We start from the raw sequence: 57,671 nt of genomic DNA on the forward strand, positions 1-57,671 counted from the left end.
TCCCCCCAGCGACCGTCGAATCCGTCACCACAACGTTCTCCAACTCCGAAGAACCCGTGTTCGACACCGTGAACGACAACTCACGCCGCTCACCCCCAACGAACCCAACCGCATCAGCCGGAACATCCGCCGCATTACCCGCCACATCACCCTTCACAATCACCACACCATCAACCGTGGTGAAGCCGAAGTCGTAGGTGTGGTTGTTCTGGCCTTCGTTGCCCGTCGTCACAGCGACCTCGGGGAAACCTCCGCGCTTGGCGTCGATCTGCCGAGCGCGATCCGTTGAGGGGATTCCGTCGGAGTCGTTGGCGTCGCGACCGGCCAGGGTGTCCTGTCCGGTGTTCGGGACGGTGGGCTTGTAATCCGCGAGAGGACCGCTGGCTTGGTAATCGGCAGGGTTGTCGACCGCGATCACATACTTGGTGCCCGGCTGAAGCCCATCATGAGCCGAGTCGAAGTAGTACTCGCCGTCTGCGTTCGTGACCGCCGTAGCGATCGGCGCACCCGTCCGATTTCCGTTCTCGTCGGTGGCGAAAAGGTGGACAGTCACGGCAGGGGCGGCCTTCTCGTCGGGGTCCTGGACGCCGTTGCCGTTCGAGTCGATCCAGACGTAGTTGCCGATCTGGAGCGGGGCGTTGTTCGCGAGGACTGCAATGTCACCCATCGACATTGCCTTGCCGAAGTTGGCGTCGGCTCCCATGTGGTTCACTTGCTGGAAGTCGACACCGGAGGTCGGGCTGTTGGTGTTGTCCGCGCCGTCCGGCTTGCGGCCGGTGGTGTTGTCGAGCCAGAGAACGCCCTGCGCGGAGCCCACGTTGGCGTAGGGGTCGAGGTCTCGCGGGTCGATCGAGTTGGTCACGAGGTATTGCTGACCAGGCAGATATCGGAGCCCACCACCGGTCGTCTCGTAGTGAGCGGGCGCCCAGAAGTCGCCGGAGAAGAACTCTGGTTCCGGTGTGGTTCCGCCTGCGCTCTCTGACCACGACTGCGACGGCGGAAGAGCACATCCGGCGTCGCCTTCCCACACATAGTCGCCCTTTGTCAGGCAGACTTTGTTGATGTCGCCGGGGCCGCCGAAGCCAGTGCGGTGCGACCCGTCGATGGTGTAGGAGTTGGCTCCCAGCTGGAACGTCGTGCGATTTCCGAATCCGAGGACCAGCGAACCATCGGTCTGAACGTCGATGTCGGTCAGAAGCGGAGTCGGGTAGTTCGTCTCGCCAAAGTCGGTGGCCTGAAAAGGCGAGCAGTAGCCCCACTTCGACGGGACGTCGGTCCACGCTCGCCAACCGTACGTGTTGAAGTCAGCGCTGCATCCGGTCAGCGTGCCCGACACGTCGTCGATGTCGACCGTGTCGGCGCCGCGAACCTGGTTGAGCGTGTTGTTGACAATGATCTTGCCGGCCGTGAAGACGGGGGCGAGGGCGTTGACCTTGTAGACGACTGCACGCAGGTCGTTGGTGTCGCCACTGGTTTCAGCCGAGCAGACGCCGCCGACGTAGACGTCGCCGTCTTTGACCTTCAGGCCCCAGGGGCGCCAGTTCTGTTCGCCGCCTGGACACGCAGGGTTCGCGATCGGGGTAGAGGCCTGCGAGCCGGCGGTCCCGTCGGCATTGATCGGGATCGTGACGAGACTCTTCGTGTTGAGGTTGACCGTGTAGAGCCGGTCCCCGTTCCCGGAGATTTCCAGGCCGCCGAGGCCTTCTCGTCCGATGGACTCGAAGAACCCGACGGTCTCGGGGAGCTGGGCGAGGCTTGCGTCCAACGCGTTGGGAGTCTGGTAAGGCACGCCCGCGTCAGCAACAGTTGCAAAGACGTCAGAGGATGGCCCTTGCCCGTTGACGTTGACCTTGTAGATCGCACCTCGGCCACCGGGGCCCACGTCGACGCCCCACCGGTTGTATGAGGCGACGTACACCTGGTTGCGTCCCTGTGCTGCGACGCCCCAGACCGATCCCACTTGCCCGGCGGTGGCGAGGTTGTCACCGGCTCCGAGCTTTCCAGGGGTGCTTTGGTTGTTGTTGTCCGTGCGGTCGTTGTAGTTGAAGCCCATCACTGCGTGCTGGGCTGAAATGTTGCCGAATGCGTTTCCCCAGCCCTGGGCGGTGACGAGTTCGGGATTGTCGGCGACGAAGTCATTCGGGTTCCAGACACCCATCGTGAGCGTCTGGTCGGTGACTGCGCTGAGATCGACCTGAGTGGTCAGCGGGACGAAACGGTTCGAGGCAGTCGAAGTCGGATCGATCAGAGCGGGCGCGAGATAGTCGAGCGACGCGGGGATCGACGCCTCGACGCGGTAACGTCCACCGGTCAGCTGCGCTGAGGGAGCGAACGTTGCGACCCCGCTGGAGTCGGTGAGCTCGGTGACGGCCTGGCCAGACCCATCGATGAGTTGGACCTGGATGCCCGCTACACCAGGCTCGGATGCGCCGTCCGCCAGCCCGTTCGCGTTGAGGTCTCGAACGACGGCCACCTTCAGGGTGGCGCCGCTCGTCGCGGCGGTGGCCGCGGAGACGATCGCGGGCGAGATCAGTGACGCCAGCACAGCGCCGATGCCCGCGAACGCCACAGATCTGCGCCAGGGATTGGAACTAGTTTTTCGCATTTCGTCTTTCCGTTGCGCTTTCATGGGTTCTTTCCTGTGGTCGGGCGGGGGAGAGGGCGGAGGGGCCGCGGAACGGCCCCTCCGCCTCGGGGAGGTAGCTGACTAACTCAGCTCGTGATCTCGGCGCGACGCTTGCGTCGGATCAGCAGAAGGATTCCGCCGAGCCCGAAAAGGCCGAGTACTGCGATCCCGGCGCCAGCCAGGTCGCTACCGGTCTTCGCCAGCTTCACCTCTTCCTGGGTCAGAACCTTGGCGTAGAACGGGTCCGAGGCACCGACTACGAGGCGCTCGACGTTCGAGGGCTGGACGGCCGTCGTGGCACTGCGGGCAACACCGAGCTTGGCGGCCGGATCCGCGGGGCTCGGGGCATCGGCGACCCTGGGTGTCGCGTCGGCGTCGGCGACGCCTCCAGTGAGAAGCGCGGCTGCCGTTACCTGAATGCCACCCTCGTAGGTCCGCGTGGAGTCCTTCGATGCGTCAAGAGTGAGCTCAGCGGAGCAGTTGAAGGAATCTCCGGGATTCCATGTCCCCTCCCACTCAGTGCCGGTGGCAGGACCACCGAGCGACGAGAAGTCACAGGTGAGGTTTTCGAGCTGCGGACCACGCTTGGTGTCAGGGCTGACCTGAATGTAGGACAGTGCGCTGAGACCGGAGTTCGTGGTGACGAAGCCGACCTTGTGCGGACCGGTGCTGGTTTTCGAAGCACTCACCATGTAGGTGATGGCATCCTCAGCTGAGTTAGCGTCGCGAGCGACGCCCGCTCCGCTGAGCGGACCTGCCGACTCGGGGAGGAAGCCACCTCGCGCGTCGAACGTCGTTGCGCTGATATCGGCGCTCTTTGCCCAGAACTGGTCGGTCTCGGTGAGAGTCCCATGTCCGTTCGGGGCGTCCGCAGTAATAGTGACTTCGTCGCCATGAATCGGCTCCCCCGACGTCAGCCTCACGGCCGCGTTGCATTCGATGACGGCGTTGGGCGACCAAGCGCCAGTGAACTGGATGGTCCATTCCTTGCTGTTGCTGTCGTAGACAGCGGGGACGGGCGTCGTCTCTCCCGGGAAAACGCACACCAGGTCGGTCAGTGTGTCACCCGCGAGGGTCTTGTCGGAGAGGCTCACGTTGCTCAGCGCCTCGGTGCCGGTGTTCGCCGCGCGGAACCGGATGGGCGAGCTGCTGTCGAGGGGATAGACGGTTGCGGTGTCTTCGGTGTTCGCGTCGTACCACAGGGTTCCACCTCGTCCCTCCTTCTGGATCACGATGGAGTTTCGGTAGGTCTTGGCGTTGAACGGGTCGTCGTCGGTCACCGTGATGTCCGTGACCCTTTTTGTCGTCGGGTTGGTGATGCTGCCGACGACCTTCGAGGTGTCCGCGTGCGTCTCGCCGTCATTGAGAGTGACGTTGCCTTCACAGGTGAAGCTGTCACCGACTTCGAAAACGGTCGGCGCGATATCTCCGAGGTTCGTCGCCGAGGCAGCCCACGAGATCGTCCACGTTCCGGTGTTCGAGTCGAACACGCCCTCGGTCGGGGTGTTCTCGTCCGGGAAGGTGCACGTCACGTCGGTCAGAGCAGGGCCGGTGTTGACCGCGTCAGTGACGACGAGGTTGGCCAGCGGTGACGTTCCCGTGTTGGTCACGATCCACTTCACCGGCTTCGTACCGGTGTTGGGCGCTCCATCGACGAGCTCGTACTCGACGGCGTGTGCCTCGTCGTCAGCGTCGACCGCAGGGTCGAGCGTCGACTTGGCCTCATCAGAGCCGTCCGCCGGACCCTGGTCGCGACCATCCCACTTGATGATGGAGATCTGACCGGAGAACGCGTTGTAGTCGTTGTCGTCCCGGACGGGGTCGCCGCCGCTCGCGGGGATTGCGGCGACTTCTGACGTATTCCGGTGCATGTCGGCAGCGTTTCCGAGCACGAGGAGGCGCGCCTCACACGTGAACGTGAATTCGGGCTCCCACAGTGCGGTCGGGGGCGACGTGTGGGTCGCTGCCCAAGCAACAGTCCATGTCGTGCCGACGAGCACACCTGCTGTGGGCTGCGTCTCGCCCGGAAACACGCACTGCATTCCTGTGATCTGCCCGCCGGTGATCGTGGAGTCGGTGACGACCACGTTCTTGAGCTTGTCCGTGCCGGTGTTGGTCACGTCGAAACGGATCGTGCGGGTCTCGCTCGGCGCGTAGCCCGCCGCGTCCGGTGGAGTGTCCGCGTCGTTGACGATGGGGGCGTTGATGTCCCCACCCGTCCCGGTGTCGCCCTTCACGATCGCGACATCAGCCTGCGTGGTCTCCGCGTGGAAGGGGTCCTTGTCGGTCACCGTGATAGTGGAGCGGACCGGGTCACCGTTGCCATCCAGCGACGGCTGATCGGTGAACGGGTCACTGTCCGGGTCGGACGGGTCATAGGACGGGTTCGGCGCCGGCGGCACCACGACCGCGTCCACCGTCGCCCCATCCCCATGCGTCTGACCGGCAGCCAACTCGACCGTTCCCTCACAATAGAACGTGCTGCCCGGAGCCCACGGCCCCACCCAGGTCGTCCCACTAGTCGGCGCCGCCTGATCGCCGGCCGCCGTGAAGTCACAGGTCAAACCCTGCAGATCCGGACCCACCAGGGTCAGATCCGACACGTTCACCATCGTCAACCAGGTCGAACCGGTATTCGTCACCGCGAACTCCACCCGCTGGCCACCCGTCGACGTCCCCTCCTGGTCGATTCGATAGACGACGGCCTCATCAGCCGTGTTCGCGTCGCGCTCACTCTCCGAGCTGAGGGGCTTGTTCGGAATACCCGCAGCATCCTGCACCGGGGTGAACGTCCCCTCCCGGTCGTCGTACTTGATGATCTGAATCTGACCGGTGAACGCGTGATAGTCGTCGCGGTCATGGACCGGATCACCCGAGCCCTCCACCGACGCATCCACCTCAGCAGCATCCGCATGCGGAGCGGCGTTGCCTGCCATGGTCAGCGTGGCGTGACATTCGAAGGTCTCGCCGCGTTCCCAGACTGCCTTGTCGTTCCAACTCGCATCCCACCGCACTGCCCATAAACCATCGGTCTTCGTACCGGCAGTGGCGGAGTCGTCTCCCGGGAATTTGCAGACCAAGGATTCGACGGTCGCGCCCGAGATGGTGCGGTCGGTGATGGTCACGTTCTGCAGCGACTCGGTCCCGTTGTTCGTCACGTTGAAAGTGATGCCGCGTGACTCGCCGGGGGTATAGCCCACGGCAAGGTCCGGGGTGTCCGCGTCGTTTTCTTCGTCGTCACCCTTCTCGATGTCGACGCTGGGCTGGTTGAGGTAGAAGCCGAAGTCGATCGTGTGGTCGTTGCGACCCCAACCGCCAGTGGTGACGGGCGCGTCGGGGAAGCCGACAGAGCCACCCGGGATCCGCCGTGTCGGGTCGGTGGACGGAACGCCGTTGGAGTCGTTGACCTGTGCTCCGGCAGAACCGGCGGCACCGGTGTCGTGCACAGTCGGGCTGTAACCATGGAGAACTCCGCCGTCGGCATAGTCCGCGGGGTTGTCAAGGGAGACGACGTACTCGGTGTCCGGCTCGAGACCGTGACTGATCGAGTCGAAGTAGTACTCGCCCTTCGACCCCGTCTTGACCGTGGCGATGACGTTTCCGGTCGGCTTGCCGTTCGCATCGGCCGCGTAGAGCGAAACCGTCGCGCGGGCGACCGGCTGCTCGTCCGGGTCCTGGACGCCGTTCTTGTTCGCGTCGATCCAGACGTAGTTGCCGATCTGGATGACTCCGCTGGCGATCGCGGTGAGGTCACCCATGGCGTTCGCCTTGCCGAAGAAGCCCACATAGCTGGCACCTGCATCGCTGCTCTGGAACTCTACGTTCTTGCCAGTTGCGTCTCCGAAGTTCCGCCCCGTGGTGTTATCGAGCCAGCGGACGCCATTGGACCAGATGCGCTCCGGATCGATGGCCGTACTGAGTACAGCCTGCTTTCCGTACAGGTAGCTGATGCCGCCGAGCGAGGTCTCCCAGTGGTGGAGGCCGAGGTAGTAGTCACCAACGTAGTACTCGACTGAATCGCGGTCCTCGGCGTAGCCGGTCTGCTTGGGGCGGCTGCACGGATCGCCCTGAGCGACAGGGAGGGTGTTTCCACTGCCGGCGCACAACCGGACGATGTCGCCGCCACCACCGTCGAAAGTGTGATTTCCACCCCGAACGCCGGAGGCGTACCAGCCGTACTGCATCGAGGCGCGGTTGACCATGCCGAGGACGAGGTCGCCACCTTCTGTGACTTCGATGTCAGAGACGAGCGGAGTCGAGTAGCCGAAGACGCCGCCGGGGCGGAGGTGCGTCGGGTCGGTGTCGTCCCACGCCCGCCAGTCGCCGCCGGCTGGATTGACATCGACCATCCGAGAACGCCCGCTGGGCAGCGAGGTCATCACCATCGGCACACCGAAGCTGATGCTGTCGGCGGCCACCTTGTAGACGACGATTTCGAGGTCGTCCGAGCTGTTCGTGGATTCACCGGAACAGACACCACCGACGTAGATGCCGCCGTCGTGAACGCCGAGGCCCCAGGGACGCCAGTCGAGGTCGGCCGGGCAGCCGGGGTCGGGAATCGCGATGCTGCTCTGCTGTCCAGCGGTGCCGTCCGCGTTGATCGGGACGCTGACGAGGCTGCGGGTGTAGAGGTCTACGACGTAGAGGGTCTTGCCGTCCTCGGAGAGATCCATGTCACCAAGGCCCGATTTGCCGATGCCCTTGAAGAAGGCCTCACGCGTCGGGACATTGGGAAGAGTGCTGTCTGCCGTCGCAAGAGGAGTCGGACCGTTGTCTCCGATGTCAGGGATGGTTGTGAACACGTCGGCCGGGGTGATCACGCTCGGGTCGTTTCCGGTGGCAAGCTTGTAGATCGCTCCGCGCCCACCTGGGCCAATGTCCACGCCCCATTTGTTGACTGCTGCGGCGTAGATCTCCGATGTACTCCGTGCGGCTAGACCCCAGGTGGATCCAACCTCGCCCATCTGTGCGGCAAGGTCGTCGCCGATGCTGGCGACAGTGTCCTGCCGCCATCTGCCGTTGGCGTTGGGGCCGCCATCGTTGTAGTCGAACGCCACGATGGACTGTTGTCTTTGGGCTGCATTCGCCGTGGCCGGCCAGTTGCCCCACGCGACAGAAGTGACCAGTTTCGGGTCGTCTCCCGTGTAGTCGGCAGGATTCCATACGCCCATGGTGATCTGCTGGTTCGCGCCGTTGGACGCGTCAACCGTGGCCGTCAGCGGCGAAAGTGCATCGGGCCCCGTGACGGATTGCTTCACAATCGCAGGCTGGAGGAAGGGCATAGATGAAGGAATCGATGCCTCCGCGCGGAACTTCTCACCAGTCAGAGTGCCGTCGGGGTGGAACGTGGCGAGTCCGCTGCTGTCGGTAGTCGCCTGAATCGAGTTCCCCGCGGAATCGAAGAGCTCGACCGCGAGCCCGGCGACACCTGGCTCGTTGACCTGGTCTGGCACACTTGCGTCGGCCTGACGAGGGAGGGTCGGATCCCATTTTCCGTTGGCGTTGAAGTCACGCACGACCCGAACGGTCACAGACCCGGCGGCGGCCTGCACGCTATCGCCCGCTGACGGAACGAGTATCGCTGTCCCCGCGATGACGACTGCCGCAACGGCGGCGATCGAGCGGAGACAGTGTCGGGCGCGTAGCGCGAACGATTCGCTGTGATGTGATAGCAACTGAGAGGTCCTCCTGGATCCGGGCTGACCTGCTCAGACGGTTCACGTCGCGTACAGGCCGAAATGCGTGCGGTAAGAAGACTCGTATCGGCGTTCGGGCTTACGCGTTCGCTCGAACTCGATCTGCGAATTTCGAATCAGACCGTGCTGATGGCCCATGCACGACGGCTCAGCCCAAGTGGTGGCCGATGTGCTCGAGGAAACTGCGCAGTTGATTCCGGCTTGCCACCCGCGCCTTTCGCATGGACCTGAGCAGATGACTTTCGACCGTGCGGACGGAGAGCACGAGCTCGTCGGCGATCTGCTGGTTCGACAAACCGGATGCGGCCAGTTGGGCGATTTCCAGCTCTCGATCGCTGAGCTGCACGAACGGGGTATCGAACCGTGCAGCGTCGAACACGCCTGGGCGAAGGGAGCCTTCGAGCTCGTCGCGGGTGCGAGCAACGTCTGCGGCCGACATCTCGTCGTCCGATGCCGTGTGGAGATCGATTGCTTGTCCGTATGCTGCGAGGGCGATCCCGGCGCGCCCCTGGTCCCACAGTGCCGAGGCCGCGTCGGTCATTGCACGCGGATCACAGTTGACCGATGCTTGGACGTACGCGAATTGGGCCCGGACGAATGCCCCCTCAGCCGATCGCACGCGCGCACTCAGTCGGTCGAGTTCCCCGGCATCCGGCAACAGTTCGAGCCCCGTAACGTATGCCAACGCCGCCGACATGCGCGCACCGCGTTCCCACATGAGATCACCCGTCCGAACGGCGATGGCGGCTGCCTCTTCACGGTTGCCCAGGCTCGCCTGCACCTGGACTTCCGCCCACCCACGCATCTGCCCGGGGAACGGTCCGTCGGGAACGGGGAGACGCTGAGAATCCTCGAGTCGCAGCTGAGCCGCCTTGCGGTGTCCTTGCCGGGCCGCGACCACGCTCCCCATGATCGTCAGGCCGAGATAGGAGAGGGGAGGCCGGCTCGAGGATTGTCCGAGAGCGAGGAGTTCTTCGAGCACGCGATTGGCATCTCCATATCGACCGTCGACGATCGCGCAGAGCGCCAGGATCTCACCGTGTGCGCGCATCGCGACCACGTCGAATCCCGATCTGGCGGTCTCGATACTCCGAGACGAGGTCTCGACCACGGACGGGATGTCGGCGCGCGCAATCCTGTTCAATGCGTCGATCGAAGCGACGAGGTAGTCGTCGCTGACGTCGACGATCTCCGTGAGGCGTCTGAGTTCGCGCTCTGAGGCGGTGATTTCGCCTCGCGTGGTGTGAACATAAGCTCGGGCACGCAGAATCGCCGCTGCCACTCGATGATCGGTGTCTCTCTGTGGCTCCGGCAGCTGTTCGATGTCCGGCACCGCGATCAGCTCGTTTTCGATCTCGACTGCACGCGCGGCCAGGATCGTTCCCAATCGCGAGTGCCCCGAGGCTTCTTCCCGAAGCCTGCAGATCGCCCCGGCAGGGTCGAGATGAGCGTAGGCACGATGCTCCGCCCAGCGGATGAGCCAGCGAACGCGTAGCTCGCTCGGTCCCGTCAGGTCAGCGGTCGCCTCGAACACTTCGTCGATGTCCGAGCGTGTGGCAGCGGACTCCATCAACGCGTCGAGGTAGCTCACCGATGTGTCGAGCGATGTCGATCGCTCCCACTCCGAGCGTGCGGTCAGTAGTCTCGCGCGTTGCTGTTCCTGCATCAGTCGCACGAACTGTGCGGCGCTCGAATCGGCCCGCTCCTCGCCGGCGAACGCCTGCACGCCGTCCAGTTCCAGTGCATCCGTGATCGCTTGCAGGATTCTCAATCGCCGAGATCGAACCGGGAGGTGCCGGAAGTATTCCACCAGCAGCGGCGGCCGAACCCCGATGAGGTAGCGGGAGCCGGTGGAGTAGAGCTCGACGAGAGACAAGGCTTCAAGTCGTTCCAGCTCCCGGGCGTCCGCGAATTTGTCCGCGGTCTCGACATCGGCGACGCCGAGCAGCGAAAGCGTCTCGAGGAGTTCCCGTTCCGCCGGCGTAAGTGGCTCTAACAGAGTCTCCATCTTCGGTTTCAGCGACGGCGACCACAGGTCCCGTCCTGCAGCCCATTGGTTATTGCGGATCTCGAGACTGTGCTCGAAGCGCCCTGCATCCGCGAGCGCCAGGGCGAGCCCCACATTTCCTCCCGACTTCGCGTACAGACGAGAAGCGGTCAATGCCTCGACAGGTCCACCCAGGTGGTCGTCGAGTGCTTGCTCGAGTTCCTCATATCCCAGCGGTGTCAGCTCGACGACGAACGACGGGTCCAGTGTCGAGCCTTGCAATCCGGTCGGTGTGGATCGAGCGCCCCTCCCTGAGAGCCTCGTCAAAGCGAACGGAATGCCGTGTTCACGATTCAGCGACGTGATCGCTCCCCAGCTCACTTCGTCGAGATCGTCCCAGTTGTCGATGACCAGGAGCGATTTCCCGTGTGGCAGCCGGTCGGTCAGTTCGGCAACGACGGACGGCAACGCACTCATCCGGCTGTCGCGCGCGGCCTCGATGCCGGCGAGTGAGAGCGCGACGAGCGGGTATGCGGACAGGGACGCGATGCCCGTCACAGACTCGACTTGCCAGGAGCGGTTGAGGAAGTGCGCCCGAATACGTTCGAGCATTCGCGTGCGCCCACTCCCTCGATCGCCGACGATGTTGACGCACGCACCTGAAGCAAGCACTTCAATCGCATGACCGAACAACTGCTCACGGGTATTCACGTTGTGCTCCATTCACACAGCACGTCGTGCACGCTGATCGCTTTGCGTTGCACACGTGTGGGCTCACCGCCGCATCTGTGGGGCCGGCCCACGGAGCTTAAACTGCCGATACCGTCGCTTCGGAAGCACGAACCTCAAGCACCGTTCGCCCTGAACTCGGTACCGGATGCGCGCGGCCGGCGTCGTGAGCAGCGGAGGCTGCCTGCTCTATGAGGCGTCGCGCCGAAGCCCGCCGTGCTGAAGCCTGCCAGGATGGGGTCATGCCCATCCTGAACAAGGACATGCAGGTGTGCATGTCGCTCGCAGCACGGCCGAGCAACATCGGCACCCGGTTCCACAACTTCCTGTACGACGAACTCACCCTCAACTTCATCTACAAGGCGTTCACGACCACCGACTTGGAGGGCGCTGTGCGCGGCATCCGGGCACTGGGCATCCGTGGCTGCTCGGTGTCGATGCCGTTCAAAGAGGCGATCATCCCACTGGTCGACGTGATGGAGCCGTCTGCTCTGGCGATCGAGTCGGTGAACACCGTGGTCAACGACGACGGGGTGCTCACCGCGTCGAACACCGACTACGAGGCAGTGGCCACGTTGCTCGCCGAGCACCGGGTCGACCCCGCTCAGCGGGTGCTGCTACGCGGGTCGGGCGGCATGGCCAAGGCTGTGGTCGCCGCGTTCCGCGGGGCCGGCTTCGACGACGTCACCGTCCTGGCACGCAACGCAGAGGCCGGCTCCGGGCTGGCCGAGCGATACGACTACGCGTGGGTGCAGGACGAGCCGGATGCCGGCTACGACGTGATCGTCAACGTGACCCCGCTCGGGATGCGCGGCGATGCCGAGAACACTCTCTCCTTCAGCAGCGCCCACATCGAGAGGGCGTCCACCGTGTTCGACGTCGTCGCGTTCCCGTCGGAGACTCCCCTGATCGCCGCCGGCCGGGCCGCTGGAAAGAAGCTCATCACGGGCGCCGAGGTGATCGCCTTGCAGGCCGCACGGCAGTTCGAGCGCTACACCGGCGTCTCCCTCACGGCAGACCAGGTGGCGAGGGCCTCGGAGTTCTCCCGCGCGGAGTGAGCGGGCCAGCGCGGAGTGAGCGTACCCGCGAGTAAGGTGTGGGGCAGCCTCTCTGGGCAACGGAAGGAGCCGACATGGGCATCGGCAGCGGAATCTTCGTGTTCGTCGTGGGGGCGATCCTCGCCTTCGCCATCACCGCGGAGATCTCTTGGATCGACCTGCGACTCGTGGGCTACATCCTCATGGGCGCCGGGCTCGTGATCTTCGTCCTCTCCCTGATCTTCACGCTCCGCCGGCGCCGTTCGACCGTCACGACGCGTGCCGGCATCGATCCGGCCACAGGCGAGCGCATCGACGAGCGCAGCACCCGCAGCGACGAGCTCTGATCCCGGGCAGCCGGGTCGCGGGGCAGCCGGGCACTCGGGGTCGCCGCCGCTCGCACGGCTTACGTTGCCCTCTAGGTCAAGGTCTAGCCTGGCCGTGGAGGTCACCATGCAGATCAGCGAGCTCGCCGAGCGCGCCGGCGTCACCGTCAAGGCCGTGCGCTACTACGAGAGCCTCGGGCTGGTGGTGCCCGACCGGCTGCCGAACGGCTACCGCGACTACGGCGACGAGCACCTGCGCGTGGTCGCCGAGATCCGTGAGCTGTCGGCATCCGGAATCTCGCCGAGCCGGGCGACGCCGTTCATCGAATGCCTCGGCACCGGGCACGTCCACAGCGACGAATGCCCGGCGTCGCTCGCCGCCTACCGCGACAGCATCGCCGAGCTCGACCAGGCCATCGCCGGCCTCATCGCCCGCCGTGAGCTGCTGGCCCGCCGCCTCGACCAGAGTGCGCTGCGCGGGTTCCCGGATGCTCCCCCGACCGCTCCCGCCGACTTCACCTCACTCCCCTCCGGCCTCCCCCGCCCCGAGGACGACGGCGCCGCCGACCACCTCCCTGGGCTGCGGCTGCCCGCGCTGACGCTCCCGACCTCCGACGGCGGCAGCGTCGACCTCGCCGCACTCGGACCGGGCCGCTCCATCGTCTATCTGTATCCGCTCACCGGCCGCCCCGGCGCCGACCTCCCCGACGGGTGGGACGCCATCCCGGGCGCCCGCGGCTGCTCGACCGAGGCCTGCGACTTCCGCGACCATTTCGACGATCTGCGCGCGGCCGGCGTCGGTGCCGTCTACGGCCTTTCCAGCCAGGACCTCGACTACCAGGCCGAGCTCGTCGAGCGCCTGCAGCTGCCGTTCGCCATGATCTCCGACGAGCAGCATGAGCTGGCGGCCGAGCTGCGCCTTCCCACCTTCGTCGCGGGCGGCGCGCGCCTCTACACACGGCTCACCCTCGTGGTCCGCGACGGCCTCGTCGAGCACGCGTTCTACCCGATCTTCCCGCCGAACACGCACGCTCAGCAGGTGCTCGGCTGGCTTCAGGACAACCCGGAGCAGCCCCTCTAGACTGCCCGCATGCCTTCGGATGCCTTCCCGCCCGCACTCCTCCGCTGGATCTCGGACGCACGCATCAGCAGTGCCTACGAGCATTACGTCGTCGAGGACTCCGAGCGATGCATCGCCCTCTGGCAGCCCGCCGGGACGGTCGGCCGCGTCGCCACCGGTGAGCGCGGCGGCCCTCGCGGCCGCAACATGGTGCCCGGCGGCTGGGACGGCGGGTACGCGCCGCACACCTGGACGGGCGACGGCGTGCTGCGCGTGCACGTTCCGGGCGAGCCGTGGTCGACCTGGCGCTGGCTCGGGCCGGCCGGGTGGACCGCCCACTCCTACGTCAACCTCGAGTCACCGTGGGTGCGCACCCCGCTCGGTTTCGACACCGCCGACTGGATCCTCGACGTGATCGCCGACGCCGACGGCAGTCACACCCTCAAAGACGAGGACGAACTCGCCTGGGCGATCGAGTCCGGCAAGTTCGGGGGCGGAGCGCGCCGCCGCCGTCGAGGGCGCGCGACGTGAGGCGGTCACCGCCGTCACCGCCCATGCGTTCCCGTTCGCGGCGGACTGGGACGAGTGGATGCCGCTGCCGAGCGCTCCCCCTCGCCCTCGCCGGCGACTGGGAGTCGCTACCCCTCTAGCGCCGCCTGGTCCGACCAGGTGATCGACTGGTACAGCGCGCCCGCATCCGTGAACGAGCTGATCGACCCTTGGACATGGACGTCGATCGGACTCGTCGTCTCGATGTCGCCGTGCTCCCCGGAGGCTGCGATGGCGTAGTCGGCGTGGAATGTGACGGTGCCCGGGGTGGCCGTGGTGACCGGCCAGCATCCGGCGGCGCTCACTCCAGCCTGAGTCCCGAGCCGGCAGTCGAAGTCCCACGCACCGACCGTGAGCGTCGGGCGGGTCCGCAGCGTCCAGGCCGGGTCGGTCCACACCTCCCCCGCAGGCGCGCCGACATCGAGGCCGAATGAGCAGTTCTGCGGCTTCGGATCCGGGTCGGCGACGCACTTATCGACCCAGGCGTTCGCCGCGGCCGTGGCGGCCCCCATCCCCCTGGCGGTGAGCTGTCCCCCGGTGCGCAGGAGCGTCTGGTCTCCGAAACCCGCGACCGTCACGCTCGAGCCGGGGAGAGTGAACCATGCCGCCTTCGTCGTGGCCTCCAGGGCGTATGTGCCCGGGAAGGCGTTGAGCTGCAGCACCGCACCCTTCCAGCCGAGGGGCACTCCGGCGATGGTCGCGTCGACGCGGCCGGGGGCGCCGATGGTCACGGCGACGGTGCTGAGCGCGGCGGGCCGCAGCGTCCACACGTCGATCCCCAGCGGACTGAGCGGTGTCCACGCACCCTTCGTCAGGGTGAAGGCGGTCTGGCTCCTACCGCTTCCCTGGAGCACCTCGGCGTCGACGGTCGCCGTCGACCCGGTCGTGGTGACGTCCAGGATGCGGAAGCCGGTCATCCGGTCGGTCGCGTTCGCGTACGCCCGGTTCGTGAGCAGCACATCGGCGGCGCGCTTCGAACGATGCTCGAGCTGGACGGCGGTCTCGACGTCTCCCCGCTTCACGGCGCCCAGGTACGCCGAGACGACGGCTTCGGGCTGGGAGCTCGCGCGGGTCTGCAGCACGAGCACGACAGCGGTGGCGCCGACACCGAGGCACAGGGCGGTCACGAACGCCCCGATCGCGATCCACAACGGCGTGCGCGATCTCGTCATGTTCGTGTTCCCCCCGGCGTCCCCGATATCAGCAACCACACTCTAGGGCCATGGCGGCGCGGCCGGATGTCATACCCGCGGATGACCCGGCCACGACCCCCGGTGGATGCCCGCGAGCGGCGCGATCGCTTGACTGGAACAGTCGGCCGACGAGGGGAGAAAGACGATGACGACGTTCAACAACCACCTGCCACTCACGGGTTCGGTTCCGCAGGTCAGGCGCGCGCAGGGGGCGCTCGCCGGGATCGCGGACAACGCCTACCTGAGGTTGTTCGCGGTGGTCGTCGCCATCGCGGCCGGCGCGGCGGCGCTCATCATCGGGATCGGCTTCCTGCTCGACATCGTCGTGCCGGTGATCTTCGCTGATGAGCTTCGCGCGCTGGCCGCACTCTTCCCCCAGACGGTCGGCTGAGCCCGGTCGGCTGAGCCCCTGGCGTAGAGTGCCTCGCGGGAGGTGCCTCCATGGCCAAACTCATCTATTCGGCGATCGCCTCACTCGACGGCTACACCGCCGACAGCTCCGGCGGCTTCGATTGGGCCGCCCCCTCCGAAGAGGTGCACGCCTTCGTCAACGATCGTGAACGCGAGCTCGGGACCTACCTCTACGGTCGCCGGATGTACGAGACGATGCGGGTCTGGCAGACCATGCCCACCGGACCGGACCAGCCCGACGTCATGAACGACTTCGCCCAGCTCTGGCGGGACGCTGACAAGGTCGTGTACTCGTCGACGCTGACCGAGGCATCCACACCCCGGACTCGCATCGAGCCGCGGTTCGACCCGGCCGCTGCGCGCGACCTCGCCGACAGCTCGGACCGGCCTGTGGGCGTCGGCGGTCCCACGCTCGCCGCCCAGGCGCTGCGTTCCGGGGTGGTGGATGAGGTGCACCTGTTCCTGGTGCCCGTCTCGGTGGGCGGCGGCACGCCGGCCCTCCCGCATGACGTGGTCCTCACGCTGGACCTGGTCGACGAGCGCCGTTTCGAGAACGGGACGGTGTACCTGAACTACACCGTCACCGGCGCCCGCTCGAGCGGATTCGCCTGAGGGATCCGTGGCCGGTCCTGTTCGGAGGCGCGCTCGGCCTTGCCGTGCTCGGAACCATCGACGTGCTGCTGCGCAAACGCTGAGTCCGGGCATCCGGATGCCGTCACGCGCTACCCTGGCGAGTGGCGGCACTCTGGTGTGCGGTCGGAGGGGAGTCCCGTGCTCGCAGTCCATGTGCTGGCGTCGTGCGCCACGAACGCTCCGTGCGACGACACCGGCAGCCCCTTCGACCTGCTCCCGTGGGCTGCTCCGGTCATTGTGCTGGTCGGCATCGCGCTCGTGATCGTGTTCGCCGTGTTCGCGCGGCGTGGGCGCTGACGTCAGGAAGAAGCGCGCAGCGGAGACCGATTCATTTCGAGTTTCTCTCACTTTTCTCTATCTTCAGCGGAACACGAGGATTAGCCTGGAGGCGAGTCCGTACCCGACGAACTCCTGCTCCTGTCGGGGGTGCATCAGCAGAGCGCGCTTGTGAACCGCGAAGGAGCGGTCGGATGCATGCTCTTCGAATCACCTCAGGCCTGGCAGTCGGCGCCGCGATCATCGTGAGCGCCTTCGTCGCGCCGGCGTCCGCCGCACCCGGGATCGCGCCCGGCGCCACGAGCGTGCACTTCACGTCATCCGGCGACTTCGGAACCGCGGCGTCGGCCCAGGCGGTCCTCGCCGGCATCGGAGCCGCCCATCCCGACCTCCACCTCGCGGTCGGCGACCTCTTCTACGGCCCCACCGGCCAGGAGCAGACCTGGTGCGATCTGGTCACGCAGAACGTCGGCGCCGGATTCCCTTTCGAACTCGTCTCCGGCAACCATGAAAGCAATGGAGAGAACGGCAACATCAACGACTTCTCGGCCTGCCTCCCCAACCAGCTCCCCGGCGTCGTCGGCACCTACGGCCGGCAGTACTACGTGGACGTGCCCCAGGGCGCTCCGCTCGTGCGATTCGTGATGATCTCCCCCGCACTCCCCTTCTCGGACGGCACCTGGAGCTACGCCTCGGGCACCCCGCGCTACAACTGGACGGCGGCCGCCATCGACGGGGCGCGTGCTGCGAGCATCCCGTGGGTCGTGGTCGGGATGCACAAGCCGTGCCTGTCGATGGGGCAATACACCTGCGACCCCGGAGCAGACCTCCTCAATCTGCTCGTCAACAAGAAGGTCGACCTCGTGCTCACCGGCCACGAGCACCTCTACCAGCGCACCAACCAGCTCGCCACGGGCTCCGGATGCACGGCGATCGTTCCCGGAACCTTCACCTCCGCCTGCGTGGCCGACACCGACAACACCATGGCCAAAGGCGCCGGCACGGTCTTCGCCACGGTCGGCACGGGAGGCCAGGGCAACTACGACATCAACCCCGCGGACTCGGAGGCGAACTACTTCGCGGCGAGGGCGGGTTCGGCAGCGAACCCGGTGTACGGATCGCTCGACGTCACGGCCACCGCGACCCAGTTGTCGGCCTCCTTCGCCCGAGCCGCCGGCGCGAGCTTCGCCGACTCGTTCACACTCGGACCCGAGGTCTGGAACGGCAACAGCCCGCCGAACGCGAGCTTCACGTCGGCCTGCACCAACCTGGACTGCACGTTCGACGGCAGCGGATCCACCGACATCGACGGCACTGTGACGGGCTACGCCTGGGACTTCGGTGACGGCGGGACCGGCACGGGAGTCGGGCCCGCGCACACATATACCGCCGCGGGCATCTACACCGCACGCCTCACCGTGACCGACAACGGAGGCGCCACTGCCACCACGACCCGCACTGTGAACGTCGCGAGCAATCAGCCGCCCACCGCCACCTTCACGTCGGCCTGCACCGATCTCGCGTGCACGTTCAACGGAGGCGGCTCGACCGACCCGGACGGCACCCTGACGGGCTACGCCTGGGACTTCGGTGACGGCGGCAGCGCCACGGGCGCCGCACCGTCGCACACCTACGCGGCCGCCGGCAGCTACACCGCACGTCTCACCGTGACCGACAACGGAGGTGCCACCGGGACCACCACGCGCACCCTGAACGTCACCTCTCCACCACCTCCCGGCGTACTGGCGGCCGACCCCTTCGAGCGGACGGTCCCCGGCGGGTGGGGAAACGCGCCGACCGGCGGGGCCTGGACGTTCGCGGGGAGCTCGACGCGCTACGCGGTCAGCGGCGGAGTGGGCAGCATCCAACTGCCGACAGGGTCAGGCGGGTCGACCTATCTCACCTCGGTGTCCTCCTCGGCGACGGACCTCAAGCTGAAGGTGGGCGTCGACAAGATGCCCTCCTCGGGGAGCGTGTACCTGTCCATCTCGGGCCGGCGCATCGCCACGACGGGCTCGTACCAGTCGAAGGTCATCATCTCCTCGGCCGGAAAGCTGACGATCTGGATCGTGCGGGTGAATCCGACCGGAGGGGCCGAGGTCGTCCTGCAGACCGGAGCCGCCGTGCCCGGGACCTTCACCGTCGGATCGAAGGTCGCCATCCGGGTGAAGGTGACGGGGACGAGTCCCACGCTCATCGAGACCCGCGCGTGGCTGGACGGCACGCCCGAGCCGACGACCTGGCAGCGCTCGATCACCGACTCGACGCCGGAACTGCAGGCGCAGGGCGGGATCGGGATCACGGGCTACCTGTCGGGCGGGGTGGCGAACACGCCGGTCACCATGACGGTCGACGACCTCTCGGCGGTGACGCCCTGACCGGTTCACCCGCCACACGCTAAGCTGAGACAATCTCATCTTAGGGAGGCGGATGATGGCTGCCGGATCATGGGCGACGATGTCGACGGGCGAGCGACGCGATCGCGCTACGAAGGAAGCGTTCTGGGTCGCGCTCAGCGTTCTCATCGTCGCCGTCGTCCTCCTCTTCGCGGGGCAGGTCTGGGCACACCTGAGCGGTGCGGCCGGCGGCTACACCGCGTCGGTCACCCGGGTGGAGACGCCGCAGTCGACGAAGACGACGGAGAAGGACGAGATCGTCACGGGTTCCACTCCGTCCCACACGACGTCGAAGACGACCGAACGCCAGAGCGGGAGCACGATCAAGACCACGGAGGCGCCCGCGAAGGACACGTCGTTCCTGGGGCGCGTCTTCGCGAACCCGGTGTCGACCTGGGTGCTGCAAGCCCTGCTCGCGCTCCTGCTCGCGTTCCTCGCCGGAGCAGCCTGGCAGCGCTTCCGGCTCGGCGAGTACGGATTCACGATGGCGGGCCTCGTGGTGCCGTCGCTGCCGGAGATCCCCTCGGGCGAGACCAAGGCCGTCAAGGACGAGATCGACGAAGACGAGACGCACTTGCGCGGCATCCTGGATCTCACCGTGTACCGGCGGCCCCGCTGGTGGTCGATGCCACCGCAGGCGGACGACGCGGTCCAGGTGCTGAAGCTGCAGCGGATCAGTCTGGAAGCCGCACTCCGCGAACTCGCACTCGTGAAGCAGCTGAACCCCCAGAAGCCGCTGGCGACACTGGTGGGCGAGCTCAGCGCACCCAATTCGCCCACGCAGACGTTCGCGGTCGAGTTCGGTGTGTCGATCCTGAAGCTGACGGCGCTCGGCGATCGGCTGATCGGCGGCGCGGGCATCTCCGACGCCGCGAGCGTGTCACTACGCGCCGCGAACGACACCGCGATCCACCTGCTGTTCGTCCTGCTGCCGGCCGACCCCCCGCCGGCCGGCGGCTGACCGCTCCAGACCGGGTGACCGGCTCCGGATCAGGTGGCCGGCTCTAGACCAGGTGGGTCACGCGGGTGTTCCACACGTCGACGCGCGAGTCCACGAACGAGTGGACGCTCTCATCGATGTGGTACTGCGTGTGCGAGAGGCGCGCAGCGTGCGAGCGGAGCACGGCACGAGCCGCGGATCGCCGCGCCTTCAGCTTGAACAGCGACATGAGGGCGCCGATGAGGATGGTGACGACGAGCGCGGCGGCAAGCCAGAGGAAGCGCGTCATCCACACCTCGGGCAGGCCGACGCTCGCAAGAGCCCACGATCCCGCGACGACGACCAGCAGCAGGATCACGGTGATCTGCACGGTCTTGCGTGCGAGCGTGGTCCGTTTCGTGGCGAGGAGCCGTCGAGCGCTCTCGATCTCGCGCTCGCGCTGACGACGGCGCTCCTTCGCCCACAGCAGGTCGCGCTCGTGGCGGCGGGCTAACCGTTGAGCGTGATCATGGGCATGGTTGTAGGGCTGGTTCACAGGCGTGTCCTTCGGGTTGACGTGACTGTTCCAAAGGGAAGTATGGCGCTGACACGCGCCGTTTACCAGTAATTCAGCCCCTGAGCCGTGCACCCAATACGAGGCACGTCGCCGCGCTACTGCGTGAGCGCTGCTGCCTTGCCGACACGTCCTCGGACGAGGAACAGGGCGACGACGGTGAGGATCAGGTAACCCCACACGGCTGCGCCGGCGAGCGGGAGCAGCGGGCTCTCGGGCCCGCCCGCACCCGTGTCGATGCCGCCCGTGGCGAGGAATGTGGCCGGGTCGGTCAGCGCGTGCAGGATGATCGGATAGATCAGGTTTCCCGTCACCCGGAGCGTCAGGTACATGCAGACGCCGAAGACGAAGGTGAAGCCCATCGTCAGCAGCACCGTCAGCACCGGCTGGCCGAGCAAGAGGTTCGACGCGTGCAGGAGGGCGAAGATCAGCGACGAGAGCAGCATCACCGCCAGCTCGGAGTAGCCGTGCTTGCGCAGCAGCGTCACAGCGATTCCGCGCGTCAGCACCTCCTCGGAGAAGCCGATGAAGATGCCGGCGACGAACGTCACGGCGATCGTCCCCGCCGAGTACGCGCCGTAGTCGGTGCCGAAGAGGCGGAGCAGGATGGCGGCGGCGGCGAGGGCGGGCGCGATCCACATCCAGCCTCGTCCGCGGATGGGCTGGCGCGAGAACAGGGGTTTCAGCCAGCGGACCGACACGAGGAACGCCAGCAGGATGATCGACCCGACGATCACCGGGAGCGCCAGGCCGAAGAACACGCTCTGCGGTGTGGCGAACAGGTTGGCGGCGTCGAGCCGGCTGCCGAACAGCAGTCCGATGAGCAGGCTCGCGCCGTTGTAGAGCGCCAGGTAGACGGCGGCCGCGAGCAGGGCCTTCCACCATCCGCCGCGATCCCAGAACGCTGCCCAACCGGTTTTCGTGGTGGCTGTATCGGGCATTGACGGCTCCTGTCGGGGTGGTCGGGACAATGGGGGTCGCAAGAACAACCTACCTGTCACAATTCGCGGGGCTGTCTCGTCTCGTGATCAGAGGCAGACCGTGGATCAGTAAGGAGAGTCATGCGAGTGTTCGTGGCAGGCGGGACCGGGGTCGTGGGGCGACGGCTGGTGCCGCAGCTCGTGGCCCGGGGGCATCAGGTGACGGCGACGACGACGAATCCGGCCCGGCTGGAGTTGCTGAGACAACTGGGCGCCTACGCCGTCGTGATGGACGGACTGGATGCGGCGTCGGTCGGCGAGGCCGTCGCCTCGGCCCAGCCGGATGCGATCGTGCACCAGATGACCGCGATCTCCGTGACGCACGGCGGCAAGCCCGACATCAAGCACATGGATCGGTGGTTCGCCCCGACCATCCGGCTGCGCACCGAGGGCACGGATCACCTGCTGGCCGCGGCCGAGGCGAGCGGTGTCTCCGATTTCGTCGCGCAGAGCTACGGGAGCTGGAACGGAATCCGTCAGGGCGGCTGGGTGAAGACCGAAGAGGACCCGCTGGATGCGCTCACGGGAACGGCGGCCGAGAGGGGGATGGCGGCAATCGCCTACCTCGAGAAGGCGGTCCTGGCTGCGGGGGGCGCCGCACTCCGGTTCGGCTCGCTCTACGGGCCCGGTGCGAGCGACGACCAGGTCGAACTCGTGCGCAAGCGGCAGTACCCGCTGGTGGGAGACGGCGCCGGGCACCTGTCCTGGCTGCACCTCGATGATGCGGCGAGCGCTACTGTCTTAGCTGTGGAGCAGCGGGCATCCGGAGTCTTCAACGTCGTCGACGACGAGCCGGCGCGCGCCCGGGACTGGCTGCCGCACCTTGCGAAGTCGGCTGCAGCCAAGGCGCCGCTGCGGGTCCCCACCTGGGTTGCGCGGCCACTGGCCGGTGACGTGGCGGTGATCATGATGACCGAGGGCCGCGGCTTCTCCAACGCCAAGGCCAAGCGGGAGCTCGGCTGGCAGCCGCGCTACCCCTCCTGGCGTGAGGGCTTCAGGGACGGGCTGGCATGACACGCGTCGAGGAGTTCGAGGAGCTGCGGTCGCTGCTCTTCGCCATCGCGTACCGGATCCTCGGCAGCGTGAGCGAGGCCGAGGACGCCGTACAGGAGACCTGGCTGCGCTACGACGCGTCGGCGACGCAGCCCACGTCGACGAAGGCCTACCTCTCGGCCGTGGTGACGCGGGTCTCGATCGATGTGCTGCGCTCGGCCCGGGTGCGCCGGGAGCAGTATCCGGGCAACTGGTTCCCCGAACCGCTGGTCACCGACCCGTATGCGGACCCGGCCCGGTCGGCCGAGCTCGCCGACTCGGTGTCGATGGCCGCTCTCCTGCTGCTTGAGCAGCTCACCCCGCTCGAGCGAGCCGTCTTCGTGCTGCGCGAGGTGTTCGCGTTCGACTTCCGCGAGATCGCGACCGCGGTGGGTCGGTCGGAGGCGGCGTGCCGCCAGCTCGCGGTGCGGGCGCGGCGCCACATGGATGAGGGGCGTCCGCGATTCGAGGCGGATCGGCGGGAACGGGACGAACTGGCCGCGCGGTTCTTCGACGCCCTGCGCGAGGGCGATGTCGACGGACTCCTCGAGTTGCTCGCCGCCGACGTGCAGATGATCGGGGACAGCGGCGGCAAGGCTCCTCAGTGGGGCAAGGGCGTCGTCGGGGCGGCCAACGTCGCCCGGGTCCTGCGGTCGATCTTCCCGCCGTTCGTCGCGATCGGCGGCACCCTCGAGCCTCACACCGTGAACGGCCAGCCGGGTGCGATCCTCCGGGATCGGGACGACAAGGTGATCAACACCTGGACCCTCGAGGTACTGGATGGGCGCATCCAGGCGATCCGCACGGTGCTCAACCCCGACAAGCTCGGGCACGTGGGTCCCGTGGCGGACGCCTGGGCACTCCTCCGCGAGGCGAATCGGGTCCGGCGGCCGACCGACTGATCCGAGCATCCGGATGCCCGTCAGCGCCCGGGCGCGGCGCTACCGGGTCGGGTCGGCGCGCTGACCGCGTCGTACACCCACGCCACGTCGTCGCCGCCGTGGCCCTTCGCGCTCGCCTCGGCGTACAGGCGCTCCAGATCGTCGAGGTACGTGGTCGCCCGCGAGGATCCGGCCGTCGCTTGAGCCAGACGCAGATCCTTGAGGAGCCCGTCGAGGGCGAACTGCGGAGCCCTGTTCCCTTCCAGGATCACGGCGCTCTTGAGGTGCACATACGGGCTGTCCGACGCCGACCCCGTGACGGCCTCGACAAAGATCGCGGGATCGAGCCCGAACATCCGGGCGAGCGCGACCGACTGGGCGGTTCCGGCGGTCAGGCTCCCCACCCAGGTGTTGCAGACCAGCTTCAGGTCGGATGCCTCGCCGAGGCGTTCGCCCACGACGATCGATTTCGACCCGATCGCGTCGAAGATCGGCTGCAACGTGGCGATCGCCCGACTCTCGCCCGAAGCGAGCACGGTCAGCGCTCCGTTTTCCGCAGGTCCCTTGGTTCCGAGAACGGGCGCGTCGACCACGCTGATGTCGTATCCGGATGCTGCAGCGGCGACCGCGCGCATGCCGTCCGCGCCGATCGTGGAGCTCTGCATCCAGATCGCACCCTCACGCACGGCAGGGAGGAACTCGGAGGCGACGCGCACCACGGCGTCGGCGTCGAACAGCATCGTCAGCACGACGTCGGCATCCCGCATCGCATCGAACGGGTCGGCTGCGGCGCGCGCGCCGGCGTCGACCAGTGGCTTCGTCTTCTCGGCGCTCCGGTTCCAGACCGTCACGCGCAACCCGGAGCGAAGAAGCGATCGGGCCATAGCCGCTCCCATCGTTCCGGTGCCGAGAACTGCCACACGAAGATCGGTGGCCGTGAGATTCGATGATTCGGACATGACTTCCTTCGATTCGTCGCCCGGGAAAGGCGTGCTGGTGTGTGTCCAATCCAGACTGACAGCGGGTCCGCGCGGTGTATAAGACCGCCCATCGACCAGGTCATAAGCACGACGAATCAATCGGAAGGGCCCGCGTCGGATCCCCAGGAGTCGGTCAGGGATTCGGCCGATTCCGTGAGGAACGCCGAAAGGCCACTCATATCCGCGTAGATGGACGAGGCGCGGTAGCCGTAGACGCGCTGAAGCTGGTCTCGGATCTCGGCGATCGCATCCGCTTCTAGCTTGAGGGTGTACATCGGGCCGGTGGCGTCGCTGGTCGCTGTCCGCTCGATCTGACCGAACCGGAGGTTGATGGAGCTCGTCTCCTGGATTTGAGAGAGCGTCCACCGCAGCCGCGACTCCGGACCGATCCGACAGAGAGCCGCCTCGCCGCCGCCGACCGGTGCGCCATCGATGATGAACCCGGCGTTCTGGGCGGCAATTCGTTCGGAGTACGCCGGCGGTCGCCAGACACGCACGTTGTGCCCCGTGCCCCAGTCGGCGTCGATTCTGTCGGGGTCTGTTCGAAGCCCGAACCACCACGGATACCTTTCCGCCCAACGACCGCGAAGATGCACCGGCGGCCGCTTGGAGGCGAACGCAAAGACCCGCGCGGCGTCGGCCCGACCTGTGTCCTTCGGCTCGACCGCGAACCAGGCCGCTATCAGCGGGTTGGCCGTCACATCCAAGAGCCGCGTGGGTCCGCCGTAGTGCTGCAGGCTGGCGAAGATCTGCATCGCGCTGAGATTGTCGAAACGCCAGTCGTAGCGCGCGCGACGCAAGATCTGTCGTTCAGCGGCAGCCATCTCCGACTCGGTGGGCGCTCGCTCCAGGATCATCGAGAGTCGGCGGTAGAGCGAGCTCTGCAGCGCCCAGTCGGCCGACCGTGCTCCTCGCCAGACCAGCTCGCGTCCCGAATATCTGGCCGTGAGCTTCTGCACCTGGTCGAGGAAGTCCGGCCAACTCGTGACTTCCGCCTCCCACGGCGTGAAAACTGACGCGGGAGAATTCCACTCGGGCGTGGCTGAAGCGGGGCCGGTCGACACGGAGGAGACCATGACCACATTCAAACTCAGATCACTGCGTCGCGCACCCTAGATCCTGTTCCCCACCCGTCGATGAAGCACGACGAGCCCGATCGCTGCGATGAGGGCGAACACGGCAGGGATGACGAACACGAGCGGGAGCCCGATCGTGCCTGCTCCGATGCCTCCCGCGAGACCGCCGAGGGCGGAGCTCAGCGCCGGCGCCGTGATGAAGATCGCCGACGCCGTGGCGATCGCGGCCGGCAGCAGCCGTTGGGCCACGATGATGCCGAGCCCGGCGAAGATCCCCCAGACGCCACCCATCAAGAGCTGACCGGCGAAGAGTCCGGCGGCCGTCCCGGTCGTCGCGAAGAGGAGGTTCGCCCCCACGCCGAAAAGCGCTCCGATCACCATGAGCGGGAGCATCCCCATCCTGCGCGCGACGACGACCGCCACCGGCATCAGGACGAGCTCGACGAGCGGCTGGATACCGATGATGGCGCCGCTGAGAGCGGCCGGAAAGTGCAGTTGCCCGTTCATGTAGATCGGCAGATAGGCGTATTTGATCGGCTCGCCGGCGTAGACGAGGATGAACAGCCCGGTGAACGCGAGGAGCGGTGCCATCGCGCGCACCGGCACCTGGGCACGCGCAGCCGGATCGACGTCATGCTCCGTAGCGGGCGCCAGGCCTGCGCCCTCGCGCAACGTTCCGAGCGGAACGATCTGGGCGAGCGTGCAGAGGGCCGTCGCGATCAGCATGACGCGGAGGCTCGTCTGTGCGGCGAGATACGCCCCGGCGACCGGGCCGATCACCCAGCCGAACGTCAGAGCCATCCGGACGATCGAGACGACACCGTCCCCGACCGGTGTCGGGGAGGCTTCGAGCTCGTCGTGGATCGCAGCGAAGAGCTGAGATGCCGCTGCCCCTGCGAAACCCAGGATGACCGCGCTGATCACGAACGGCATCCAGAGCTGACTGGAGAAGGCGATGGAGAACCAGCCGAGAGCGCCGGCCGCTGCGCTCACCCGGAACAGGCCGAGCCTGCGGCCGGTGCGGTCCGAGCGGCGTCCGATCAGGTAGCCGGCGATCGGTGCCGTGAGGTTGGTGAGGTAGTACAGGCCCGCGACCGTGAGCGAACTGCCGAGATCCTTGACCAGGAACTGCGCGATCTGCGGCGCGGCAGCCGAGGTCCCGAGTCCGGAGAGGAACAGGGCGACCGTAGAACCGCGGTAGAGCGGACTCCCGAGCACGACGCGCAGGGCCGACGGGGTGCGGGTGAGCTGGTCGGTCATCGCGAGGCGTCTCCATTGAGCGGGATGTGCAAGAAAACCGTTAAGTGATCGGTTTCTGCGATGCTATGTGGTTCGTGAGGCGGGTGCAAGGAGGTTCGGCTGCGCGGTCCTCCGGGGAGCACGAACGCATCCGACAACCGTAGATGACCTAGGGCGTGACGACCACCTTGCCGAGCGAGTGCCCCTCGCCGACGTACGCGATCGCCTGCGGCACCTCGTCGAGTGCGAAGGTGCGGTCGATGTGGATGCGGAGGTCGCCGGCGATGCAACGCTCGGCGGCGGGCTCGAAGTACGTCGGTCCCGGGCGCGCGATGAGGAGTCCCAGCCGGCGCCCGGTGAGCAGGCCGAGAAGAGCCCCGACAGTGATGACCCGCAAGAGCGATCGCACCGTTCCGCCGACGAAGAGGTAGCGTCCGCCGCGCGTCAGCGCCCGCCGATACGCGAACACGGATCGGTGCGCGATGAGATCGAGCACGAGATCGTACGGTTCGCGCCGGGTGAAGTCTTCTCTGCGATAGTCGACTACGTCGTCGGCGCCGAGCTCTCGCATGAAATCGAGCTTGCCCGCGTTGTCGACGCCTGTCACGTGCGCCCCGGCGAGCTTGGCGAGCTGGACGGCGAACGACCCCGCCCCACCGCCCGCCCCGTTGATCAGCACGCGCTGCCCGCGGCGCACGCCGGCGGTTCCCTGAACGGCGATCGAACCGGACTGCGGCAACGTGGAGACCTGGGCGAACGTCAGCTCTGCCGGCTTGTGCGCGAGCGCCGATTCGGGCGCCACCGCGTACTCGGCGAACCCGCCCATGAGAGCCAGATTGTCGCCGTACACCTCATCTCCGAGGCGGAACCGGGTGACCCCGGAGCCGACAGCCGCCACCCGCCCGGCGATGTCCGAGCCGAGCACCCGGCGAGACGGGGCACGCAGCTGCCCGTTCCGCGCATATGCCGGAGACCCCGTCAGCGCCTCCCAGTCCGTCAGATTCACGGCTGTCGCGACGACCTCGATCAGCACCTGACCCGCGCCCGGCGTCGGCATCGGGACATCCTCGACTCGCAGCTCGTCGGGCGGGCCGTACCGGTCGTACACCACCGCCTTCATGGTGCGGCCGTCAGCGTCGAACGCGGAGAAGTGGACATGCGGCCGAGTGTACGCGGACGCCTCCTGGAGGGGGATGCGGCCGCGATCACGGCCCTGATTCCAGCCTCGGCACGACCAACACGAAAGGCCGGCCGACGTTTCCGTCAGACCGGCCTTTGGTGTTCGCTTCGGCTAATTCATGTTTCCCCATCGTCGGCTGGGCGACAGCGCTCGCCAAGTACAGTCCGGCCACCAGGGCCGATGCCGAGGCCGGCGTCGCATGCAGATCGCTCGCGATTCCGACCAGGGCGGTGACGATGATCGAGCCGTTGATCGGATTCAGTGCAGCACCCATATACAGCGGGGTGACGAAGCGCCACCCGAAGGCCTTGCGGGTTCCTCGTGGTCGTTGCGTGTCTACTACGGGTATCATCTGAGCCGGATCCGGATGAAACAATGTTCAGGTGTCCGTTGCATCGAATGACGGTGAGCCCGATCGGGTCGGAGGCAGGGCTCCGAGGTGGAGTCAACGTCGCCGGATCCTGATCGTTCTCTGCCTCAACGTCGCCCTGATCGTCGGTTTGGTCGTCGCGGGCCTGCTCGCGCACTCGGTCAGTGTGCTTGCCGCCGCCGGCGACACCGTGGCCGACTGTTTTGCGCTGGTGCTTGGTCTGATCGCCATCGCCCTTCGCGACCGCGATCCGGATCACCCGCACGCACAGCGGCCGATCGCAATCGCGGCGCTCGTGAATGCCACCCTCTTGCTGGTCGTAGCCATAACCGTGACGATCGAAGCGCTCTCCCGGCTAAGCGAAGGCTCACCACCGGTTGAGGGTCTGCCGATGGTGATCGTCAGTCTCATCACGGTCGTCGTCATGCTCACCGGCGCATTCGTCCTCGGCCGTTCCGCAGCAGGCGAGGACCTGCACATGCGATCCGTTCTGATTGATGCCATCGCCGACGCGGCCGCCGCGGCAGCGATCGCCGTGGCCGGTGGCATCATCTTGGTCACGAACGGTCTCTACTGGCTTGACCCGGTACTGGCGCTGGGAGTGTCCGTCCTGATCGCAATCGCGGCCATCCAGCTCATCGTCAAAGCGATCGCCGCCCTCCGCGGGAAGGACGTCGACTTCGACGACGACTGAAGCGCCGGCCACGGGCAATCTACGTTGAGGCCCAGAAGCCGAACAACGCGACCGCAAACCGCACCCGGTCAGTCTGCCTGAAAGAGTGGTCCGAACCACCGTCCGACGACGAGACGAACCACGCCCCGTCCCCGTGCGCGCCCTCGTGCAAGCGAGGGTTGTGTACGACGAAGTCATAAAAGTCGACGCCGACGCGATCGCGTGGACACCTGGTGGGGCTGTGCTCATCCACTACACGCCAGAGGGTGAGAGGTTCCCGGAGTTCGTGTGGCTGTGGGCGAACGCGGTCCGCCGGATCGGTTACGCTTCACCACCAGAGCGATGAGCTGGAGCCGACTATGGGTCGTCCTGCCGGCGCATCAGTCAGGGGCGGCAGCGTCGCAGTGAACGCTGTAGTTGAGCTACCCCGTGGTGCTCTGCCCGCCCCTGATGGTGACAGGAAGAACGGAGCGCTGATGCTGATGGCCGGGTTCCGCTTCGTCGATCACGAGGCGGATTGCTTCCTCGCCCATCTGAAACGCGGGGAGGACGATCGATGTGAGGGTGATCCAGTCGGAATGCTCGCCGTCATGGTCGCCATCGAGGCCCATGACTGCTACGTCGTGCGGCACCCTGATCCCGGGATGGGCTCGCAACGTCTGTAGGGCTCCGATGGCGATCTCGTCCGTCACTCCTACGATGGCGTATCTCCCATCGATGGGCTCGTGCGAGAGAAGTCGGGTCGTTGCTTTGATACCGTCCTCGACCCAGAGGCCGTCCGTCGAGACGTCCGTCACCTCGAGACCGAGTCGCTGGGCGCCATCGTGCAGGCCGCGCCGCCTCTCGATGATCGGCTGGGCGACGTCGGCAGTGGAGAGGAACAGTATGTGTCGGATGCCGATCTCGGCTACGTGTTCGGCGGCCAGCCGGCCCGCCTCCTCGTTGTCCATCAGCACGGAGCACCAGTCGCCCGGCTGATCGTAGTTGAGGACGACGATCGGGCTGACGTGGCCGCGAATGCGAGCGATGCCTTCGGCGGGGTCGCGCATGGATGCGAGCAGGATGCCACTCACGCGAGCTTCCGCGAAGTCGTCGAGGAACTGGTCCTGCCGATCCGTTTGAGCGTCGGGCGCGTCGAAGGACTCGAACTGGAACACAGCGTTGGCCATGAGCAAGCTCAACCCTCGACTCTGAGCGGTGATCTGCGCGCCACGCGCCATCTCGACGAAGAGCCTGTTCACGATGTCGGGGACGATGAGGCCGATGCCCTCCGTACGCCGACGTTTGAGGTCTCGGGCAGCGGCGTTCCGGATGTACCCGAGCTGGTCGATCGCCTGCAGCACTCGCGCTCGTGTCTCCGGGCGCACCTGCGACGGCCGGTTGAGCACGTTGGAGACGGTGCCGATCGATACCCCCGCCCGCAACGCGACGGCCTGGATTGTCGGAACTGCTTCCTTATTCATCGGGTCCTCCCCGATCGATGCTTTCATGCGCTGCGCTCTTTATGCGCGCCACGCCGTGTACCAGGTAGTCGGCCGAAGCCCGACCAGCCCTCCTACGCGGGGGTGCGTGGGCTCGAGACAAAGCCCACGTGCCGGGCAGCTGCAGCTCTTCCCCGTCAGGGGCGGGGGAGGCCCAACCCTCTCCGGCTCCGCCCGTGCTCGTCGCGACACCGATAGGCGCCTTGTCAGCTCGACCTGTTCCCGACTCGGTTCCTAGTGGTCCAGGCCGGCAGACAGGTCGAGGTGCGCCGTCGCCTGGTCGATGAGGGTCTGTCCCTTCGCCGTGATAGCTTCGACGGCATCGGCGCCGGCCACCCATCGTGCCGGTGCCGGGTCAAGGTCGACGACCTTGACGAGGTTCGCGGCGAGCTTGGCAGGGTCGCCGCTCTGCTGACCGTTCATCGACTTCCACTCTTCGATGGTTTTCGCGGTTGCTTCGGCGTAGTCGGCGATCGATAGCTCGGGCCAGATGGTGGAGGATCCTTCCACCAGGAGTTCGGTGCGGAAGAATCCCGGTTCGACGGCGGTGACGCGGACACCGAACTGCGCGACCTCCTCACGAAGCGACTCGGTCCAGCCCTCCAAAGCGAACTTCGATGCGCCGTAAGCGCTACCGAACCCACCGGAGACGATGCCGGCTGTTGAAGTGATGGTGATGATGTGGCCGTACCGCTGTGCGCGCATGATCGGCAGCAATGCACGGGTCACGTTCAGTGGGCCGAAGAAGTTTGTCTCCATCTGCGCACGGAACTGCGCAGGGCTGACCTCTTCGAAAAAGCCGGGCTGGAAATTCCCGGCGTTGTTCACGAGCACATCGATCCGACCGAAGCGATCCGTCGCGGCTCTGACCGCGGCGTCGACGGAAGCGGTGTCCGTGATGTCGAGCGACACGGCCAGCAGATTCTCGTGCCCTCCGACAGCCGCCGCGACCTTCGCCGCGTCGCGAGCCGTCGCGACGACCAGACGACCAGCCGCGAGAGCGGCCTGCGCGATGTCGACGCCCATCCCACGGCCGGCGCCGGTGATGAACCATACGTCCTTCTCAGTCATGCGGAGACTCCAATCGGTGGCGTTATAGATGGCTTCCGTAGTCGCGGAACGAAAGGTCGAGTGGCAATTGGGAGAGGAGCGACGCGGTCGCAGCGCTGGGTCGGAGGATTCCGAAGACGGTTGTTTCGTTGATGGTGATGCGGATGTCGGTATCGTTCACGGTCGCCTCTGACGGGGAGTTGGTCGGTGACGTCACGGTCGGGGACGGTGTTGACGTTGCGGGCGCCGAGGTCGTAGCTGTGGAGATGTTGTTGCTTGTGCATCCGGCCAACGCCAGACCGAGCAACACGATTCCAGCACTCGCGTGCCCACCATAGGGAGCCTCCTTCAGCCCGGTCAGTTGTGTTCCACGACCGGCGGGTGGTTGGCTTCCCAGGAGGCGAGGAGGCGCAGGCTTTCTGCAGATGGTGAACCGGGTTCTGCCGTGTAGATGAGGAGGATGTGCCCGGGTTCGGCAGTGATGGCGAATTCCTCGTAAGCAAGGGTGAGCTCACCGACGATCGGGTGGTGGAAGCGTTTCGTGCCGGCGCCGTGGGTGCGAACGTTGTGCGCTCCCCAGAGCTGTCCGAAGGTGTCGCTGCGGGTGGAGAGTTCGCCGACGAGGTCTTGGATGGCCCGGTTGTGCGGGTCGCGCCCTGCCTCGGCGCGCATGACCGCGACGCACATCTCGGCGAAGAGTTCCCAGTCAGGGTAGAAGTCGTGTGAGGCGGGGTCGAGGAACTGGAATCGGGCGAGGTTGGGTGTGCGTCCGCCGTCGCCGATCAGCGGGGAGTAGAAGGCACGGCCGAGGGCATTGAACGCGATCACATCGGACTGTGCGTTGCGGACGACCGCAACGCCGTCGGTGATCGCGTCGAGCGCCCAGTGCAGTGACGGACGGGTCGCCGGGTTGCGGGCAGCGCGGCGACGTCCCCGGCCGGAGGCGGGGATACCGTCCGCGGCCCTCGCGAGGTCGAGCAGGTGGGCGCGTTCGGTGTCGTCGAGCTGCAGGGCCTGCGAGACCGCGTCGAGCACTGAGGCGGAAGCGCCGGCGATGCCACCGCGTTCGAGCTTGGCGTAGTACTCGACGCTGACGCCGGCGAGCATGGCGACCTCGGAGCGACGTAACCCACTCACCCGCCGGTTGGGGCCCGCGGGGATGCCGGCGAGCTCCGGGGTCAGCCTTGCGCGTCGCGACATCAGGAACTCGCGGACCTCGGCTCGGTTATCCATGCACACGAGGCTACGTCCGTCAGCGCGAATCAGGGGTTCCCTGTCGGTACACCTCTCATCAGAGACTCCCCCGGCTACGCGAGCCGCGCTTTGCTTGTCGGGTGACAGACTCCCTTGCCCCCACCGCTGACCGCGTTCGCACCGGCCGTTGGCTGGCGACCCCCCTGCTCGTTCTGACAGTGTTCGGACCGATCTCGATGGACCTCTACCTCCCCGCGCTTCCCGCATTGACGTCCGAGCTCGGTGCAGCGACCTCGTTGGCCCAGCTGACGGTGACTGCGTGTCTGATCGGCCTCGCCGGCGGCCAACTGCTCGCGGGCCCGCTCTCCGACCGGTTCGGCCGGCGCCTGCCCCTTCTCATCGGGATCGCCGCGTACGTGATCGTCTCCGCGCTCTGCGCCGCCAGCCCCACGGTTGAGATGCTGATCGCGGCCCGCCTGGTGCAGGGTCTTGCCGGGGGTGTCGGCATCGTGATCGCGCAGGCCGCAGGACGCGATGTCTATGACGGCGGCCGTCTCATCCGGTTCTACGGGCGACTCACCGTGATCGGCGGGTTCGCCGCAATCGTCGGACCCCTTCTCGGTGGAGCGCTCACCACACTGATGGACTGGCGCGGCCTGTTCCTCGTGCTCGCAGTCATCGGCGCCGCCATCCTTGCCTGGGCGGCGTTCGGCTTTCCGGAGACCTTGCCGGTGACGGAGCGCACGACCGGCGGCTTCATCCGCGTCGGACAGGACATGCGCCTCCTGTTCCGCGACCGTCGGTTCGTCGGTGCCGTGCTCGCCCAGGGTTTCGTCTACGCGGCTCTGTTCGCCTATCTCAGCGGCGCCACCTACGTGCTGCAGGGCGTCTACGGGCTGACGCCTCAGCAGTACGCGTTGGCATTCGGCCTGAACTCCGCGGGATTCATGGTCTTCGGCTACCTCGCCGGACGCAGCAGCGAACGATGGAGCATCATCGGCACTCTCGTCATCGGCCTCATCCTGACGGGACTCGGCGCAGCCGGGTTGCTCGTCGCCGGACTGGCGCACATGCCGCTGATCGTGGTCATCCTGTCCTTGATGTCACTGGTCGGTGGAACCGCCGTCACCAGTCCGCCTTCGACGACCCTGGCGTTGTCCGACTACCCGCAGATCGCGGGCACCGCGTCCTCTTTGCTCGGTGCGGCCCGGTTCGCTTTCGGGGGCATCGCCGCTCCCCTCGTCGGAGTCGCCGGTGCCCTCAGCATTCTGCCCCTCGGAATCGTCACCACGGTCTCTATCGTCCTCGCTGGATTGGCCGCGATCATCTTCCTCTCCCGGCGCGCGCTCGACACCCGCGCCGACACGTCCCCCACCCTCACAACGGAAGGAACTCCCGCATGCGTGGAGTAATCATGTACGCCCCCGGAGACATTCGCGTCGAAGAGCGCGAAGACCCCACCATCGAGCAGCCCACCGACGCGATCATTCGCGTGACAGCTGCGTGCATCTGCGGTTCCGACCTCTGGCCCTACCGCGGGATCGAGCCGGTGAACGGCCCGGCACCGATGGGCCACGAGTACGTCGGCGTAATCGAACAGGTCGGCGACGATGTGAAGACCATCAACGTCGGCGACTTCGTCGTCGGCTCGTTCTTCGCCTCCGACAACACGTGCGAGATCTGCCAGGCGGGCTACCAGTCGCGCTGCGTCCATGGCATCGGGATGGGAGCGCTCGGCACCCAAGCGGAGCTGCTGCGCGTCCCGCTCGCCGACGGCACCCTCGTCGCCACACCTCGGCAGCCGAGACCGGACGAGATCCCCAGCCTGCTGGCGGCGTCCGATGTTCTCGGAACGGGATGGTTCGCCGCGGTCGCAGCCGAGGCCGGCCCCGGCAAGACGATCGCCGTCGTCGGTGACGGAGCCGTCGGACTGCTCGGCATCCTCGCCGCCAAGCAGCTCGGCGCCGAGCGCATCATCGCGATGAGCCGCCACGCCGACAGACAAGCACTCGCCCGCCGATTCGGCGCGACCGACATCGTCGAGGAGCGCGGGGACGACGGCGTCGCCAAGATCAAAGAACTCACCACAGGGCTCGGCGCGCACTCCACCATCGAAGCAGTAGGCACCCAGGAGTCGATGATGCAGGCCATCCGCGCCACCCGCCCCGGCGGTCACGTCGGCTATGTCGGGGTCTCGCACGACGTCGAGCTGCCCGGGCTCGAGCTGTTCCTCTCCGGCGTGCACTTGCACGGCGGACCCGCACCCGTGCGTCGCTTCCTCCCTGAGCTGATCACGCTCATCATGGACGGTGAAATCGATCCCGGCACCGTCTTCGACCTCACCCTGCCCCTCGACGACGCCGCCGAAGGTTACAAGGCAATGGACGAACGCCGCGCTATCAAGGTGCTTTTGCAGACGGAGGCAGCATGAACATCGAACCACGCATCCCCACCAGCAAGAACCCGCCGGAGCAGTTCGCCGGCGACGTCTGGCTCGACGCCGTCGCTCTCCCGCACGACGAGGGCCAACGGATGGTCGTCGCCACCGTCCGCTTCGCTCCCGGCGCACGAACCGCGTGGCATAGCCATGCACGCGGCCAGTATCTGCGCGTCACTCAGGGCGTGGCCCGTTTCGGCGACCGCGACGGCAACATCATCGAAGTCCGTCCCGGCGAGACGCTCTACACACCACCCGGCCAGGACCATTGGCATGCAGCGGCCCCGGACTCGTTCATGGAGCACATCGCCATGCTCGAGAACGCCGACGACCCGGCGGAAACCACGGTATGGAAAGAGCACATCACCGACGACGAATACAACGGGAGGCGGCGATGACCGAACAGCACCCTAGCTGGACCGGAGGCCAGAACGCGTTCGGCGACTTCGCGCCCGACCTCGTGCACTACACCGATAAGGTCCTCTTCGACGAAGTGTGGGAGCGCTCCGGGCTGTCCAAGCGCGACCGCAGCCTGACCACCGTGGCCGCTCTCCTCGCCGACGGCAACCCCGACCAACTCCGATTCCACCTGCCGTTCGCCCGCGAGAACGGCGTGACCGAGAAGGAACTCATCGAAGCGATCACCCACCTCGCCTTCTATACCGGCTGGCCCAGGGCGATGTCAGCCATGACTATCGCCAAAGAGGTGTTCACCCCGAACCAGGGCGAGACGAAGTGCCATCCTGACCGGCGCATCGATTGGGACGAGTGTTTGCGCGGATCTGCCCGCGCCCCCGATCGAGTTGAATAGTGGGGCGTCGGGCCATGCCCGAACTCCGTGGCAGCTCTGAACGAACGACGGGGCCTGTTAGCGCCGCACGCGGGTCGCTTCGAACGATTCGAGATCGGATTCGGTAGGCGCACCCGTCGAGCGTGCTGAACCACACCTGTGCGAACTCCCGACGCCGACGCACGGCAACCGGCTACATCTGCCCCACAAGATGCGGCTACAGGGTATATAAATACCCTGTAGCTATTTAACGACGGGGGAATCCATGTCTATCCGACAGAGCTTGCTCGCCATTCTCGATCAGGGGCCGTGCTATGGCTATCAGCTTCGCAGCGAGTTCGAGCGGCGCACGGGATCGACCTGGCCGCTGAACGTCGGCCAGATCTACAACACGCTCGACCGACTCGAGCGCGACGGTCTGGTTACGAAGACCGACTCGGATACTGATGGCCACGTGAACTTCGCCATTACTGAGACGGGACGCGCCGAGGTTGCGGCTTGGTTGTCCTCGCCGGTCGTGAGGTCAGCTGCAGCGCGCGACGAGCTGGCGATCAAACTTGCTGTCGCTGTCACGTTGCCGGGAGTCGACCTCGCCCAGGTCGTGCAGGTGCAGCGTCGCGCGACGCTGCGCGCACTGCAGGACCTCACCAAGACGAAGAACGCGTCGAGCGATCCCTCCGGCGCGGAGGATCTCGCGGGCCTTTTGGTGCTCGACTCGTTGATCTTCAGCGCGGAAGCCGAGATCCGCTGGCTCGACCATACCGAGACAAGGCTTGCCCGAGCAGTCACGGCAGGCATCGCTGTGGCGATGCCGCTGAGCGACGAGTTGCCTAAACGCGGCCGGCCCGTGAAGTCCGGTAGCGGCAGCGCCGGCGGCTCGGGCGCCCGATGAGCCGCGCAGCCGTGCCTGGTGAGCTTCTCCGCCTCGATGGAGTCTCGATGCATTACGGGTCCGGCGAGGCGTCGGTAACGGCGCTCGCGGGTGTCGATCTCACCCTTGGGCGTGGGGAGCTCGTCGCGATCATGGGGGCATCCGGTTCGGGGAAGTCGACACTGTTGACCATCGCCGGCGGTCTGACCACGCCAACGAGTGGAGAGGTCATCGTCGACGGGCAGTGGCTCGCCGATCTGCCGCCTTCGGGTCTGGCCGCTCTGCGCCGTCGGTCGCTCGGCTTCGTGTTCCAGGACTTCAACCTGATCCCTGCGCTCACCGCGCTCGAGAATGTCACGCTGCCTCTCGAACTCGACGGGTGGAAAGCCCGCAAGGCGCGCACGGCCGGTCTCGACGCCCTCACTGCTGTAGAGCTCGACGACCGGGCCGACCGCTACCCCGACGACCTTTCGGGCGGTCAGCAGCAGCGCGTGGCGATCGCCCGCGCCGTCGTGGGGTCGCGCCGCCTCATACTCGCTGACGAGCCGACTGGCGCCCTTGATTCCCATACCGGAGAACTCGTGCTGCGGATGCTTCGCCGTCGCGTCGACGCCGGCGCCGGCGGCATTCTCGTGACGCATGACGCGCGTCACGCCGCCTGGGCGGACCGAATCGTCTTCCTGCGCGACGGTCGAATCGTAGATGAGAGCCGCGCCGACAGTGCCGACAGTCTGCTCGCCGGCCGGTCGAACGCATGAGCAGACAAGGACGCAGCAGCTCCTCGCCTCTCACGTCGTCGTTCGGAGGCATGCTGTCCGCCGCTCGCGCCACCCTGCGCATCGCCCGTCGCGACAGTGTGCGGGCGCGCGGGCGCAGCGCACTCATCGTCGCCCTGATCGCTGTCCCCGTGGCCGGTATGGCCGCGCTCGTCCTCGTGACCGCGAGCACAACACCGACTGCGTCCGAGTATCTGCGCGTCGAACTCGGAACGACCCAGGCCGCTGTGCAGGTCGTCGCCGCACCGGGAACGGACCTCGTTCAAGATCCGCGCTCCATGGCATGGGGCAACTCCGGCTCGAATGATGGCTCGTCGACTACGCCCACCACGCGTGTCGACGAGCTCGTCCCAGCCGGCACCCGGATGCTCCCTCTGCTGTCGAGCGCGGTAACGGTACGAACAGGCGAGGGTATCGCCGCCATCGGGACTGTTCTCGGTGAATCGTGGGACCCCGCGTTCGACGGCCGCTATCGACTGGCAGCGGGCCACGCGCCCACAGGGGCCGGTGAGATTCTCGCCACCGCAGGAGCCTTGAAACGACTCGGTATCCCCCTAGGGGGCAGAGCGCACATCACCGTGCCGGCCGACCGAGAGGTGACGGTGGTCGGCGTGCTCGACGCGCGCGGTGTTCCCGCGAGCGAGGAGATCCTCTTCGGGATGCCGGAGTCGTTCGGCGCACCTCCGGACCTCACCGCCGACCCGCAGACGGTGGTCTACCTGCCGGACACCTCGATGACCTGGGCGCAGGTGAGAGCGCTCAACGAGCGGGGGGCTGTCGCTCTCTCCCGGGCAGTCGCGATGGACCCGCCACGGTCGAGTGCCTACGACGAGTCAGGGCTAGGGGACCGTTCCCGCTCGGCGAGTGTGGTGCTGATGGGCTCGATCGTCGTCGGGTTCGCGCTGCTCGAGGTCATGCTGCTCGCCGGCGCTGCGTTCATGGTCGGCGCCAGAGCACAGGAGCGGTCTCTGGCAACATTCGCGAGCGTCGGCGCTCCACGCGGAGCACTCATCCGGCTGATCACCGCGAGCGGTCTGATCCTCGGCGCCATCGGGGGCGTGGTCGGCGTGGTCGCGGGAATCGGCCTGGGCACCCTCTTCATGGCCACGACCGACGATGGCAGCGCCACCCGCTACTGGGGTTACCACCTGCCGGTGAGCATGATGCTGCTGATCGGTCTCGCCGCTGTCGCCGTCGGTTGGCTGGGGGCGTTGATTCCGGCGATCCGAGCGTCGCGGCTCGATGTGGTCCAGGCGCTACGCGGCGCACGCCGACCACCACGACAAAGTCGGCGACGCCCGCTCGCAGGTCTGGTTCTGCTCATCGTCGGGATCGGGGTGACGCTCGCTGGCGGCGGACTCCTGGTGGCCGTCACCATCGCAAACCGCGGGACGACGGGACTGATCGACTGGGCGCTCAGCGGCACGCTCATCGGCGGCCCCGTGCTGGCCATCGTCGGTCTGGTGCTGTGTTCCCAACTGTTGTTGAGTGCAGTCGCCCGAGTGCTGGGCCGCGCCGGGGTGGCGGCACGGCTCGCCGCACGCGACGCCGCACGCAATCCCGCTCGTAGCATCCCGGCGCTCTCTGTCATCATGACCACCGTTTTCGTCGCCGTGTTCGCAATGACGATGGCCGCCAGCAGCGAGGCCACAGCTGCGTCGCAGTATCAGTACCGGCTGCTGCCGGGACAATTAGGAGCTTCGGCCGCCACGATCGATCCCACGAACGGCCTCTACGAACCGGCGGACGCGGATGCATTCGCTCAGGCAGCGCGCTCATCGCTCGATGCCGCAAATGTGCGGGTGCTCTCGAGTGTGACCGATCCGGGTTCGCTCACCGGAGCGGCTGCGTCCGGCGGTCCCGCCGTCGACCCGGATGCCCCTTTGCCCGCGCTGACCGTTCCGGCGCAGAACCAGTGCCCGTCCGATGCGAACTCCATCAACTACGACGAGCGAACATCCGATCGTGGGTCGGCCGAGGCGAACGCCGCGGCCGGGGACTGGCGCTGCCGCGACCCGTTCGTGATGTGGGGGGGCATCTGGGGCAACGCCGGCCACATCTGGGTGGGAGACACCGACGACCTCGCCCTGATGCTCGGCCACACCCCCAGCGCCGCCGAACGCACAGCCCTGAACGCCGGAGGCGCCGTGTCGTTCTACCGGCAGTACATCGACGACGGCTCGGTGAACATCTCCTGGTGGCCGGCAAAACATTAGGACAATGGGCAACCGTGGGATGCCACCGCGCCCGCGTCCCGCTCGGAGCACCTGAAGGCGGTCATGGTCACGCCGGCTCACCCGCTCCCCTACGGCATCCTGATCTCGCGATCGACCGCGGACTCCCTCGGACTGGCATACTCGGATTCGATAGTGATGGCGACTCCCCGCACCCCGGCGACGCAGTCTCAGGTGGATGCCCTCAACGGGCGGATCAGCGCCATTACGGGTATCCCCGACAGCTACGCCACCTACGTGGAGAACGGCCCGTCACGGGGAGCGAGTGGATTGGCCTGGGCACTGGTCGCACTCAGCGCCCTCGTCGCTGTCGCAGCCGCCAGCATCGCGATCGGACTCGCACGTGCCGACGGGCGCCGTGACCAGGTCACCCTCGCAGCTGTGGGCGCAAGCCCGTCCGTGCGGCGGGGCTTCGGCTTCTGGCAGGCCATCATGCTCGCCGGCGTTGGCGCCATCCTCGGAGCACTGACCGGGCTCGTCCCCGCGATCGCCCTGACTCTTCCCGGGGGCTCCACGCAGTTCAGCGCCCCCTGGCTTCAGATCGCCGTGGCAGCCACAATGCTGCCACTTGCGATCGCAAGCGTGACCTGGCTAACGGCCGGCCGGGTGACGATCGACACCAGGCGCGCCGCGATCGAGTAACGACCGCGCACGCCACGTCGAACGGGCCACGCGGCACCAGGGGGGGGTGCGGCTTGCCCACCAACCGCGCCCCCTCCGGTTAGACCGGGAGCGTCTGTTGATGCGGACGCCTTATCCGAACGCGGGCAGCCCCTCATCAATCTGCGCGACGATATTGTCGCGGGCGAAGACATGCGCGGTCGAGCGTGACCTTCCTGACGTGTGACCACTGTACGAGTGCGGTCACGCCACAGTGACCGGTGAAGGAGAACGCGCCGCTGTATCTGTCACAGGCGTGGCATCTGGCTATCACCGGTCGGCTGCTGTTCGAGGATCCGATCCTCGCCGGCCCGGACGGCCCACACGTCACGGGGGTGTTCCGGCCGCGGTTGGGCTTCGTGGGCAGCCTGGGTGCGGTTCCTCGGTCGTCCCGTTCGGGATTGTGCGACGGGGCCCTCGTCGAATGACGGGGGCCCTTTCGCGTTGCCGCCTGCCGAGGTCGGGGAGGAGAATGTGATCGCGTGCGGTGGTGACCGAGAAGGGAGACCTTCGTGACGCAGAGGAGCTTCATCGTCGCGGCGACTGTCGCGTTCGCGACACTCGTCGCCCTGACAGGATGTGCTCCCGCGCAGTCATCGCCGGAGGCCACAGGGCCCCAGGTCGTCGATAACGTCGCCTATGCGCCGGCCGATCCGAAGGGATCCGAGGGGCATCTTCTCGACATCTACCTGCCTACCCCTCGGGAACGGCCCTTTCCGCTGATCATCTGGTCCGGGGGCACTGCATGGCTCAGCGATCAGGGTCGGGCGACGGCGAGCACGCTGGCCGGCATGTTCAATCCGCACGGTTACGCGGTGGCCGGGGTGAGCATCCGCTCCAGTGACCAGGCGCAATTTCCGGCGCAGCTCTCCGATATAAAAGGAGCCATCCGATTCCTCCGCGCCAATGCGGCGCGCTATCACCTGGATCCGAAGCGGTTCGGTATCGCAGGCGATTCGTCCGGCGGGTGGGCGGCGGCGATGGCGGCCGTCACCGGTGACGTCGCCACTCTCGAAGGGGATGTGGGCGTCAGCGGCGCGTCGAGCAAGGTTCAGGCGGCGGCCGCGTTCTACCCGCCGACCGATTTCCTGCAGCTGGACCCGTATCTGCCGGGCAACTGCGACAGTTCCGGAGCCAACCCCGATGCCAGCTTCTGCGCGGCCGATCGGGACTCGGCTGTTTCCCTCCTGCTCGGATGCCCCATCGAGAGTTGCCCGGGACGGGTCGCGGCCGCAAACCCGATCAGGTTCGTCGATCGAGACGATCCGCCTCTTCTCCTGCTGCATGGCCTGCAGGATGTCGACATTCCGTGGCAGCAGAGCAAGCTGCTTTTCGATGCGGTGCACAGTGTTTCCGGCCGTGCCGACTTCGTTACCGTTCCGCGTGGCCAGCACGGTCAGGCCTACTGGTTCCTCACTGAGCCGACGGTGAGGTCCGGCGCTCAGGTGCAATCAACCGCGGACGGAACGCTGGATGGTCCCCATGATGTGGACCTGAATCCGGACTACCTCATCGCCTTCTTCGACCGGTATCTGGACTGAATGCACTCAGCCCCGGCCGTGCGCGCTGACGATGCGGATCATCCGTTCGAGCGGCGACCATCGGTACAGGATCGGCGCCCGATGCGAGCGCGCGGCGCAGTGTCACGAGTGCTTCGCCGTGGCGGCCCGCGATGACCGCATCCGCCACCTGGAACGCGTTGATCTCGACGCGACCTCTGCTGGAGCGATGCTCAGCCCTGAGACGATAGCTCGCGAGCTTGGTTCCGTCGCGGATGGTCGCTCACGGAACTCGGTACATCGCTTCGGAGTCGTGGTAGACGGTGTCCTGCTGGTGGTTGTGCAGGCGGACGACTCTGGGCTGTGACGGGTCGTGTGAGGTGGTGAAGTCCGGGTCGCAACTCGGGTAGCCCTGTTCTGTGGTCGCCTGCACGCAGTTCCAGCCGACACCGACCGGGAAGTAGCGGATGAACTCCGACGCGGCCATGGAACATGAACCATCACCCATGTCCGATTCGAGGCATATGCCGTAGTCGGTCGCCCCGGGGATTTCAGGAGTCGAAGAGCTGCCGTAGACGAACGCGTGTGGGTAACGGCTGATGATGTCCGCTGCGCCGAAGCACTCGCCCGGGGTGGACTTCGTGCACCACTTGCCTTGTAGGGCGGCGGGCAGGCCGGGGAGGGTCGCCGGCGCGGTCAGGGTGATCGTGTATCCAAACGGGTTCAGGGCGGTGTCCGCGGCGGCTCCGAACCCGTTCAGGGCGGTGCGAACCCCGGAGATGAGCCATGCCAGCTGGGTGGCGATGGCGACTCCGACGACCCCAAGCCCGGCCTTCTCAATCGCGCCGGATAAGCAGCCGAGGGTGGTACCGATAGCGTCGTTGAAGTAGTTCGCGGCTTGGGTCCCAGTTTGGACGGTCGCGGTTGTCGCGCTGCTGTACCCGGACAGGCACGACTCCCAGTTGAAGAGTCCGGCGATCGCCGTTTTGGTCATCCCGGTTTTCCCGGCCGCGCCGAGGATCATCGACAGTGTGTCGACGGCGAACTGTCCCGCAGAGACCAGATAGCCAGCGGCGGACGCTTTCACTCCGATGAGCATGGTTCCGGAGCCGGATACCGTGTAGTCGAGGGCGCCGCCTGGTCCGACGAGGGTGACGGTATCGCCTGGGGTTGATACGCGGTCCTTGATCGCGTTCGCGATGAGGCCAACGACATCTGTTGAGCTCGGTGGAACCGGGGTCAGTCCGGGCATGCTCTCGCTGACGACGGTGTACCCGCGCCCGTTGGTCACGCGCAGCTGCGGCTTGCTGTTTGCGTCTAAGCCGAGGCACCAGTAGACCCGGTTGCCGCTGTCCGACTTGATCGAGTACCCGAGCTTTCGGACATCCGCTTCGTGGTCGCACGCTGGTTGGCTGCCGGCGTCACGGTAGACAGCGTCGAGGAGCCCTCGCGTCTTGCCAAGCAAATCGCCCCACCATGTACTGAACCAGTTCGAGAAATGGGTAGTCCGGATGACCACATAACCGTGGTCGACTCTCACGTCCGCGGCAGTCGCATATGTTGACCCGTCCTCGGTTGAAACGATGATCGGCGCCGGCTCCCCTTTCATGAACTCGTGTTTGAACCTGAGTGTGGCCGTGCCTGCGAGTTTCGCGCCGCCTGTGAGCGCGACCTTCCAACCGGTGCCGTGAGTGGGGTCGGTGACTGGGGCCGCCGACAATTTCCCGGACCCGGTGAGGGCTTTCCCAGGAATGCTCACGATGAGACCGCCGGGTGTAGTCAGGTTCGCGTCCTGGCCGGCTTGCACGCGCATACTGTTCCGCGCCGTCACCGGACTCGGGGCGCAGGCAACGAGGCCGAGAGCGGCCATGGCTAGCGCAGTTGCGAAGGCGGTTGCCCGGAGGGCGGTCAGCCTCATTTGTCTCCAGCCGCTTGAGTTCGGTGGTGATAGGCCCATCTTGGCGGAGGCGGGGCTTGGATCGCGAGCGATCCTCACATTTTCGTTGTGCCGAGGGGCGCCGAATCGGCCTGTCGCGCCTGCCTACGTGGAGCAAGCCGGGCCAATTCGTCGGGCTGACGTCATTGATGGTGGCCGGTGAGGCTGTCTTCTGGACGTCGATCTCTGGGAGTGATGATGGCCGTGTCCACGAATGCTGCGCCCGCTGCGCCGAACGCGTAGGCGAGAAGGTCGATGACTTGGAAGGTGGAGCCGAGCACGAGTTCAGCTCCGGGTACGGCAGCGGAGATCTGAGAGGGCAGACCGGTGAGCTGGAAGAGTTCTACAGCAACGCACGCGGCGAGGGCGAGGCCACCGATGACCACCGCGGGGGTACGCGGGACGAGAGTGCCCAAGAGAGCGTAGATCAGCACCGAGTAGAGGGCGTCGCCGGTGAACGCGCCGGCAGCGTTGCCAGCGAATTCGTGAACGGTGAGACCGACAACGCAGGCCGCGACGGCTGCGATGATCAGAGCAGCTCGGCGATGTGCTGACCAAACCATCTCATGACGGTATCCGGACCGCGGCAGCTATCGCGTCGTCCGCTCGGCGGACTTCGTGCCGCTCGCTGGGATGACGAGCGCAGTGTCGAGCCGAAGCACCGCACCCGGCTCCGAAAGGCACTCACCGGTTCGTCCCTGTCTCGAACCACCCCCACGACGGCCGCGTCGCCCGCGTAAGCGACGACACAAGAACACATCTCACCAGCAAGGCCAGACGCTTCAGCCTGCCCGAAAACCAGAGACCGGGCTTTTCCGTGCCGATCGAGTGCACTCTCGAGGGCAACCGATCCTCAAAACGAAGGGCCGGATCGACATTTCCAGTCGATCCGACCCTTCTTCGTTCGCTCAAATCAATTTCGAGAAGTCTTTTGCAGAATTCTGAAATTGACCCGTCGTGCGCGAGGGGGGACTTGAACCCCCACGCCCTTTCGAGCACTGGCACCTGAAGCCAGCGCGTCTGCCAATTCCGCCACTCGCGCGAACTTGAAGAGATTAGCACGAGAGCCCGCCCAATCTGAATTCCGCGGCGCCCTGGAGACACGTGAGACGCTCGCCACGCACTCCTCCACAGGTCATTCCCGGGAATGATCTTCACACAATAGAGAGGAGCGCTTGGGCGGCTTCCCACCGGGGCCTACTAACATGCTCATAGTCGACGAGCCGGAGCGGGAGACCTGTGGGCATACTGGACAACTTCGAGAGAGGTCTCGAACGTGCTGTCAATGGCGCGTTCGCCAAGACCTTTCGATCGGGGCTGCAACCGGTCGAGCTCACCAGTGCGCTCCGGCGCGAGCTCGACACCAAAGCGGCCGTCGTCTCGCGCGACCGCATTCTCGCGCCCAACCGGTTCGTGCTCACCATGTCGCCCAGCGACTACAAGCGGATGCGCGGCATGGGCGCCGCCCTCACCGACGAGCTGATCTCGTTCGTCCAGAAGCACGCCACCTCCCAGCACTACCAGTTCGCCGGCGGCATCTCCATCGACCTGGTCGAAGACCCCTCCGTCACCGAGGGCATGCTGCAGGTCGACTCCGAGAACGTCAAAGGGGCCGTCGCCTGGACGCCCGTGCTCGACATCGCCGGCAAGCACTACCCGCTCACCCGTTCCACCACGGTGATCGGCCGCGGCAGCGACGCCGACATCACGGTCGAAGACACCGGCATCTCGCGCCGTCACGTCCAGATCATCTGGGACGGCAAGCGTGCGCAGGTCCAAGACCTCGGCTCCACGAACGGCTCGCAGCTCAACGGGCAGCCGGTGACCAAGGCGATCCTCGAGCCGGAGTCCGTCATCAGCATCGGGCGCACCCGCATCGTGTTCCGCGTGCTCCCCCAGGCGTCCCCCGCTCCCGGACGCAGCCAGGTCGGCGACGAGACGAGGCGCCACGACGTCGGCGGCTTCTGGAGCGAGTCGTGAACCCGAGTGAGCTCACGCTCCTCGTGCTGCGTTTCGGGTTCCTCTTGATCTTGTGGGCGTTCGTGTTCGGCATCGTCTACGCCCTGCGCACCGATCTGTTCGGCCAGCGGGTCCGCAAGCTTCCGGATGCCCAAGCAGCCGCACCCGCCCCCTCGCCGTTCCTCGCAGCGCCCGTGTCCGGAGCCACTGCCCCCACGATGCAGCCCCCGCCCGTCTCCAACCTGCCCGCGGGAGCGAACACCGCCACCGGAGGCCCGAAGGCGACCCTCCTCACGGCGACGCGCCTGGTGATCACGTCCGGTCCGCGACAGGGCACCGAACTGCCCCTCGGGCGCGACCCCATCACCATCGGCCGCTCGAGCGAGTCCGGCCTCGTGATCCGCGACGACTACACCTCCACCCACCACGCACGCCTGCTGCTGTGGAACGACGAGTGGATGATCCAAGACCTCGACTCCACGAACGGCACGTTCCTCGACGGCAAGCGCGTCACCGTCCCCACCCAGGTTGCCCTCAACACTCCGATCAAGATCGGCACGACCACATTCGAGCTGCGACGGTAGCCGTGGCAGCGCCGAATCGGGCAGCGGCCGTCTCACACGTCGGCAAAATCCGCTCCAACAACCAGGACTCCGGCTACGCCGGGCACGACCTGTTCGTGGTCGCCGACGGAATGGGCGGCCACGCCGGCGGTGACGTCGCCTCGGCGATCGCGGTCAACCGCATCCGGGAGGCCGACCGGCCCTACGAGTCGGCGTCCGAGGCCGAGTTCGCCTTGCAGTCCGCGCTGATCGCCGCCAACTCGCTGCTGGCCGAGACGGTGTTCGAGCATCCGGAGCTCACCGGCATGGGCACCACTGTGAGCGCGATGATCCGGGTCGGCGATCAGGTCGCGCTCGCCCACATCGGCGACTCCCGCATCTACCTCTACCGCGACGGTGAGCTCAAGCAGGTCTCCATCGACCACACCTTCGTGCAGCGGCTCGTCGACAGCGGCCGCATCACCGAAGAGGAGGCGATGGTCCATCCCCGCCGCTCCGTGCTGATGCGCGTGCTCGGCGACGTCGACGCCTCCCCCGAGATCGACACCTGGATCCTCGACACCCGGCCCGGCGACCGCTGGCTGATCTGTTCCGACGGGCTCAGCGGTGTCGTCAAGAACGACGACCTCAAATCCGCCCTCGCGTCCCGTGACGCGCCCCGCCAGGTGGCCGAGAAGCTGATCCGCCAGAGCCTCGACGCCGGAGCCCCCGACAACGTCACGGTCGTGCTGCTCGACATCGCGGATGTGGCGCCAGGCGACGTGATGAAGGACCCGGTGACCGTCGGGTCGGCATCCGCCCCCCTCGCGTTCGGTGGCGACGTGAAGCCGACCTCGCGCACCGGCCGGCTTCCCTCGCTGCGCTTGCACCCTATCCGGCCGGCCACCGGCCCCACCCACTTCGAGTCGCAGTCGGAGGACTACCTCGACGAGCTGATCGAAGAAGACCAGCGCCGCGTGCGCCGCCGCAAGCTCACCTGGCTGATCGGCGTCATCGTGCTCGTGGTGGCGCTCGTCCTGGCCGCCTTTCTGGGCTATCAGTGGACGCAGTCCCGGTACTTCGTCGGCGCCTCCCCCTCCGGCAACGTCGCCGTCTACCAAGGAGTCCAGCAGAGCCTGGGGCCGATCAGCCTCTCGCACGTCTACGAGGAGTCGACCGTAGCCGTCAACAGCCTGCCCGCCTACGACAAACAACTCGTCGAACAGACCATCAACGCCGACTCACTGGGTGCGGCGCGCACGATCGTGGAACAGTTGAGCGATGCCGGCACAGGGTAGAGGCGCAGTGATCGACGCTCCCAGGCCGGCCACCGGTCCGGTCAAGCAACTGCGCCTGCCCGCAAAGCTGCGCAACCTGGAACTGGCGCTGCTCATCGCCGCTTGCGCGATCAACGCCGTGGCGATCGTGCTCGTGCAGCTCGGCGCGCTCGGGCACATCGACCTCACGCTCGTCTACCTGGGCGTCGGACTCTCGGTGCTCGTGTTCGGGATGCACATCGCATTGCGTTACGTCGCTCCGCAGGCCGATCCCTTCCTGCTCCCCATCGCGACCGCGCTCAACGGGCTGGGCATCGCCGAGATCTACCGCATCGACATCCACTACGCCGACGTCGGCTGGAACAGCGCCGGCGTTCGGCAGATCGTCTGGAGCGCGATCGCGATCATCTGCGCCATCGTGGTGGTCATCGTCATCCGCAACCATCGCGTGCTGATGCGTTACACCTACATCTTCGGCTTCGTCGCCCTCGTCCTGCTGCTGCTTCCGATGCTCCCGGGCATCGGCCAGGAGATCTTCGGCGCGCGGGTGTGGATCCACATCGGACCGTTCAGCTTCCAGCCCGGCGAGATCGCCAAGCTGTGCCTCGCCATCTTCTTCGCCGGCTACCTGGTGCAGCGGCGGGACTCGCTCTCGATGGTCGGCAGGAAATTCCTCGGGATGCGCTTCCCTCGCGCCAGAGACCTGGGCCCGATCCTCGTGGTCTGGCTCATGTCGATGGCGGTCATCGTGTTCCAGCGCGACCTCGGAACCGGTCTGCTCATCTTCGGCCTCTTCCTCGTGATGATCTACGTCGCGACCGCCCGCATCAGCTGGGTCATCCTCGGTGTGCTGCTGATCGTCGGCGGCGCCGTCATCGCCAGCCAGGTGCTGCCCTACGTGCACGACCGTTTCCAGAACTGGCTGAGTCCCTTCTCTCAGCACGTGTACGACGAGCAGGGCGGAAGCTTCCAGCTCGTGCAGGGGCTCTTCGGCCTGGCGCACGGCGGCCTGATCGGCACCGGGCTCGGCCAGGGGCAGCCGTGGGTCACGCCCGTGGCCAACAGCGACTACATCATCGCGAGCCTGGGCGAAGAGCTCGGCCTCGCCGGCCTGTTCGCGATCTTCGCCCTCTACCTCCTCTTCGTCGCGCGCGGCCTGCGCATCGGGTTCGCCGGTCAGGACGACTTCGGCAAGCTGCTCGCCGTCGGGCTCTCCTTCACGGTCGCGCTGCAGTGCTTCATCGTGATCGGCGGCGTCACCCGCGTCATCCCGCTCACCGGCCTGACGACACCCTTCCTCGCGGCGGGCGGTTCGTCCCTGGTCGCCAACTGGATCATCGTCGCGCTGCTGCTGCGGCTGTCGGACACCGTCCGCAACCAACCGCAATTGGTGGTGAGCTGAGTGAACCGTGAGATCAAGCGCGTCAGCAGCATCGTGCTGGCGATGTTCCTCGCCCTCCTCGTGGCGACCTCGATCCTGCAGGTGTTCCAGGCGGACTCCCTCACCGCGGATGCCCGCAACAGCCGCGCACGCAACGACAGTTATGCGCAACAGCGCGGAGCCATCCTCGTCGCCGGCCAGGCGGTGGCGCAGTCGGTCCCGTCGAAAGACATCTACAAGTTCCAGCGCGTCTACAGCAACGGCCCTCTCTACTCCGCCGTGACAGGGTTCTTCCCGATCGACGGACAGGCGACCGGCCTCGAGGGGGCGCTGAACGACAAGCTCAGCGGCTCGTCGAACTCCCAGTTCTTCGACCGCGTCAACGCGATCCTCACGGGCAAGAACCCGCAGGGCGCGTCGGTCGAGACGACCATCGACCCGGTGGCACAGCAAGCGGCCTGGGATGCGCTCGGCAGCTACCAGGGCGCGGTGGTGCTCCTCGAGCCCAAGACCGGCCGGATCCTCGCGATGGTCTCCAAGCCCAACTACGATCCGAACGTGCTCGCCTCGCACAATACGGAAGCGGTCAACGCGGCGTACAAGCAGCTCGTCGACGACCCGGCGCAGCCCCTGATCGACCGGGCCATCGGCGGCGATCTGAACCCGCCCGGGTCCACGTTCAAACCCGTGATGAGCGCCACGGCGTTCGGCACCGGCAAGTACACGAAAGACAGCCAGCTGCCCAACGTGTCATCGCTCCAGCTCCCCGGCACCAGCACCGTCGTCAAGAACGACAACTTCAGCACGTGCGGTCCCGGCGCCACGGTGTCCATCGCCACCGCGCAGATCCTGTCGTGCAACATCCCGTTCGCGGAGCTCGGCATGCAGCTCGACGCCCAGACCATTCACGACCAGGCGAACAAGTTCGGCTTCAACCAGGAGCTGAGCATCCCGATCCCGGTCGAGAAGAGTGTGTACCCGCTCTACACCGACCCCGCCCAGCGCGCGCAGGGCTCCTTCGGTCAGCTCGACGACCGGGCCACTCCGCTGCAGATGGCGATGGTCTCCGCCGGCATCGCCAACGGCGGCAAGGTCATGTACCCGAATCTGGTCGACTCGATCCGCTCGGCCGACCTCCGGACGCTGGAGGGCTTCACACCCCGCACGCTCGACCAGGCGGCGACTCAGCAGAACGCCGACACGATCAAGCAGATGATGGTCGACGGCGTCGATCACGGCGTTGCGAGCAATGCAAGAATAGACGGGGTCAAGGTCGGCGGGAAGACCGGAACGGCGCAGAACGGTGCGAACGATCCGTACACCCTGTGGTTCACAGGCTTTGCCCCGGCCGACAATCCTCGGTTCGCAGTGGCGGTAGTTGTTGAAAATGGCGGTGGCCAAGGTCAGAACGGCACGGGTAACTCCATCGCCGCTCCGATCGCGAAAAAAGTACTAGAGGCGGTGCTGAATAAATGAGACCCACAGCAGGGCTCACCTTCGGGGGACGATACGAGCTGCAGTCGCGCATTGCGATCGGCGGCATGGGCGAGGTCTGGCAGGCCACCGACCTCGTGATCGGTCGTACCGTCGCGATCAAGATCCTGAAGGACGAGTACCTGGGCGACCCCGGGTTCCTCGAGCGTTTCCGCGCCGAGGCCCGTCACGCCGCGCTGGTCAACCACGAAGGCATCGCCAACGTGTTCGACTACGGCGAGGAGGAGGGCAGCGCCTTCCTCGTGATGGAGCTGGTGCCCGGTGAGGCGCTCTCCACCATCCTCGAGCGCGAACACGTCCTCAGCACCGACAAGACCCTCGACATCGTCGCCCAGACGGCCTCCGCGCTGCACGCCGCACACGCCGCCGGGCTGGTGCACCGCGACATCAAGCCGGGCAACCTCCTCATCACGCCCGACGGCCGCGTCAAGATCACCGACTTCGGCATCGCGCGCATCGCCGACCAGGTCCCGCTGACGGCGACCGGCCAGGTGATGGGCACCGTCCAGTACCTCTCACCCGAGCAGGCCTCCGGCCACCCGGCGTCCCCCACCACCGACATCTACTCGCTCGGCATCGTCGCCTACGAGTGCCTGGCGGGCCGCCGCCCGTTCACCGGCGAGTCGCAGGTGGCCATCGCGATGGCGCAGATCAACGAGGCTCCCCCGGAGCTGCCGCCGACGGTCGCCGAACCCGTGCGCAACCTCGTGTTCGCCTGTATCGCCAAGAATCCGGCCGACCGTCCCGCATCCGCCGCCCACCTGGCACGTGCCGCCCAGGCGCTGCGCCGTGGCGATGTCCAGGCCGCTGCCGCCTCTGTGCCCGCCGTGCTCGGTGGGGCCGCAGCCGCGGCCGCGGCGACCGTGCTCATGCCGTCTGCCGGCGCCGGCGCCACCGAGGCGACGACGGTCCTCCCCTCCGCCGCAGCGGCCGGTGCGGGCGACGGTCTCGTCGATGACGAGACCGCGCAGACCTCCACCACGACCAAGAAGCGCAGTCCGTGGACCTGGCCGTTGATCGCCTTGATCGCGCTCCTCGCCCTCGTGCTCATCGGAACGATCATCGCGCTCGTCGCGCAGCCGAAGAGCAGCCCGCCGCCGACCACGTCGGCCACGCGCACGGCCACCCAGACGCCGACTCCGACACCGACCCCCACCCCGACGCCGACGAGCAACACGGTGCCGATCAACGAGGCCGACTTCGACGGGCTCTCCGCCGACCAGGCCAGGGCCAAGCTGCAGGATCTCGGCATGGTCGCGAACGTGCAGACCGGCAACGCCGCCACCAAGGCAGCCCAGTTCAACACGGTGTACTCGGTGAACCCCACGGGGCCCGTTCCCAAAGGCACCGAGGTCACCGTCAAGGTGTACGGGCCGGTCACGCCGATCCCGACGCCCACCGACACGGTCTCGGCCAACCCGCCATCGCCCCTCCCGCTCACCGATCCGGCCACGCAGGTCACGGTCAACTTCGGGTCCGCCACCTGCCCGGCCGGCCAGGATCTCAAGGGGCGACGCCTCTACATCAACGGCCAGCCGCAGACCCCCGTCAACGCCACCTCGACCACCTGGGCTCCCAATGCGGCCGGCACGTACCAGCTGACGTACACGATCTTCTGCGGTGAATCGATCGAGTCGTCGCAGTCGCCGGCCCTGGCCTACACGGTCAACCCGCCGAGCGCCACACCGGGCGACGGCACGGGCACCGGCACCGGCACCAACGGCGGTTGATGGACGCGGCGCCACCACAAGGAGATATCCAGACAGCCCCCGCTACACTATCCGGAGTCCACACCGGGAAGGAGTTCGCATTGAGCCCAGATAGCCGCCTGCTCGCAGGCAGATATCAGGTGGGCGAACTCATCGGCCGCGGCGGCATGTCCGACGTCCACCGTGGCACCGACACCCGGCTGGGTCGCACGGTCGCCATCAAGCTCCTGAAACCGTCGCTCGCCACCGACCCGGCGTTCCGCACCCGGTTCCGGCAGGAGGCGCAGGCCGCGGCCCGCATGGCGCACCCCACCATCGTCCGCGTGTTCGACGCGGGTGAAGAGACGGTGCGCGAGCCCAACGGCCACGAAGCGCAACTCCCCTTCATCGTGATGGAGTACGTCGACGGCGTCCTCCTCAAAGACCTCATCAAGAAGGGCCCGCTCGAGATCACCGAGGCCGTGCGCATCACCGAGGGCATCCTGACCGCCCTCGAGTACTCGCATCGCGCCGGTGTCGTGCACCGCGACATCAAGCCGGGCAACATCATGATCACCAAGGCCGGCCAGGTCAAGGTGATGGACTTCGGGATCGCGCGCGCCATCAGCGACTCCTCCGCCACGGTCGCACAGACCACGGCCATTCTCGGAACGGCGAGCTACTTCTCCCCCGAGCAGGCCAAGGGCGAGTCGGTGGATGCCCGCACCGACCTCTACTCCACCGGTGTCGTCCTCTTCGAGATGCTCACCGGCCGGCCGCCATTCCGCGGCGACACCCCGGTGGCGGTGGCCTACCAGCATGTGAGCGAGGCGGCCGTCGCCCCGAGCACGATCAACCCCAAGGTCTCACCGGCCCTCGACGTCGTCGTCGCGCGTGCCATGACGAAAGACCGTTTCGAGCGCTACCAGTCGGTCGCCGAGTTCCGCGCCGACGTCGAGACCGCCGCCTCCGGCAAGGTCCCGATCCACAAGGAGCCCGACCCGCTCTCGGAGTCGCTGTTCGGCGCTCCGCCCAGCGCGGTCTCCGGGCCGGAGGCCGCCTTCCGCCAGCTGGCCGAAGATCAGACCATGACGCGAACCCAGCGCCGCCCACCTGTCATCTGGGTGTGGGCGGGCATCGCGATCATGGCGGTCGTGGTCGTGGCCGTGCTCGCTTGGGTCCTGCGGCTCGCGCCGACGACGACGCTGCCCGAGACCTCCCGCCAGGTCCCCAACCTGTCCGGCCAGACGATCGACAAGGCCACTCAAGAGCTGCAGGGCATGAAGCTGAAGTGGACGCAGGCGCCGGAAGCCAGCGCGACCTACCCGGAGGGGCAGGTCGTGCGCACCGACCCTGGCGCCGGAATCGTCGTCGCCACGGGCGACACGATCACCGTCTATGTCTCCACCGGCAAGAAGACCGTCTCCGTGCCCGACGTGCACAACATGACCACCGACGCCGCGAAACAGGCGATCACAGGCGCCGGCCTCACGGTAGGGACCCTCACCACTCAGAACTCGCCCACCGTCCCGGCGAATGTGGTCATCCAGACCGACCCGGCGTCCACCGGCAAAGCGCACGAGGGCGATCCGGTGAACCTGACGGTGTCGAGCGGCAAGGTGACGCTGACCGATCTGACCGGGCAGTCCATCCAGGCGGCCACGGGCATCCTGTCGCAGATCGGCCTCGGCGCCAACCCGCAGCCCGACAAGACCTGCCCGGCCGATGGCGGCACGCCGCTCGTGCACACTCAGTCCGTCGCGCCCGGGGATGTCCCGCAGGGCTCGACAGTCGGTCTGACCTACTGCACCGGCTGACGTACGAGCACGCCGGGAGTCGTCCCGCCGGCGTCAGGCCAGCTTCACCAAAGGGTTGAGTCCGCGAGCCGTCTCTGCGGCGCCGGCCAGTCCGGCGACCTCGAGCCAGTTGCCGAGCATCCGGTAACCGCCCTCGGTGAGCACCGACTCGGGGTGGAACTGCACGCCGTAGATCGGCGCTTCACGGTGGCGCAGGCCCATGATCACTCCACCGGCGGTGCGGGCGTTGATCACCAGGTCGTCGGGGACGGTGCCGTCGACGACGGCCAGCGAGTGGTAGCGGGTGGCCGTGAACGGCTGGCCCACGCCCTCGTAGAAGGCGCTTCCGTCGTGGGTGACCTGCGAGGTCTTGCCGTGCATCAGCTCTTCGGCGTTCGTGACCACGCCGCCGAACGCCTCGGCGATGGCCTGGTGGCCGAGACAGACGCCGAGCAGCGGCTGACCGGTGCGGAGCGCCTCTTTCACGACGGCCACAGACACACCGGCGTCGGCCGGCTTGCCGGGACCGGGTGAGATCAGCACCGCGTCGTACTCCGCGAGGCGAGCCGGAAGCTCCTGCTCCGGGATGTCGTCGTTGCGCACGACGTCCGTGCTCGCTCCGAGCTCCCGCAAATACCCGTTCAGCGTGTAGACGAAGCTGTCGTAGTTGTCGATGACGAGTACTCGGGTCACGGCCCCACGGTACCTTCCTGGGGACCCAAGAGCGAATCCACCCAGGGGAAGCCCCAGGTCACCAGCGCGAAGAGCGCGATCGCCACGAGAACGATCAGAATCAGGATGCGCACCCACACCGGTCCCGGCAGGATTCGCCACAGCGCGCCGTACATGCGTCACCCTCCGTTCGACGCGACGGCCGCCGCGATCTCGTTCGGGACATCCGCCGTCGGCTGGTATCCCTGGAACACGGTGTAGGCGATCAGTCGCTCACCCGCATGGAACGGTGGATTGCAGGTCGTGATCGTCATCAGCCGCTCGGTCGGCTTCGCGTCGGGCTGACGGGGAACCGCATCGATCACGCTCACGGCCGCCGGCTGCACGTACTCGAAATTGCGGAACGCGTAGGTGTACCAGCCGTCTTTGGTCTGCACATAGATGCGGTCGCCGATCCGAAGCTTCGACAGATCGATGAAGGTGTTGCCCCACCCGCTGTCATGGCCGGCGACTGCGAAGTTGCCCATCTGACCCGGTAGTTGCGTGTGCGAGTAGTGGCCGACTCCGGCGTCGTAGCTGTTGAGCACCTTCTCGGTGTCGACGGTCTGGCGGATCGTGCGCTTCCAGTCGGCGCCGAGGCGCGGAACATAGATCACCGCGAACGACTGGTAGTCAGCCGGTTGGACCGTCATCGTGGGCGGAGCGGCCGGCGCGGCCGACCCGCGCGGGGACGGGGTGGAGCCGGCACTCGGGCTCGGGCTCGGCGAAGCCGTGGCCTGGTCGAGCCACTCCTTGCTTTGCGAACTGGCCGCGTTGGTCTGCTGACCCGCAAGCACCAGGCTGTTCCACCAGACCTGCCAGCCCAGGAACAGCAGCACGAGCACGCCTGCCGTGATGAACATCTCGCCGAGGATCCCGAGGAACGTCGGCCGTCGCGACGGTCGCTTTCCGGTGCCCGTGCTCCGGTCACGGCGACGCCCCGCGCGGGGTCGGCGCAGCTCCCGGTCGGCTTCAGCCGCCCCGAACTCGCCCGGATCGCTCATATCCGTAATTCTAGTCAGTGACACCTGGAGGTTCGCAGAGTTGTCCACAGGCTCGTCTACCCCGGGAACGCGGGGGCCCAACGCCGGGAGACGCCCAGTCCGGCCCGCTACACTATGGTGCTATGGCACGCACCAAGTCGAAGACCAAGCCCGAGCGCATCGATGCGCAGTCCGGTGAGGACTCCCCCAACCCCGTCTGGTTCAAACCGGTCATGTTCGGCTTCATGCTGCTGGGACTGGTGTGGATCATCGTGTTCTACGTGAGCCAGAACCAGTACCCGATTCCGGCTCTCGGGGCCTGGAACATCCTCGTCGGCTTCGGTATCGCCTTCATCGGCTTCCTCATGACCACCCGCTGGCGCTGACCGCCGGCACTCTTCGACTCCACCCGGGATCGGCTTCGGCCGGTCCCGGTTTTTTCGTGTGCCACCGAGTTATGCACAGGAGTAGTCCACAGTGAGGAGAACGACACCGCGGTGATTCTCCCCAGTGTTAATAAGCCTGTGGAGAGTTACACGGCTGTAATTATCCCCACTGTTAATAAGGCTGTGGATAACTTATCCACGCCCCGCAGCCCCGTAGATCAGGCGAGGACGTGGATGAGGCTCAACCCCACGAGAATCACGCAGAGCAGAACGAGCAGCGGGATCTGCCAACGCTGGCGCGAGATCTTGCGGGTCTCGACGTAGATCAGCCCCACCAGGACGCCGCCGATGAGCCCGCCGACGTGCGCCTGCCAGGCGATGCCGAACGACGGGATGAAGCCGATCACGAGGTTGATCCCGACCAGCACCAGCAGTTGCGTCGAATTGCCGCCCAGGCGTCGCTGGATGACGAGGAACGCCCCGAGCATCCCGAAGATGGCGCCGGATGCCCCCACGACCGGCTGCACCGGTGACGCGATGAGCAGAACGCCCAGCGATCCCGCGAACCCGCTGATGAGGAACAGCGCCAGGAAGCGCGCCCGGCCGAGCAACGGCTCCAGGAGCATCCCGAACACCCACAGCGTGTACATGTTGAGGGCGATATGCAGGATGCTCGCGTGGGCGAACACCGTCGTGAGCATCCGCCACGGCTCGAAACCGACGCCGAAGGTGCCCGGGTACGAGTAGGCGCCGGCGTACTGGATGGCCTCGGTGACCGTGTTGCCGATGCCCGGCAGCGACTGCAGGATGTAGACCAGCACGCAGATGCCGATCAGCGAATACGTGACGACGGGAGCACCGCGGCCGGTCAGCCGGGTCAGGATGGCGGGCTTGGTCTTGGGCGCGGTCGCACGCTGCTGCGCCATGCACTCGGGGCAGATCACGCCGACGGCGGCCGGCGTCTGGCACTCCGGGCAGATCGTGCGCCCGCAGCGCTGGCACAGGACATAGCTCTGCCGGTCCGGATGCCGATAGCAGGTACTGGCCCGAGTATCCGCGGGCTGGGTCATGGTCGCGCCTGGGCCTTGTGTCAGACCTGCTCGACGGTGACCGACTCGATGACCACGTCGTCGAGGGGACGGTCGCGGGCGTCGGTCGGCAGTTCGGCGAGCTTGTCGACGATCTTGCGCGAGGCGTCGTCTGCGACCTCGCCGAAGATGGTGTGCTTGCCCTGGAGCCAGGTGGTCGGGCCGACGGTGATGAAGAACTGCGATCCGTTGGTGCCGCGACCGCCCTGGATTCCGGCGTTGGCCATGGCCAGGATGTACGGCTGCGTGAAGTCGAGCTCGGGGCTGATCTCGTCGTCGAACTGGAAGCCGGGGCCGCCGGTGCCGTTGCCGAGCGGGTCGCCGCCCTGGATCATGAAGCCGGGGATGATGCGGTGGAACACGACGCCGTCGTAGAGGTTGTCCTTGGTCTTGGCACCCGTCGAGGGATTCGTCCACTCGATCTCGCCGGTCGCCAGGCCGACGAAGTTGCTGACCGTCTTGGGGGCGTGGTCACCGAAGAGGTTGACCTTGATGTCTCCATAGTTAGTGTGGAGAGTGGCGACGGCGGTGTGCTTTGACATGCCATCAATTCTTGCACAGGGCATCTGACCTCTCGGGTCATCCACAGCCCATTCGGTGGCAAGATGGAGTCAG

Annotated in this window: 49 protein-coding genes, 1 tRNA gene and 2 pseudogenes; 29 read left to right on the top strand and 23 right to left on the bottom strand. The window is 66.7% G+C overall.

Features of this window, described 5'->3' with window-relative positions:
- The 3 genes from ACFVV5_RS00005 to ACFVV5_RS00015 all read right to left on the bottom strand — a co-directional run.
- A partial coding sequence (locus ACFVV5_RS00005; RefSeq protein ID WP_387237024.1) for an SdrD B-like domain-containing protein occupies positions 1–2,629 on the bottom strand: 2,629 nt, incomplete at its 3' end.
- An 83-nt stretch (positions 2,630–2,712) separates the two neighbouring features.
- Positions 2,713–7,884 carry an SdrD B-like domain-containing protein gene (locus tag ACFVV5_RS00010; RefSeq protein ID WP_387237027.1) on the bottom strand — a complete coding sequence of 1,724 codons (5,172 nt, stop codon included), beginning with the start codon at positions 7,882–7,884 and terminating at the stop codon, positions 2,713–2,715.
- A 586-nt stretch (positions 7,885–8,470) separates the two neighbouring features.
- Positions 8,471–11,020: a LuxR C-terminal-related transcriptional regulator gene (locus ACFVV5_RS00015; protein WP_387237030.1), complete on the bottom strand. Its 2,550-nt coding sequence runs from the start codon at positions 11,018–11,020 to the stop codon at positions 8,471–8,473.
- 260 nt (positions 11,021–11,280) lie between these two features.
- Here ACFVV5_RS00015 and ACFVV5_RS00020 point away from each other — a divergent pair, with 260 nt between their 5' ends.
- The 4 genes from ACFVV5_RS00020 to ACFVV5_RS00035 all read left to right on the top strand — a co-directional run bounded on the left by ACFVV5_RS00020 (position 11,281) and on the right by ACFVV5_RS00035 (position 13,992).
- Positions 11,281–12,096 (top strand): shikimate 5-dehydrogenase, encoded by an 816-nt coding sequence (locus ACFVV5_RS00020; protein ID WP_387237033.1) that lies wholly within the window; start codon positions 11,281–11,283, stop codon positions 12,094–12,096.
- 74 nt (positions 12,097–12,170) lie between these two features.
- A complete protein-coding gene (locus ACFVV5_RS00025; RefSeq protein ID WP_387237036.1) occupies positions 12,171–12,422 on the top strand; it encodes a DUF6458 family protein in 252 nt (83 codons plus the stop codon).
- Positions 12,423–12,528: 106 nt separating this feature from the next.
- Positions 12,529–13,482 (top strand): MerR family transcriptional regulator, encoded by a 954-nt coding sequence (locus ACFVV5_RS00030; RefSeq protein WP_387237039.1) that lies wholly within the window; start codon positions 12,529–12,531, stop codon positions 13,480–13,482.
- Positions 13,483–13,491: 9 nt separating this feature from the next.
- Positions 13,492–13,992 carry a DUF402 domain-containing protein gene (locus tag ACFVV5_RS00035; protein WP_387237042.1) on the top strand — a complete coding sequence of 167 codons (501 nt, stop codon included), beginning with the start codon at positions 13,492–13,494 and terminating at the stop codon, positions 13,990–13,992.
- Between the two features lie 107 nt (positions 13,993–14,099).
- Here the strand turns inward: ACFVV5_RS00035 and ACFVV5_RS00040 are convergent, their stop codons facing one another.
- Positions 14,100–15,182, bottom strand: a complete 1,083-nt coding sequence (locus ACFVV5_RS00040) for a hypothetical protein (protein ID WP_387237045.1) — start codon at positions 15,180–15,182, stop codon at positions 14,100–14,102.
- 166 nt (positions 15,183–15,348) lie between these two features.
- Between ACFVV5_RS00040 and ACFVV5_RS00045 the strand changes: the two genes are divergently transcribed.
- The 5 genes from ACFVV5_RS00045 (at position 15,349) to ACFVV5_RS00065 (ending at position 19,880) form a co-directional block, all read left to right on the top strand.
- Entirely contained in the window at positions 15,349–15,594 is a 246-nt protein-coding gene (locus ACFVV5_RS00045) for a hypothetical protein (protein WP_387237048.1), read from the top strand.
- A 50-nt stretch (positions 15,595–15,644) separates the two neighbouring features.
- Positions 15,645–16,226: a dihydrofolate reductase family protein gene (locus ACFVV5_RS00050; protein ID WP_387237050.1), complete on the top strand. Its 582-nt coding sequence runs from the start codon at positions 15,645–15,647 to the stop codon at positions 16,224–16,226.
- A gap of 159 nt (positions 16,227–16,385) precedes the next feature.
- Complete coding sequence (locus ACFVV5_RS00055; protein WP_387237053.1) at positions 16,386–16,544, top strand: hypothetical protein; 159 nt, start codon at positions 16,386–16,388, stop codon at positions 16,542–16,544.
- Between the two features lie 173 nt (positions 16,545–16,717).
- Positions 16,718–18,901 (top strand): PKD domain-containing protein, encoded by a 2,184-nt coding sequence (locus tag ACFVV5_RS00060; RefSeq protein WP_387237056.1) that lies wholly within the window; start codon positions 16,718–16,720, stop codon positions 18,899–18,901.
- Between the two features lie 55 nt (positions 18,902–18,956).
- On the top strand, positions 18,957–19,880 hold the full coding sequence (locus ACFVV5_RS00065; RefSeq protein ID WP_387237059.1) for a hypothetical protein: 924 nt from the start codon (positions 18,957–18,959) through the stop codon (positions 19,878–19,880).
- 43 nt (positions 19,881–19,923) lie between these two features.
- On the opposite strand, the gene ACFVV5_RS00070 is transcribed toward ACFVV5_RS00065, so the two are convergent.
- Together ACFVV5_RS00070 and ACFVV5_RS00075 are read right to left on the bottom strand one after the other, a co-directional pair.
- Entirely contained in the window at positions 19,924–20,394 is a 471-nt protein-coding gene (locus ACFVV5_RS00070; protein ID WP_387237062.1) for a hypothetical protein, read from the bottom strand.
- A 116-nt stretch (positions 20,395–20,510) separates the two neighbouring features.
- Positions 20,511–21,353 (bottom strand): CPBP family intramembrane glutamic endopeptidase, encoded by an 843-nt coding sequence (locus ACFVV5_RS00075; protein ID WP_387237065.1) that lies wholly within the window; start codon positions 21,351–21,353, stop codon positions 20,511–20,513.
- A 120-nt stretch (positions 21,354–21,473) separates the two neighbouring features.
- Between ACFVV5_RS00075 and ACFVV5_RS00080 the strand changes: the two genes are divergently transcribed.
- Both ACFVV5_RS00080 and ACFVV5_RS00085 read left to right on the top strand, forming a co-directional pair.
- On the top strand, positions 21,474–22,406 hold the full coding sequence (locus tag ACFVV5_RS00080; protein WP_387237068.1) for an NAD-dependent epimerase/dehydratase family protein: 933 nt from the start codon (positions 21,474–21,476) through the stop codon (positions 22,404–22,406).
- A complete protein-coding gene (locus ACFVV5_RS00085) occupies positions 22,403–23,326 on the top strand; it encodes an RNA polymerase sigma-70 factor (RefSeq protein WP_387237072.1) in 924 nt (307 codons plus the stop codon). Before ACFVV5_RS00080 ends, ACFVV5_RS00085 begins: the two co-directional genes overlap by 4 nt.
- Positions 23,327–23,346: 20 nt before the next feature.
- Here the strand turns inward: ACFVV5_RS00085 and ACFVV5_RS00090 are convergent, their stop codons facing one another.
- The 5 genes from ACFVV5_RS00090 to ACFVV5_RS00110 form a co-directional block, all read right to left on the bottom strand.
- Positions 23,347–24,264, bottom strand: coding sequence for an NAD(P)-dependent oxidoreductase (locus tag ACFVV5_RS00090; protein WP_387237074.1), 918 nt, complete (start codon positions 24,262–24,264; stop codon positions 23,347–23,349).
- A gap of 116 nt (positions 24,265–24,380) precedes the next feature.
- Positions 24,381–25,361 (bottom strand): FRG domain-containing protein, encoded by a 981-nt coding sequence (locus ACFVV5_RS00095; RefSeq protein ID WP_387237077.1) that lies wholly within the window; start codon positions 25,359–25,361, stop codon positions 24,381–24,383.
- 36 nt (positions 25,362–25,397) lie between these two features.
- On the bottom strand, positions 25,398–26,621 hold the full coding sequence (locus ACFVV5_RS00100) for an MFS transporter (protein WP_387237080.1): 1,224 nt from the start codon (positions 26,619–26,621) through the stop codon (positions 25,398–25,400).
- A gap of 148 nt (positions 26,622–26,769) precedes the next feature.
- Positions 26,770–27,720: an NAD(P)-dependent alcohol dehydrogenase gene (locus ACFVV5_RS00105; protein ID WP_387237083.1), complete on the bottom strand. Its 951-nt coding sequence runs from the start codon at positions 27,718–27,720 to the stop codon at positions 26,770–26,772.
- An 85-nt stretch (positions 27,721–27,805) separates the two neighbouring features.
- Positions 27,806–28,054 carry a hypothetical protein gene (locus tag ACFVV5_RS00110; RefSeq protein WP_387237086.1) on the bottom strand — a complete coding sequence of 83 codons (249 nt, stop codon included), beginning with the start codon at positions 28,052–28,054 and terminating at the stop codon, positions 27,806–27,808.
- 109 nt (positions 28,055–28,163) lie between these two features.
- On the opposite strand from ACFVV5_RS00110, the gene ACFVV5_RS00115 reads away from it, so the two are divergent.
- Complete coding sequence (locus ACFVV5_RS00115) at positions 28,164–28,844, top strand: cation diffusion facilitator family transporter (RefSeq protein WP_387237089.1); 681 nt, start codon at positions 28,164–28,166, stop codon at positions 28,842–28,844.
- Positions 28,845–29,245: 401 nt separating this feature from the next.
- Here ACFVV5_RS00115 and ACFVV5_RS00120 read toward each other — a convergent pair whose 3' ends face one another.
- The 3 genes from ACFVV5_RS00120 to ACFVV5_RS00130 form a co-directional block, all read right to left on the bottom strand.
- Positions 29,246–30,286, bottom strand: coding sequence for a LacI family DNA-binding transcriptional regulator (locus ACFVV5_RS00120; protein WP_387237092.1), 1,041 nt, complete (start codon positions 30,284–30,286; stop codon positions 29,246–29,248).
- Between the two features lie 252 nt (positions 30,287–30,538).
- The gene (locus ACFVV5_RS00125; protein ID WP_387237095.1) at positions 30,539–31,375 is read right to left on the bottom strand and encodes an SDR family NAD(P)-dependent oxidoreductase; all 837 of its coding nucleotides are present in this window, start codon (positions 31,373–31,375) and stop codon (positions 30,539–30,541) included.
- A gap of 336 nt (positions 31,376–31,711) precedes the next feature.
- Entirely contained in the window at positions 31,712–32,587 is an 876-nt protein-coding gene (locus tag ACFVV5_RS00130) for a helix-turn-helix transcriptional regulator (RefSeq protein ID WP_387237098.1), read from the bottom strand.
- Positions 32,588–32,688: 101 nt separating this feature from the next.
- On the opposite strand from ACFVV5_RS00130, the gene ACFVV5_RS00135 reads away from it, so the two are divergent.
- From ACFVV5_RS00135 to ACFVV5_RS00175, 9 genes and pseudogenes are all read left to right on the top strand, one after another.
- Positions 32,689–33,960 carry a multidrug effflux MFS transporter gene (locus ACFVV5_RS00135; RefSeq protein WP_387237101.1) on the top strand — a complete coding sequence of 424 codons (1,272 nt, stop codon included), beginning with the start codon at positions 32,689–32,691 and terminating at the stop codon, positions 33,958–33,960.
- A complete protein-coding gene (locus ACFVV5_RS00140) occupies positions 33,948–34,979 on the top strand; it encodes a zinc-dependent alcohol dehydrogenase family protein (protein WP_387237104.1) in 1,032 nt (343 codons plus the stop codon). The genes ACFVV5_RS00135 and ACFVV5_RS00140 overlap by 13 nt, the downstream gene beginning before the upstream one ends.
- On the top strand, positions 34,976–35,383 hold the full coding sequence (locus ACFVV5_RS00145; RefSeq protein ID WP_387237107.1) for a cupin domain-containing protein: 408 nt from the start codon (positions 34,976–34,978) through the stop codon (positions 35,381–35,383). The genes ACFVV5_RS00140 and ACFVV5_RS00145 overlap by 4 nt, the downstream gene beginning before the upstream one ends.
- Positions 35,380–35,700: pseudogene (locus ACFVV5_RS00150) on the top strand (carboxymuconolactone decarboxylase family protein); the annotation flags it as partial. The gene ACFVV5_RS00145 and the pseudogene ACFVV5_RS00150, both read left to right, overlap by 4 nt.
- 340 nt (positions 35,701–36,040) lie before the next feature.
- Positions 36,041–36,667: a PadR family transcriptional regulator gene (locus tag ACFVV5_RS00155; protein WP_387237110.1), complete on the top strand. Its 627-nt coding sequence runs from the start codon at positions 36,041–36,043 to the stop codon at positions 36,665–36,667.
- 47 nt (positions 36,668–36,714) lie between these two features.
- Positions 36,715–37,404, top strand: a complete 690-nt coding sequence (locus tag ACFVV5_RS00160) for an ABC transporter ATP-binding protein (RefSeq protein WP_387237113.1) — start codon at positions 36,715–36,717, stop codon at positions 37,402–37,404.
- Positions 37,401–39,638: an FtsX-like permease family protein gene (locus ACFVV5_RS00165; protein ID WP_387237115.1), complete on the top strand. Its 2,238-nt coding sequence runs from the start codon at positions 37,401–37,403 to the stop codon at positions 39,636–39,638. Before ACFVV5_RS00160 ends, ACFVV5_RS00165 begins: the two co-directional genes overlap by 4 nt.
- 63 nt (positions 39,639–39,701) lie before the next feature.
- Entirely contained in the window at positions 39,702–40,298 is a 597-nt protein-coding gene (locus ACFVV5_RS00170) for a hypothetical protein (RefSeq protein ID WP_387237118.1), read from the top strand.
- Between the two features lie 530 nt (positions 40,299–40,828).
- A complete protein-coding gene (locus tag ACFVV5_RS00175) occupies positions 40,829–41,857 on the top strand; it encodes an alpha/beta hydrolase fold domain-containing protein (RefSeq protein ID WP_387237121.1) in 1,029 nt (342 codons plus the stop codon).
- A gap of 49 nt (positions 41,858–41,906) precedes the next feature.
- On the opposite strand, the pseudogene ACFVV5_RS00180 reads toward ACFVV5_RS00175, so the two are convergent.
- From ACFVV5_RS00180 to ACFVV5_RS00195, 4 genes and pseudogenes are all read right to left on the bottom strand, one after another.
- Positions 41,907–42,032: pseudogene (locus ACFVV5_RS00180) on the bottom strand (DNA polymerase III subunit delta); the annotation flags it as partial.
- A gap of 66 nt (positions 42,033–42,098) precedes the next feature.
- Positions 42,099–43,622 carry a hypothetical protein gene (locus tag ACFVV5_RS00185; RefSeq protein ID WP_387237124.1) on the bottom strand — a complete coding sequence of 508 codons (1,524 nt, stop codon included), beginning with the start codon at positions 43,620–43,622 and terminating at the stop codon, positions 42,099–42,101.
- A gap of 272 nt (positions 43,623–43,894) precedes the next feature.
- Positions 43,895–44,314 carry a DUF2809 domain-containing protein gene (locus ACFVV5_RS00190; RefSeq protein ID WP_387237127.1) on the bottom strand — a complete coding sequence of 140 codons (420 nt, stop codon included), beginning with the start codon at positions 44,312–44,314 and terminating at the stop codon, positions 43,895–43,897.
- A gap of 395 nt (positions 44,315–44,709) precedes the next feature.
- A tRNA-Leu gene (locus ACFVV5_RS00195) sits at positions 44,710–44,793 on the bottom strand.
- 197 nt (positions 44,794–44,990) lie between these two features.
- On the opposite strand from ACFVV5_RS00195, the gene ACFVV5_RS00200 reads away from it, so the two are divergent.
- From ACFVV5_RS00200 to pknB, 7 genes are all read left to right on the top strand, one after another.
- Positions 44,991–45,731, top strand: coding sequence for an FhaA domain-containing protein (locus tag ACFVV5_RS00200; protein WP_387237130.1), 741 nt, complete (start codon positions 44,991–44,993; stop codon positions 45,729–45,731).
- Positions 45,728–46,294, top strand: coding sequence for an FHA domain-containing protein (locus ACFVV5_RS00205; protein WP_387237133.1), 567 nt, complete (start codon positions 45,728–45,730; stop codon positions 46,292–46,294). Before ACFVV5_RS00200 ends, ACFVV5_RS00205 begins: the two co-directional genes overlap by 4 nt.
- A 2-nt stretch (positions 46,295–46,296) precedes the next feature.
- Positions 46,297–47,550 carry a PP2C family protein-serine/threonine phosphatase gene (locus ACFVV5_RS00210; protein ID WP_387237136.1) on the top strand — a complete coding sequence of 418 codons (1,254 nt, stop codon included), beginning with the start codon at positions 46,297–46,299 and terminating at the stop codon, positions 47,548–47,550.
- Positions 47,534–48,931, top strand: a complete 1,398-nt coding sequence (locus ACFVV5_RS00215; RefSeq protein WP_387237139.1) for an FtsW/RodA/SpoVE family cell cycle protein — start codon at positions 47,534–47,536, stop codon at positions 48,929–48,931. Before ACFVV5_RS00210 ends, ACFVV5_RS00215 begins: the two co-directional genes overlap by 17 nt.
- Entirely contained in the window at positions 48,932–50,386 is a 1,455-nt protein-coding gene (locus ACFVV5_RS00220) for a peptidoglycan D,D-transpeptidase FtsI family protein (RefSeq protein WP_387237142.1), read from the top strand.
- Complete coding sequence (locus tag ACFVV5_RS00225) at positions 50,383–52,134, top strand: serine/threonine-protein kinase (protein ID WP_387237144.1); 1,752 nt, start codon at positions 50,383–50,385, stop codon at positions 52,132–52,134. The genes ACFVV5_RS00220 and ACFVV5_RS00225 overlap by 4 nt, the downstream gene beginning before the upstream one ends.
- An 80-nt stretch (positions 52,135–52,214) precedes the next feature.
- The gene (pknB, locus tag ACFVV5_RS00230) at positions 52,215–53,909 is read left to right on the top strand and encodes a Stk1 family PASTA domain-containing Ser/Thr kinase (protein ID WP_387237147.1); all 1,695 of its coding nucleotides are present in this window, start codon (positions 52,215–52,217) and stop codon (positions 53,907–53,909) included.
- A gap of 33 nt (positions 53,910–53,942) precedes the next feature.
- Here pknB and ACFVV5_RS00235 read toward each other — a convergent pair whose 3' ends face one another.
- From ACFVV5_RS00235 to ACFVV5_RS00245, 3 genes are read right to left on the bottom strand one after another with little or no spacing between them, the layout of a single operon-like run.
- Complete coding sequence (locus ACFVV5_RS00235) at positions 53,943–54,581, bottom strand: anthranilate synthase component II (protein ID WP_387237150.1); 639 nt, start codon at positions 54,579–54,581, stop codon at positions 53,943–53,945.
- Positions 54,578–54,736 carry a hypothetical protein gene (locus tag ACFVV5_RS00240; protein WP_387237153.1) on the bottom strand — a complete coding sequence of 53 codons (159 nt, stop codon included), beginning with the start codon at positions 54,734–54,736 and terminating at the stop codon, positions 54,578–54,580. Before ACFVV5_RS00240 ends, ACFVV5_RS00235 begins: the two co-directional genes overlap by 4 nt.
- A gap of 3 nt (positions 54,737–54,739) precedes the next feature.
- Positions 54,740–55,603, bottom strand: coding sequence for a class E sortase (locus tag ACFVV5_RS00245; RefSeq protein WP_387237156.1), 864 nt, complete (start codon positions 55,601–55,603; stop codon positions 54,740–54,742).
- A 122-nt stretch (positions 55,604–55,725) separates the two neighbouring features.
- Here ACFVV5_RS00245 and ACFVV5_RS00250 point away from each other — a divergent pair, with 122 nt between their 5' ends.
- Positions 55,726–55,968, top strand: a complete 243-nt coding sequence (locus tag ACFVV5_RS00250; protein WP_387237159.1) for a cell division protein CrgA — start codon at positions 55,726–55,728, stop codon at positions 55,966–55,968.
- Between the two features lie 218 nt (positions 55,969–56,186).
- On the opposite strand, the gene ACFVV5_RS00255 is transcribed toward ACFVV5_RS00250, so the two are convergent.
- Entirely contained in the window at positions 56,187–57,038 is an 852-nt protein-coding gene (locus ACFVV5_RS00255; protein WP_387237163.1) for a rhomboid family intramembrane serine protease, read from the bottom strand.
- 20 nt (positions 57,039–57,058) lie between these two features.
- Positions 57,059–57,598, bottom strand: coding sequence for a peptidylprolyl isomerase (locus tag ACFVV5_RS00260; RefSeq protein WP_387237166.1), 540 nt, complete (start codon positions 57,596–57,598; stop codon positions 57,059–57,061).
- Positions 57,599–57,671: the final 73 nt, after the last annotated feature.

It is taken from the genome of Leifsonia sp. NPDC058248, assembly GCF_042881905.1.
GTDB lineage: Bacteria > Actinomycetota > Actinomycetes > Actinomycetales > Microbacteriaceae > Leifsonia.

Bases quoted from the DNA above. Each gene is read 5' to 3' on its own strand.
- ACFVV5_RS00020 (WP_387237033.1), top strand. From the start codon at position 11,281: ATGCCCATCCTGAACAAGGACATGCAGGTGTGCATGTCGCTCGCAGCA.
- ACFVV5_RS00025 (WP_387237036.1), top strand. From the start codon at position 12,171: ATGGGCATCGGCAGCGGAATCTTCGTGTTCGTCGTGGGGGCGATCCTC.
- ACFVV5_RS00030 (WP_387237039.1), top strand. From the start codon at position 12,529: ATGCAGATCAGCGAGCTCGCCGAGCGCGCCGGCGTCACCGTCAAGGCC.
- ACFVV5_RS00035 (WP_387237042.1), top strand. From the start codon at position 13,492: ATGCCTTCGGATGCCTTCCCGCCCGCACTCCTCCGCTGGATCTCGGAC.
- ACFVV5_RS00040 (WP_387237045.1), bottom strand. From the start codon at position 15,182: ATGACGAGATCGCGCACGCCGTTGTGGATCGCGATCGGGGCGTTCGTG.
- ACFVV5_RS00045 (WP_387237048.1), top strand. From the start codon at position 15,349: ATGACGACGTTCAACAACCACCTGCCACTCACGGGTTCGGTTCCGCAG.
- ACFVV5_RS00050 (WP_387237050.1), top strand. From the start codon at position 15,645: ATGGCCAAACTCATCTATTCGGCGATCGCCTCACTCGACGGCTACACC.
- ACFVV5_RS00060 (WP_387237056.1), top strand. From the start codon at position 16,718: ATGCATGCTCTTCGAATCACCTCAGGCCTGGCAGTCGGCGCCGCGATC.
- ACFVV5_RS00065 (WP_387237059.1), top strand. From the start codon at position 18,957: ATGGCTGCCGGATCATGGGCGACGATGTCGACGGGCGAGCGACGCGAT.
- ACFVV5_RS00075 (WP_387237065.1), bottom strand. From the start codon at position 21,353: ATGCCCGATACAGCCACCACGAAAACCGGTTGGGCAGCGTTCTGGGAT.
- ACFVV5_RS00080 (WP_387237068.1), top strand. From the start codon at position 21,474: ATGCGAGTGTTCGTGGCAGGCGGGACCGGGGTCGTGGGGCGACGGCTG.
- ACFVV5_RS00085 (WP_387237072.1), top strand. From the start codon at position 22,403: ATGACACGCGTCGAGGAGTTCGAGGAGCTGCGGTCGCTGCTCTTCGCC.
- ACFVV5_RS00090 (WP_387237074.1), bottom strand. From the start codon at position 24,264: ATGTCCGAATCATCGAATCTCACGGCCACCGATCTTCGTGTGGCAGTT.
- ACFVV5_RS00095 (WP_387237077.1), bottom strand. From the start codon at position 25,361: ATGGTCTCCTCCGTGTCGACCGGCCCCGCTTCAGCCACGCCCGAGTGG.
- ACFVV5_RS00100 (WP_387237080.1), bottom strand. From the start codon at position 26,621: ATGACCGACCAGCTCACCCGCACCCCGTCGGCCCTGCGCGTCGTGCTC.
- ACFVV5_RS00105 (WP_387237083.1), bottom strand. From the start codon at position 27,720: ATGAAGGCGGTGGTGTACGACCGGTACGGCCCGCCCGACGAGCTGCGA.
- ACFVV5_RS00110 (WP_387237086.1), bottom strand. From the start codon at position 28,054: ATGGGTGCTGCACTGAATCCGATCAACGGCTCGATCATCGTCACCGCC.
- ACFVV5_RS00120 (WP_387237092.1), bottom strand. From the start codon at position 30,286: ATGAATAAGGAAGCAGTTCCGACAATCCAGGCCGTCGCGTTGCGGGCG.
- ACFVV5_RS00125 (WP_387237095.1), bottom strand. From the start codon at position 31,375: ATGACTGAGAAGGACGTATGGTTCATCACCGGCGCCGGCCGTGGGATG.
- ACFVV5_RS00130 (WP_387237098.1), bottom strand. From the start codon at position 32,587: ATGGATAACCGAGCCGAGGTCCGCGAGTTCCTGATGTCGCGACGCGCA.
- ACFVV5_RS00140 (WP_387237104.1), top strand. From the start codon at position 33,948: ATGCGTGGAGTAATCATGTACGCCCCCGGAGACATTCGCGTCGAAGAG.
- ACFVV5_RS00145 (WP_387237107.1), top strand. From the start codon at position 34,976: ATGAACATCGAACCACGCATCCCCACCAGCAAGAACCCGCCGGAGCAG.
- ACFVV5_RS00155 (WP_387237110.1), top strand. From the start codon at position 36,041: ATGTCTATCCGACAGAGCTTGCTCGCCATTCTCGATCAGGGGCCGTGC.
- ACFVV5_RS00160 (WP_387237113.1), top strand. From the start codon at position 36,715: ATGCATTACGGGTCCGGCGAGGCGTCGGTAACGGCGCTCGCGGGTGTC.
- ACFVV5_RS00165 (WP_387237115.1), top strand. From the start codon at position 37,401: ATGAGCAGACAAGGACGCAGCAGCTCCTCGCCTCTCACGTCGTCGTTC.
- ACFVV5_RS00170 (WP_387237118.1), top strand. From the start codon at position 39,702: ATGGTCACGCCGGCTCACCCGCTCCCCTACGGCATCCTGATCTCGCGA.
- ACFVV5_RS00190 (WP_387237127.1), bottom strand. From the start codon at position 44,314: ATGGTTTGGTCAGCACATCGCCGAGCTGCTCTGATCATCGCAGCCGTC.
- ACFVV5_RS00215 (WP_387237139.1), top strand. From the start codon at position 47,534: ATGCCGGCACAGGGTAGAGGCGCAGTGATCGACGCTCCCAGGCCGGCC.
- ACFVV5_RS00225 (WP_387237144.1), top strand. From the start codon at position 50,383: ATGAGACCCACAGCAGGGCTCACCTTCGGGGGACGATACGAGCTGCAG.
- ACFVV5_RS00240 (WP_387237153.1), bottom strand. From the start codon at position 54,736: ATGTACGGCGCGCTGTGGCGAATCCTGCCGGGACCGGTGTGGGTGCGC.
- ACFVV5_RS00245 (WP_387237156.1), bottom strand. From the start codon at position 55,603: ATGAGCGATCCGGGCGAGTTCGGGGCGGCTGAAGCCGACCGGGAGCTG.
- ACFVV5_RS00250 (WP_387237159.1), top strand. From the start codon at position 55,726: ATGGCACGCACCAAGTCGAAGACCAAGCCCGAGCGCATCGATGCGCAG.
- ACFVV5_RS00255 (WP_387237163.1), bottom strand. From the start codon at position 57,038: ATGACCCAGCCCGCGGATACTCGGGCCAGTACCTGCTATCGGCATCCG.
- ACFVV5_RS00260 (WP_387237166.1), bottom strand. From the start codon at position 57,598: ATGTCAAAGCACACCGCCGTCGCCACTCTCCACACTAACTATGGAGAC.